Below are 40,402 nucleotides of genomic sequence, written 5' to 3' on the forward strand. Positions count from 1 at the left end.
AGACCCATTATTATGCCAATCAGCTTAGGGCAAGCCTTTGCCAGGAACTTTCTGGGCAACGCCCCCCAGTGGTACAAGGCCGCTATTCTTCTATTCCTGCTGATCAACCCGATCGCCTTTTATCTCGATCCCTTCATGGCCGGCTGGCTGCTGGTCGTCGAGTTCATTTTCACCCTGGCCATGGCCCTCAAGTGTTATCCGCTGCAACCCGGCGGACTGCTGGCCATCGAGGCAGTGCTGATCGGCATGACCTCGGCACAGCAGGTCAAACACGAACTGGTCGCCAATATCGAAGTGCTGCTGCTGCTGGTGTTCATGGTGGCCGGCATCTACTTCATGAAGCAGCTGTTGCTCTACGTGTTCACCAAGCTGCTGATCCGGATCCGCTCCAAAACGATGCTATCCCTGGCGTTTTGTCTGGTCTCCGCCTTCCTGTCAGCCTTCCTCGATGCCCTCACCGTGATTGCCGTGGTGATCAGCGTCGCCACCGGCTTCTACGCCATCTATCACAAGGTCTCCTCCGGCAAGGAGTTTGGCCACTCCCACGATTACACCGATGATGGCACCGTCAACGAGCTCAATCGTCAGCACCTGGATGACTTCCGTGCCTTCCTGCGCAGCCTGATGATGCATGCTGCCATCGGTACTGCCCTCGGTGGCGTCTGCACCCTGGTGGGAGAGCCGCAGAACCTGATCATCGGTGAACAGGCCGGCTGGAACTTCGTCGAATTCGCCATTCGCATGTCTCCGGTCACGGTTCCGGTGTTTATCTGCGGTCTGCTGACCTGCGTCCTGGTCGAAAAGTGTCGCTGGTTTGGCTATGGCGCCAAATTGCCGGACGCAGTACGTCGCATCATGGAGGATTACAACCGTTATGAAGAGGCCGAGCGCACCGCTCAGGACAAGGCCAAGCTGATCGTGCAGGCGGTGATCGCCCTCTGGCTCATTCTGGGGCTTGCCCTGCACCTGGCGGCGGTGGGCCTCATCGGTCTGTCGGTCATCGTACTGGCCACCTCCCTCACCGGCATCACCGAAGAGCACTCCCTCGGCAAGGCATTCCAGGAGGCACTGCCCTTTACCGCCCTGCTGGCCGTCTTCTTCAGCGTGGTCGCCGTCATCATCGATCAGCAGCTGTTCAAGCCGGTTATCCAATGGGTACTGGCCGCCGAGCCGGACGCCCAGCTCGCGCTCTTCTATCTGGCCAACGGCCTGCTCTCCATGGTCAGTGACAACGTCTTCGTCGGCACCGTCTACATCAACGAGGTGAAGACCGCCCTGCTCAACAATGCCATCAGCCGCGAGCAGTTTGAGCTGCTGGCGGTGGCCATCAACACCGGCACCAATCTGCCGTCGGTGGCCACCCCCAACGGCCAGGCCGCCTTCCTGTTCATGCTGACGTCGGCACTGGCGCCACTGCTACGCCTCTCCTACGGCCGGATGGTGTGGATGGCGCTGCCCTATACCCTGGTGCTGGGTCTGGTGGGTTTCTTCTCGGTGGAGTTTCTGCTCGGCCCGCTCACCGACTGGTACTATCAGGCCGGCTGGCTGACGCTCGACAATGCCGCGCCTGCGGTACTGTCCGCACTCTACTGAGTGCCATGAGGGCCCGCCAGGGCCCTTTCTTTTTGGCCCCTGCTCTGCTCTAATTCAGCCACTGTTTTTTCTGTGAGATCAACCAGATGATAGAGTTTCTGCGACGTATAGCCGCCCATCGCCTGGCATGGGGCCTGCTTGCAGCCTCCGCCCTGTTCCTCGAGTTGAGCGCCCTCTTCTTCCAGCACGTGCTGGGTCTGCATCCCTGCGTCATGTGTATCTATGAGCGGCTTGCCACCCTCGGGGTCCTCATGGCGGCGCTGCTCGGCATGGTGGCTCCGCAGAAATGGTATGTGCGCTGGAGCGCCCTGCTGATGTGGGGCGCCAGTGCCTTCTGGGGCCTGAAACTGGCGCTCAAGCATGTGGATTATCAGGTAAACCCCTCTCCCTTCAATGTCTGCGAAGGGTTTGTCGACTTCCCGAGCTGGGCACCGCTGGATCAGTGGATCCCCTGGATGTTCTTCCCGGATGGCGACTGCAGCGAGGTCAGCTGGCAGTTCCTGAGCTTCTCCATGCCCCAGTGGCTGGTGGCCATCTTCGCCGCCTACCTGCTGGTGTTCGTGGTGGTGGCCATCGGCAACCTGGTCAAGGGGCGCTGCTGCAACTAGGTCGGATCAACATCATCCGTCGCGAAAAGGGAGCCAGTGGCTCCCTTTTTCATGAAGATAGTGGGTGGCACCTTGCCCCCTGATATCGTTCTTCAATGTCTCGCTCCCCTGCCAGCCATCCTGGTGACCGCTTGCTTGCTCGCCTATTAGCCTTTCCTCCAGGCTCATCAGTGAGAAATCAGCAATCAGAACCATGCTCAAACAAAAAAGGGAGCCTGCAGCTCCCTCTCATGACACGGCCAACAAGGCTGACTCAGGAAGCCACCTTGCCGGCGTTGAGCTTGGCTTTCACCATGCCGATCACCATGGGCAGCAGCGAGATGCCGATGATGCCGAAGATGAGCAGGGTAAAGTTCTGCCGCACCACCGGCAGGTTGCCGAAAAAGTGGCCGGCGTAGACAAAGGAGATCACCCACAAGAGCCCCCCCACCAGATTGAACGCCAGGAAGCGCGGATAGGTCATGGCCCCCATGCCCGCCACGAAGGGGGCGAAGGTACGCACTATGGGCAGGAAGCGGGTGATGATGATGGTCTTGCCGCCGTGTCTGGCGTAGAAGGCGTGGGTCTTGTCCAGATAGTCCCGCCGGAAGATCTTGGAGTCCGGGTTGCGAAACAGCTGCTCGCCGAAGAAGTGGCCTATGGTGTAGTTCACCACGTTGCCGAGCACGGCAGCGATGATCAGCACGGCCGCCAGGGTGTGCACGTCCAGCACGCTGCCCACGGTGAGGGCTCCGGCGGCAAACAGCAGGGAGTCACCCGGCAGGAAGGGGGTGACCACCAGTCCGGTCTCGCAGAAGATGATGAGAAACAGGATGGCGTAAACCCAGATACCGTAGTTTTCAAACAGCTCTTTCAGATGCACGTCAACGTGCAGGATAAAGTCGATTGCAAAGAGGATCAGATCCATTTTTCCATACTCATGATGTGAACGGCGTGGAGTCTACGCCAATGCCAGGCAGGCCACAATCGCTGTGGACAGCCTCCTGTGCTCGCCGCTTGGCGTCGCTCGAATGAAACCGTTTATCCCGCCTCAGCCTCCCCCCGATATCGCAAACCTGTCGTGCCCTGACCGCTCAGGAGGCGCTCTCCAGATCCTTGCGCACCGGCGCCGGCAGACAACGCTCCCAGCCCCACAGGAGGAGCAACAGCAGGGTGGCGTCATCGAGCCAGCCGACCAGCGGCACCAGGTCGGGCACCAGATCCATCGGGCTGATGCCGTAGAGCAGCACCAGGATCACCAACCCCCTGGCCCACCAGGGGGTGGCTGGATGGCGAAAGCCCTGATAGAGGCGACGCAGGCGCCGCCAGATGAGCCAGCGTCGGGCGCTCATGACTCGATCAGCTCGCCGCGCAGCCGCTGGATCTGATCCCGCAGCGCCGCCGCCTGTTCGAACTCCAGATCCCGCGCATGCTGGAACATCTGCTCCTCCATCCGTTTGATCTCCTTGGCGATCTCGCTGGCGGAGCGGGCGTGGTACTCCCCTTGCGGCTCGGCGGCCTTGCGGCTCCCCTTGCCGGCCTTGCCCGCGGTGCGGCTGCCCCCCATGTCCATCACATCGCCGACGGACTTGTTGAGCCCCTTCGGCGTGATGCCGTGCTCCAGGTTATGGGCGTGCTGCAGGGCGCGGCGCCGCTCGGTCTCTTCAATCGCCACCTTCATGGAGTTGGTGATGGTATCCCCGTAGAGGATCACCTTGCCGTTGAGGTTGCGCGCCGCCCGGCCTATGGTCTGGATAAGCGAACGGGTGGAGCGCAGGAAGCCCTCTTTATCAGCATCCAGGATGGCCACCAGGGAGACCTCCGGCATGTCGAGGCCTTCGCGCAGCAGGTTGATGCCCACCAGCACGTCGAATTTGCCAAGGCGCAGATCGCGGATGATCTCCACCCGCTCCACGGTATCGATGTCCGAGTGCAGATAGCGCACCCGCACCTCGTGATCCGCCAGGTATTCGGTCAAGTCCTCCGCCATCCGCTTGGTGAGAGTGGTGACCAGCACCCGCTCCTCCACCGCCACCCGCTTGCGGATCTCGGAGAGCAGATCGTCCACCTGGGTGCTGACCGGCCGCACTTCCACTTCGGGGTCAAGCAGACCGGTGGGGCGCACTACCTGCTGCACCACATCGCCGCCGGATTTGTCCAGCTCGTAGGGGCCCGGGGTCGCCGAGACGAACACCGTCTGCGGCATCAGCGCCTCGAACTCGTCGAACTTGAGCGGCCGGTTGTCCAGCGCCGACGGCAGCCGGAAGCCGTACTCCACCAGGGTCTCCTTGCGGGATCTGTCCCCTTTGAACATGGCGCCGATCTGCGGCACGGTAACGTGGGATTCGTCGATGATGAGCAGGCCGTCCCCCGGCAGGTAGTCAAACAGGGTGGGCGGCGGTTCACCCGGCGCGCGGCCGGAGAGGTAGCGGCTGTAGTTCTCGATGCCGGAGCAGTAGCCCAGCTCCTGCATCATCTCCATGTCGAACTGGGTGCGCTGGCTGATGCGCTGCTCTTCCACCAGCTTGTTGAGGGACAACAACTGCTCGCGTCGCCCCTTGAGCTCCTCCTTGATGTGCTCGATGGCCCCCAGGATGGTCTCACGCGGGGTGGCGTAGTGGGTCTTGGGGTAGATGGTGTAGCGCACCACCGTCTGCTCGATGGCGCCGGTCAGCGGATCGAACAGGGAGAGCCGCTCCACCTCTTCGTCAAACAGCTCTACCCGCAGGGCCAGCTTGTCCGACTCGGCGGGGTAGATGTCGATCACCTCCCCCCGCACCCGGAAGGTGCCGCGCTGGAAGGCCATGTCGTTGCGGGTGTACTGCAGCTCGGCGAGGCGGCGCAATATGTCCCGCTGGTTGATCACATCCCCCACTTTGAGGTGCAGCATCATGCTGAGGTAGGCCTGCGGATCCCCCAGGCCGTAGATGGCCGACACCGAGGCGACGATCACCACGTCGCGCCGCTCCAGCAGCGCCTTGGTGGCCGACAGCCGCATCTGCTCGATGTGATCGTTGATGGAGGCATCCTTCTCGATGAAGGTATCGGTGGTCGGCACATAGGCCTCGGGCTGGTAGTAGTCGTAATAAGAGACGAAATACTCCACCGCGTTGTCGGGGAAGAACTCCTTCATTTCCCCATAGAGCTGGGCCGCCAGGGTCTTGTTGGGAGCCAGGATCATGGTGGGACGATTGAGGGTCGCGATGACGTTGGCCATGGTGAAGGTCTTGCCCGAGCCGGTCACCCCGAGCAGGGTCTGATGGGCGAGGCCAGACTCGATGCCGTCGAGCAGCTGGGCGATGGCCCTCGGCTGATCCCCGGCGGGTTGAAACTGGCTGGCCAGCTTGAATAACTTGCTCATGACGACTCCCGGCAAAAAATACGCAAGAGCAGAAGTGTACTCCGAGATGGGGTGGCCTGGGTATCCACTCTGGCAGCAGAAGCGGCTATTGACCTCGAAATGCGACCTCTGTATGATGCTCCTCCTTGCCTGATGTTCCCCCGTAGTTCAGTCGGTAGAACGGCGGACTGTTAATCCGTATGTCACTGGTTCAAGTCCAGTCGGGGGAGCCAATTCCTCACCATCTCGGTGCAAGTTATCCACTTTAGTGCTTTCCTCTACCAATTTTAATGCACAAGCCGCACCCTGCGGTGACCTCTCCCTTTTTCTCCCCCATCCGCCTCGACAGCGTTTTGTTCTGCTGCGCGTAACTATTTGATTTTTATAGAAACAATCTTTTTCAGGTATTTTTTGAACAGTCCTTGCAGCCCAGTATTGGCGCGGGCTACAGCCTGATCACCAAGTTTCATGAACAGGGTTATCCACAGTTTCTGTGGGTAAGTAGGCCAAAGCCAATGACGGCCTAGGTTGGCAGGCCATTGCCGGCAAGGCCGGCACGTTTGACTCGCCAACCTCATTTTCTGCTGTTTTTGCCGCGCCCCCCGAATGGGTCTCCAGTGCCCCCATCAGATGCTTTTTACAGATATCTTTTCGCCATCCCGCCACAGATGGGTCACCCTGCACGGGTAGGCCGCGACCAACCGCCAGACTCATCCTATCCCCATCAGTCAAAAATGCTGCCAGAGAGCCAAATCAGCCGACCAAACAGCAGAGCGTAAAATTTCAAGCGGCCCCCGAAGACGAGGATCACAGATAGCAGGAATCACTAATTGACAGCGGGGCTGGCAGAGGGAAATAGAGGTCATTGCCGCAGGTGCCCCCCAGTTACCCTCATGACCCCGAGGGCGGTGGCGGGTTAGTACCGATTAATGCGCCTTTGACGCTTCTTTATTGGTGAGGGATCCGGCACAATGTCGGCCCCACTTTTTTCCTCGGTTTTTCCGGGCATGACCATAGATTTCGTGACACTGCTACATCAAAGCGACTCCCTGCTGCTGTTCGTGGTACTGGCTTTCGGCCTGCTGCTCGGCAAAGTCAGGGTTGGCAACTTCCAGATAGGCAACACCATAGGCGTGTTGTTCACCGCCCTGCTGTTCGGCCAGATGGGCTTCGAATTCAGCACCACCACGGAGAACGTCGGCTTCATGCTGTTCATCTTCTGCGTGGGGATCGAAGCGGGGCCGCACTTCTTCAGCGTCTTCCTGCGCGACGGCATCCACTACATCACCCTGACCCTAGTGATCCTGCTGACCGCCCTCTTCCTCACCGTGGGACTGGCCAAGTTCTTCAACCTGGGGCCGGGCATGGCCGCCGGCATCCTGGCCGGTTCGCTCACCTCGACCCCGGCGCTGGTGGGGGCCCAGGATGCCCTGCGCAGCGGCCTGCTCAACCTCCCCCATCAAACCGACATGCAGTCGGTGCTGGACAACATGGGCATCGGCTATGCCTTGACCTATCTGGTGGGACTGGTGGGCCTGATGATGGTGGTGCGCTACCTCCCCTCGCTGGCACGGCTCGACCTCAACACCGAGGCGCAGAAGATCGCTCGCGAGCGCGGTCTCTCCGACAACGAGAGCCGCAAGACCTACCTGCCCATCATCCGCGCCTACCGGGTCGGCCCCGAGCTGGCGGCCTGGATCGGTGGTCGCACCCTGCGCGAGACCGGCATCTATCCTCACACCGGCTGCTACGTGGAGCGGATCCGCCGCAACGGCATCCTGGCGAGTCCGGATGGTGACGCCGTCATCCAGGAAGGGGACGAGATCGCCCTGGTAGGCTACCCCGAGAGTCACGAGAAGCTTGACGTCAACTACCGCAACGGCAAGGAGGTGTTCGACCGCAACCTGCTTGACCTGCAGATCGTCACCGAAGAGATAGTGGTGAAAAACGACGCTGTGGTGGGTCGCCACCTGGTGGAGCTCAACCTCACCGAGAAGGGCTGCTTCCTCAACCGGGTGGTGCGCTCCCAGATCGAGATGCCGTTCGATCGCAACATCATGCTGCAAAAGGGCGACGTGCTGCAGATCAGCGGCGAGAAGCAGCGGGTCAAGCTGCTGGCCAACAAGATCGGCTTCATCAGCATTCACAGCCAGACCACGGATCTGGTGGCCTTCACCACCTTCTTCGTGCTGGGCTTGCTGATTGGCTCCGTCTCCCTGGTGTTCGGCCAGCTGGAGTTTGGCCTCGGCAACGCCGTCGGCCTGCTGCTGGCGGGGATCCTGATGGGCTACCTGCGCGCCAACCACCCCACGGTGGGTTATGTGCCGCCGGGCGCCCTGCGTCTGGCCAAGGATCTCGGCCTTGCCGTCTTCATGGTGAGCACCGGCCTCAAAGCCGGTGGCGGCATCCTGGATCACCTGAGCGAAGTGGGGATGGTGGTGCTCTTCTCCGGCATGCTGGTGACCACCTTGCCGGTGCTGGTGGGCTACCTGTTCGGCGTCTGGGTGCTGAAGATGAACCCGGCCCTGCTGCTCGGCGCCATCACCGGGGCCCGTACCTGCGCCCCGGCCATGGACGTGGTGAACGAGGCGGCCAACAGCTCCATCCCGGCGCTCGGCTATGCCGGCACCTATGCGGTGGCCAACGTCATGCTGACCCTGGCGGGCTCCTTCATCATCGGCTTCTGGTTCTAGCGCCGACCAAGTGTCGTCAAAGGGGAGCCACTGAGGCTCCCCTTTTTATTCCCTGCTCTGTTCACCGCCTCCCCGCTGCCTGACCCCTCATCGGATAGGGCCTATGGTGCTATCCACCCCCCGCCGAGCAAACCCAATGAGCTAAAGCGCCCGCCCCATGCCGCTTACACTCAATGAAAAACATGAGGGCAGTATCATGACGCGGTTATGGATCCTCCTCCTGTGCGGACTGCTGTGCGGCCCGCTGCAGGCCGCAACGCCAGCGCAGGCCGACGCCGAGCCGGCCGCACTGACGTTCAACAGCGACCAGCTGGCCCAGCCCCAGCTTGGCGATCTCGATGCCATGCTGGCACGGCGCTCCATCCGGGTGCTCACCACCTACAACAAGACAGGTTACTTCATCGACAAGGGGATACAGCGGGGCGTCACCTATGACGCCTTCATGTTGCTGGAGAAGCGGCTCAACGAGCAGTTGCGCAAGCAAAAGAACCTCAAGCGCCATCTCAAGCTGCACCTGATCTTCATCCCGGTGGCACGCGAAGCCCTGTTGGATGCCCTCATCGCGGGCAAGGGTGACATCGCCGCCGCCAACCTCACTATCACGGACAAGCGCAAGGAGCAGGGCGTGGCATTCACCGCTCCCCTGCTCGACAACGTGCAGGAGCTACTCATCTCCGGCCCCCTCTCCCCCAAGGTGGAAAGTGCCGCCGACCTGGCCGGCCAGCGCATCTACGTGCGCCCCTCCTCCAGCTACTTCGAGAGCCTCATGGCCTACAACCAGGCACGCAAGGCGGCGGGAGAGCCGCTCATCGACATTCAACCGGCCCCCGAGGCACTGGAGGACGAAGATCTGGTAGAGATGGTCAACGCCGGCCTGCTCCCTTTCATCGTCATGGACGAGCACAAGGCGCGCTTCTGGCAGAAGATCTTTCCCGCCATCCGGATCCATGAACAGCCGGTGTTCCGGCAAGGGGGTGTCATCGCCTGGGCGGTGCGCAAGGAGAGCCCGCAACTGCTGGCCATGCTCAACAAACAGATCAAGGCGCTGCGCGGCAAGGCAACCGGGGACGAGCTCCTCGCCCGTTATCTCAAGCAGAACAAGTTCGTCAAGAGCGCCGCCGCCGAGGCCGAGCGCAAGAAGTTTCTGCAGGTGGTGGATCTGTTTCGCGCGTATGGCGAGAAATACGAGGTGGACTGGCTGCTGATGGCAGCCCAGGGTTATCAGGAGTCGGCCCTCAACCATCAGGCGCGCAGCCACGTCGGCGCCATCGGCATCATGCAGATCATGCCCGCCACCGGCAAGGGCCTGAAGGTGGGCGACATCCGCCAGCTTGAGCCCAACATCCATGGCGGCGTCAAATACATGCGCTGGATGATCGACCACTACTATGCGGACGAGCCCATGACCGCCCTCGACAAGGCGCTCTTCTCGTTCGCCTCTTACAATGCCGGCCCCGCCCGGGTGGCACGGCTGCGCACCGAGGCCAAGAAACGGGGGCTGGATCCCAACGTCTGGTTTCACAACGTCGAGTACGTGGCGGCGGAGAAGATAGGGCCCGAGACCGTCACCTACGTGGGCAACATCTACAAGTACTACATCGCCTACAAGCTGGTGGTGGAGCAGTTGCAACGCAAGCAGCAGGCGAGCGAGGCCCTCAAGCAGCAGGGAGCCAGCGGCGACCAGGTCTCCGCCGCCCCCGCATCACAGGGATAAGCCAGCCCCCTCTTTCGCGAGGCTCCCCTTCTGACGGGGAGCCTCGCGCCTTTTCAGCCGGCGGCGCAGTGCAGCCTGCCCCCCCTTCCGGCCTGCCATGAGCGGGCAGTTCTCCCTGTCGTGACCAGAATGAACAATATGGCCACAACAGCCTTAATAGCCATTACGGTCAGATTGTTTTCCAACCAGACATGATTAATTAACCTTCCTGCAACAATCACAAGGAGAGCACCATGTTGCAAGGAACCTTCAAGCGTACCCTGATCGGTAGCCTGCTCGCACTGAGCTTCGGCGCCCACGCCCAGATCAACGAAGTCCACTTCCTGATCCCAGGCGGCGCCGGCGGCGGCTGGGATACCACGGCCCGCGGCACAGGTGAAGTGCTGGCCAAGTCCGGTCTGGTCAAGACCGTCTCCTACCAGAACATGTCCGCCGGTGGCGGCGCCAAGGCCATCGCCCACCTCATCGAGACCTCGGCCCAGTCCGACAAGACCCTGATGGTCAACTCCACCCCCATCATCGTCAAATCCCTCTCCAAGGAGCTGCCCCAGTCCTTCCGTGATCTGACGCCGGTAGCCGCCATCATCGCCGACTATCAGGCGCTGGCGGTGAAGGCGGACTCCCCTTATCAGAACTGGGCCCAGCTGCTGGCCGCCTACGAGGAGAACCCGGCCAAGGTGAAGATCGCCGGGGGCTCCGCCCGTGGCAGCCTGGATCACCTGGTCGCCGCCCTGACCTTCAAGAACGCCGGTGCCGACGCCAGCAAGCTGCGCTACGTCGCCTACGATGCCGGCGGCAGCGCCATGGCCGCCGTGCTGGCCGGGGAGACCCAGGCCATCTCCACCGGCTTTGGCGAGGCGATGGAAGCGGTCAAGTCGGGCCAGATGCGGATCCTCGGGGTCACTTCCGACAAGCGCCTGCCGGGGGCGGAGCAGATCCCCACCTTCAGCGAGCAGAACAACCCCACCGTCTTCGCCAACTGGCGCGGTTACTTCGCCTCCCCCACCATCAGCCCGGAGAAATCCGCCGAGTTTGCCGCCCTGCTCAAGCAGATGTACGACAAGCCGGAGTGGGAAGTGGTTCGCAGCCGTAACAGCTGGACCAACCTCTACAAGTCCGGTCCCGAGTTCACCGCCTTCCTCGACGGCCAGGAGCAGCAGATTGGCGGCCTGATGCGCGAGCTCGGCTTCATCAAGTAACCCTCGTTGTCACATCGCAGGCGGGCGCAGGCCCGCCGCTCATGTTGGAGTCAAGAGATGAACATCACCAAGGAGCGACTGGGGGGGCTGCTGTTTCTGCTGCTCTCCCTCGCCTATGGCTATTACGCCACCGAGATACCGGGCTACCCCGGCGACGAATACGAACCCTTCACCGCCAGTACCCTGCCCTATGCCCTGGCCGGGATCGGGGCGCTGCTCTCCCTGCTGCTGGTGCTCTTTCCCGGGGGTGAGCCTCTGCGCCGGGAAGAGGGGGACTGGCGCCGGGTCTTCATCCTGCTCGGTCTCATGGTCATTTACGGACTGGGACTCACCTGGTTTGGCTTCGTGCTCTCGACCATCGCCTTCCTGAGCGTAGGCATCCGGGTACTGGGTGAGCCCAGCCTGCGCTACGGTCTGATGATCAGCGTCCCCTTCTCCATCGGTTTCTGGGCCCTGCTCACCAAGGGGCTCAACGTCTATCTGGAGCCGGGTCGCCTGTTCACCCTGCTCGGTTTCTAAGGAGTCACCATGTTAGACGGAATCTTGCAAGGACTCGGCACCGCACTGCTGCCGGTCAACCTGATGATGGTGGTGCTTGGCTGCTTCATCGGCACCTTTATCGGCATGCTGCCGGGCCTTGGCCCCGTCACCGCCATCGCCCTGATGATCCCCATCACCTATGGCCTGGATCCCTCCTCCGGCATCATCCTGATGGCCGGCGTCTATTACGGCGCCATTTTCGGGGGCTCCACCTCCTCCATCCTGATCAACGCCCCCGGCTGCTCCGCCACCGTGGTCACCGCCTTCGACGGCTACCCCCTGGCCTGCAAGGGACAGGCGGGCAAGGCGCTGGCCATCGCCGCCTACGCCTCCTTCACCGGCGGCACCCTCTCCGCCATCATGCTGATGGTGGCGGCGCCCCTGCTGGCCAAGGTCTCCCTCTCCTTCCAGTCGGCGGACTACTTCGCCCTCATGGTGCTGGGGCTCTCCGCCGTGGCGGCCTTTGCCGGCAAGGGGCAGGTGCTCAAGGCGCTGATCATGGCGCTGTTTGGCATCATGATCTCCACCATCGGCATCGACCGCAGCGTCGGGGTGGACAGGTTCACCTTCGGCCTGCCGGACCTGCGCGACGGCTTCTCCTTCCTGCTGCTGGCCATGGCCACCTTTGCTCTGGCGGAGATCCTGATGGCGGTATTGCGCCCCGGCAAGGACAACAGCGAGGAAGAAGCCAGGCAGATGCAGCAGCTCGGCAGCCTCAAGCTGAGCAAGGAGGAGGTCAGGGAGATCGCCCCTCCCATCGCCCGCTCCTCGGTGCTGGGCTTTCTCATCGGCGTGCTGCCGGGGGCCGGCGCCACCATCGCCGCCTTCATGGCCTACGGCGCCGAGCGCAACATCGCCGGCAAGCAGCGCCAGGAGCAGTTCGGCCAGGGTAGCCTGCGCGGTCTGGCCGCGCCGGAAGCGGCCAACAACGCCGCCTCCACCGGCTCCTTCGTGCCCCTGCTGACCCTGGGGATCCCGGGCTCGGGCACCACGGCCCTCATCCTGGGCGCCCTAGTGGCCTACGGCATCCAGCCCGGCCCGCGCCTCTTCATGGAGCATCCGGACGTCTTCTGGTCGGTGATCATCTCCATGTACCTGGGCAACGTGGTGCTGTTGATCCTGAACCTCCCCCTCATCCCCTATCTGGCCAAGGTGCTGGCGGTGCCTCGCCCCGTGCTGATCCCCATGGTGCTGCTGTTCTCCCTGACCGGGGTCTATCTGGTCTCCTTCAACACCATGGACATCCACGTGATGACCATAGTGGCGCTCATCGCCATCGGCCTGCGCCTGCTCACCTTCCCCATGGCCCCCATGCTGCTCGGCTTCATCCTGGGGGGCATGCTGGAGGACAACCTGCGCCGGGCCCTGGTGATCAACGACGGCAGCCTGAGCTTCCTGTGGGAGCGCCCCATCACCCTGGCCTTCACGGTGATCACCCTGACCATGCTGCTGTTGCCGCTGTGGCAGTGGTGGCAGGCGCGCCGCGCACCGGCCGCCACACTGCAATCCGAGCCAAGCTGAGTTGGCGGATCCCACACAGCAAAAGAGCGCCGACAGGCGCTCTTTTTATTGGCAAGAGTGGATGGGGAGTTACGCCAGTCAGGGCTGGCGATAACGCCGCTCCGGCCGGCCAACGGTGCCGTACTCCAGCTCCGGACTCGCCAGTTGCTGGCCCACCAGAAACTCCAGATAGCGGCGCGCCGTGGTGCGGCTCACCCCGACCCGGCCACCGATCTCCTCGGCGCTGGCTCCTTGCTGGGTCAAGGCCGCCAGCACCCGCTGCAGGGTGAGGCCGTCGATCCCCTTGGGCAGGCCACCCGCCGCCACCTGCTGCAACGGCGTGCCAAACAGGGCGTCCACCGCCTGCTGATCGATGTCCGCCAGGGCCGCCAGGGCGGCGCGGCTCTGGCAATATTTGTCGAGGGTGTCGCGCAGCCGCTCGAACACCACGGGTTTCAAGATGAAATCCACCACCCCGAGCCGCATCGCCTCCTGCAGGGCACCGGCCTCCCTCGCCGCGGTGAGCAAGATGACGTCCAGACTCGCCCCGGCCTGACGCAGCTCGCGCAACAGGGCAAACCCCTCGCCATCGGGCAGCCAGACATCCAGCAGCACCAGATCGGGCTTGAGGATGGCGATCTGCTCCCTGGCATCGAACAGGGTGAGCGCCACCCCCAATACTTCGAAACCTGCCAGTCGCTGCACGAAGCGGAGGTGGATCTCGGCGATGGCCGGATCGTCCTCGACGATCAGGATCTTGATCACTCACACCTCCTTGGGAATGTAACAGACGACGCAACTCCCCTGCGCCGTGGCTTCGATGGTGATGGTCCCCTGCAGGGCATCCAGGGTCTTGCGCACCAGGGAGAGGCCGATGCCGTGATCCGGCTCCGCCTTGCTGCTCACCCCCCGCTCGAACAGCCGATCCGCCAGCGCAGGGTCGATGCCGCCGGCCCCGTCTTCCACCTCCAGAATGAGATCCTGGCCGAGATCGCTCAGGGCCACCCGCACCGGCTGGTAGGGGGTACCGTGGCGACGGGTCGCCTCGAAGGCATTGTCGATGAGATTGCCCAGCACCGTCACCAGCTGGGAGCCGCTGACGCGAAGGGGAATGTCGTGCAGGCGGGAATCCGGGTCCACCTCCAGCACCAGCCCCAGCTCGTGAGCCCTGTGGTATTTGCCGAGCAGCAGGCCGGCCACCTTGGGCTTGGCGATGGCGCTCATCAGGAAGCTGAGCAGGCTCTGCTCGGTGGCCGCCTCCCGCCCAATGAAGGCGAGCGCCTCACGGGTGGCCCCGAGCTCGATGAGCCCGGCGATGGTGCCGAGCTGGTTGTGGTGTTCGTGGGTCTGCACCCGCAGCAGATCGCTGTAGGCCTGCACCTGAGAGAGCTGGGCACTGAGCTCTTCCAGCTCGTCCTTGCGCCGAAAGCTCGACACCGCGCCGATCAGCTTGCCCTCGCGCACCAGCGGCAACCGGTTGACGATGAGGGACTGGCCGTTGAGCACTATCTCCTCGTCAAACTGGGGGCGCGGATCCTGAATGAGGGAGAGCATGCGGCTCTCCGGCAGCAGCCGGGTAACCGGCTGGCCGATGGCGACCCGGGCGGCGGCCTCGTCCAGACGCAGCAAGCGGATACCATTGGGGTTGAGGGAGGTGAGCCGCCCCTGCTCGTCGATGGTGAGGATCCCCTCACGCACGGTGCGCAGGGTGCAGTCGAGCTCGGCATAAAGGCGGCCGATCTGCTCGGGCTCGAAGCCAAGGATGGCACGTTTGTAACGGCGGGCCAGCCAGGCGGCGGCCAGGCTGTTGAGCAGCACGATGAGCAGGGTCATGGCAAGGCCGAAGCGCAGGAACCCCTGCAGATCCGCCTCGATATCCCGCACCAGATAACCGACCGACACCACCCCTATGATCTGGCCGAGCTCATCGCGGATGGGACTCTTGCCGCGCACCGAGACCCCGAGGGACCCTTGCGCGCGGGAGATGTAGGACTCCCCCTGCAAGGCCCGTTGCGGGTCATCCCCCATCATGGGCTGGCCGATGCGATCCGCATTGGGGTGCACCAGCCGGCGCGCGTCCTTATCGCCGACGACGATGTAGCTGGCGCCGACCTCGGCGCGGATCCGCTCCACCAGCACGTTGAGGCGGGCGGTGTCGGCCCGTTTCACCCCGGCGATGACGCCGGACTCTCGCGCCACCAGCCGCGCCACGTCGAGGGCCTGATCCCCCACCTCGCGGTAGCGCTGCTCGGACACATAGTAGTAACTGGCCCCGCTCAGCAGCACCAGTTGCAGCAGACTGACCAGACAGAGCATGAGCAGGATGCGTCCTTGCAACCCCAGCCTCATGCCTCCTTGTCGCCTCGCAACAAGTCGAGCAGCAGGCTGCCGTCGCGCAGGGCCTTGTGCACCTGTACCGAGGTGGGCTTGGTGGGATCTTCGTAGAAGTGGGTGGATTCGATCTGCAGGCGCACCAGGTATTCGGCCGGCAACTGGCTGGCCAGCGACTGGTGCAGCATGGGGAACAGCAGCCGATCGGCGCGGGTGATCTCCCCCCCCAGCAGCAACTTGCCCGGATTGAGCAGACAGATGAGGTTGGAGAGCACCCGGGAGAGCCGCCCCGCCGCCTGATGGAGGATGTCCTGACAGAGGCTGTTGCCCGCCAGCGCCAGCTCGCACAGCTCGCGAATGGTGACGCTCTCGGGCAAATCGTGCTCCTGCATCCGCTCGCGCAGATCCCGGTATTGCGCCTCCAGCGCCTGATTGGTCACCAGGGTGCAGGCACAGCCGAAGCCGCCGCAGTAGCAGCGCTGACCGTAGGGCTCGAGCTGCAGGTGGCTGAGATCGCCGAGCAGCGCGTTCTCGCTCTCGATGAGCTGACCGTTGACCACCATGCCAACCCCGATGTCGTTGTGCACGAACACCAGCACCGCATCGGCGCAGTTCTTGGCGGCGCCCCACTCACGCTCGGCCTGGATCCAGGTGCGCACGTCGCCGCTCACCAGCACCGGCACCGCGAAGGCCTCCTGCAGGGTCGGGCCGAGCGGCCAGTTGCGCAGGTCATAGAAGGGAAAGTGCTTGACCATGCCGGAGTGGCGCTCCACCTGCCCGGGCAGGCAAAGGGCGATGCAGGCCAGACGCAGCGCTTTTTTGGGCAAGAAGCCCTCGATGGCCCGCACCAGGCTGGCCAGCAGGTCGGCGCGCTCCCCTTCGCTGAAGACGTGACGATGGCGGGCGAGGGAGCGGCCTGCCAGATCGAACAGGGCCATGTCCACATAACCGCGCCCCAGGCGCATGGAGAGGAACTGGAAGCGGCGCTCGTTGATGCGCAGCAGGGTCTGGCGGCGACCGCGCCCCACCGAGCTCTCGCCGCAGGTGACCACCAGACCGCCGTCCAGCAGCTCGCGGGTGATCTTGGTGATGCTGGCAGGCGAGAGGCCAGTCAGGCGGGAGAGATCGGTACGGGACAGCTCCTTGTGCTCCTCCAGGCTGGCGTAGACCAGGCCATAGTTGAGCTGACGGATCAAATCGATACTGCCTTTCACGATCTCATTCATAGGGTAAGGGGCAACAGCTGACACAGAGGGCGACAATTTTCACACATTATTGATCAATCCCCAAATAAAGTGCGGCCTGAACCGGGGGCCAGGCCGCATCTTGTGAGGGATATCCCCTCTTGTCACCCCATCAGTAGCGGAACTGGGAGACCAGCTTGCGCAGCTTGTCCCCGGTGCTGGCCAGATCGCGGGTGGTGCTGTTGGACTCGACCGCCGCATCGGTCAGCTCGCTGACGATCTGCTGAATGGCCACCAGGTTCTTGTTGATCTCCTCGGAGACCGCATGCTGCTCCTCGGCGGCGGTGGCGATCTGGATGTTCATGTCGTTGATGGTACTGACCGCCATCACCATGCTGTCGAGGGAGGTGGCGATGTGGCTCGCCTCCTGCACCGTCTCCTGGCTGCGATCCTCGCTCGCCTGCATCACGTCCACCGCCTGTTTCACCCCGCCCTGCAGGCGCTGCAACATCTCGTTGATCTCCTTGGTGCTCTGCTGGGTGCGACCGGCGAGCGATCGGACTTCATCCGCCACCACCGCAAAGCCGCGTCCCTGCTCGCCGGCCCGGGCCGCCTCGATGGCGGCGTTGAGCGCCAGCAGGTTGGTCTGCTCGGCAATGCCGCGAATGACCTCCACCACGGATCCTATCTTGGCGGTCTCCTGCGCCAGCTGCTCGATGACGCCGGAGGCGGTGTGCACCTCGCCCACCAGCCGGTTGATGCTGTTGATGGCGGTGCCCACCACGCCGCGGGCGGCATCGGATTCGCGCGCCGCATCGCTGGTGGCGGTGGCGGCGTTGGAGGCGCTGGCCGCCACTTCCTGGGCGGTGGAGCTCATCTCGGTCACCGCGGTGACCACCTGATCCGTCTCCCGGCTGTGGCCGTGCATCTGATGGTCATAGTGCTCGCTCAGGTGGTGCAGCTTCTCCACCGCGCTGAACAGATGATTGCTGGTCTCCCCCACCTGGCTCACCACCGACTGGATCCTCGTCACGAAGCGGTTGAAGGCGGTGGCCAGCTGACCAATCTCGTCATGGCTCTGTACCTTGAGGCGCTGGGTCAGATCCCCCTCCCCGTCGGCGATGTCGTTGAGAGCCGAGACCGCATCCGCCAGCGGCCGGGTGACCCGGTTGCCGATCACCACGGTGGCGGCCAGGGTCACCCCCAGGATCACCAGGATCAGCAGCACGCTGCTCTGCAGCGAGTCACGCATGTTGCTCTCGCGTTCGGTGCGCAGCGCCGCCAGCTCGTTGTCGATGTCGTCGATGTAAAAGCCGGTGCCGATGACCCACTGGTACTTGTCGAGCACCAGGTTGAAGGAGAGCTTGGGCGCATCCCGGCCGATGGAGGGCTTGGCGGTCCAGTATTCGGAGAAGCCATCCCCCTGGCGCGCCGCCTTGACGATCTCCTGGATCAGCAGCTTGCCCTTGGCATCCTTGTCCTGCCAGCGGTTCTTGCCCTCCATCTCGGGACGGGGAGGCAAGAGTATCGCCGTGCCCTGAAAGTCGTAGACGAAGAAGTAGCCGTCGCTGCTGTAGCGCAGCGGACGCAGCATCTCGATCACCTGCTTGCGCACCGCCGGAGTGTCCGGCTGGCTGTAGACGGCATCGATGGCCGTCTTGGCCAGCATCAGATAGCTGCTGAGCAGTTCCTTGCGATCCTTGATCGCATTCTCCCGCGCCACCACCAGATCGGCTTCCAGATCACTCTTTGCAATCATGTAGTTGCTGAGATTGACCACCAGGGCCATCAGGAGCACGGGGACGGCTCCCAACAACAGGATTTTCTGCTTTAGCGTCATCTTTTACATCCTTGCAGCTGTTTTTATGAGTGTTCCGTTCCTACCAGACCAGTATAGGATGCTGGTCGACGGGGACCCGCTTTCGCTACAATCCCCGCCCTCTATATCTATCGACTCTGATGGCCAGACACATGAACAAATGTCCTTGCGGTTCAACTCTTTCTCTCGAATTGTGCTGTGGATCACTGCATCGGGGCGCCGCCGCCCAGACCCCGGAGCAGCTGATGCGCTCGCGCTACAGCGCCTTTGTGCTGGGACTGGGGGAGTATCTGGTACACAGCTGGCACCCTGACTATCTGAACGGGCTGACTGCGGAGCAGCTCTCCCAGACCGACACCCAATGGGACGGGCTCGAGATCCTCGCCAGCCAGGGCGGCCCCGCTGACACCCTTGGCATGGTGGAGTTCAAGGCCTGGTTCATGGAGGGTGAAGAGCGCCACTGCCTCCATGAGCGATCCCGTTTCGTGCGCCATCAGGGGCGCTGGGTCTATACCGATGGCGAACAGGATCCGGCACCGCTGCGGGTGGGGCGCAACGACCCCTGTCCCTGTGGCAGCGGCAAGAAGTTCAAGAAGTGCTGCGGCTGAGTGCCGTGTCGACAGAGGGGGCCCAGCGGCCCCCTCTGCTGTTATGAGAGTGTGACAACAATCACGATTTGCTCATTAACACCCCTTTCAATGAGCGTTTGCGAACATTAACTTGGCCCATATCAAACATTTCTGCCCAGAGACAGGCCACACTGGCACCATCTGGAAGAGATGAGACGGGCAAGAATGAAAAGAATAACCACACAAGTCGTCATCATAGGGGGTGGCGCCACCGGAGCCGGCATCATGCGCGATTGCGCACTGCGCGGCATCGACTGCATCCTGCTTGAGCGGGACGATATCGCCGCCGGCACCACCGGCCGCAACCATGGCCTGCTTCACTCCGGCGCCCGCTACGCAGTGACGGATCAGGAGTCCGCCCGCGAGTGCATTCAGGAGAATCGCATCCTCAAGCGGATCGCCAGCCACTGCGTCGAGGACACCGGCGGCCTCTTCATCACCCTGCCGGAAGATGACATCCATTTTCAAACTACCTTCATGGACGCCTGCGCCCTGGCGGGCATCGACGCCCGCCAGCTGGATCCCGCCGATGCGCTGCGCCTCGAACCCAACGTCAACCCGGCGCTGATCGGTGCCATCCAGGTGCCGGACGGCACGGTCGACCCCTTCCGCCTGGCCGCCGCCAACGTGCTGGATGCCAAGGAGCACGGCGCCCGCATCTTCACCCACAGCAAGGTGCTTGGGCTCTTGCGCACCCAGGATCGGGTGCACGGGGTCAAGGCCATCAACACCCGCACCGGTGAAGCATTCGAGGTGGAGTGCCAGGAGGTGATCAACGCCGCCGGTATCTGGGGCCAGCAGATCTGCGAGTACGCCGATCTCGGCATCCGCATGTTCCCGGCCAAGGGCTCCCTGCTCATCATGGATTACCGCATCAACCAGCTGGTGCTCAACCGCTGCCGCAAACCGGCGGATGCGGATATCCTGGTGCCGGGCGATACCATCTCCCTCATCGGCACCACCTCGAGCCGCATCGATTACCACAAGATTGACCAGCTCACCGTCGAGCCCGAAGAGGTGGAGGTGCTGCTGCGCGAGGGGATAAAACTGGCCCCCATCATGGCCCGCACCCGTCTGCTGCGCGCCTATGCCGGGGTTCGCCCGCTGGTGGCGGTGGATGGCGACGAGTCGGGCCGCAACATCAGCCGCGGCATCGTCTTGCTGGATCACGCCGAGCGTGACGGGCTCAAGGGCTTCAACACCATCACCGGCGGCAAGCTGATGACCTACCGGCTGATGGCCGAATGGGCCACCGATCTGCTGGCCAGGAAGCTTGGCAACAGCAAACCCTGCCGCACCGCCGAGCTGAGCCTGCCCGGCTCGCGGGATCCGGAGAAGGTCTCCGCCCCCGGTCTCTCGGTGCCGGCCGAAGGCTCGGCCCAGTACCGTCACGGCGAGCGGGTCATCGCCTTTTTCCGCGACAATCCCAAGGCCAACGCCCTCATCTGCGAGTGCGAGATGGTGACCGCAGGTGAAATCGAATACGCCCTGCGCGAGCTGGATGTGGACAACCTGGTGGATCTGCGCCGCCGTACTCGCCTCGGCATGGGCCCCTGTCAGGGGGAGCTGTGCGCCTATCGCGCCGCCGGCCTGATGCAGGAGTACGGCAAGGCCGACGGCCGCCAGGCTTGCGTCATGCTGCGCCAGTTCCTGGAGGAGCGCTACAAGGGCACCCGCCCCGTGCTGTGGGGCGATGCCCTGCGCGAAGCCGAATTTACCTACTGGATCTACGAGGGGCTGTTCGGCCTTGGCGAGTGGACGGCCCCCCACCTGGTGGCCGAGCCCCCCTTCCCGCAAGACGCCAGCACCGCCAATCCCACCAAGGAGCGCAGCCATGAAATTTGACAGCATCGTTATCGGCGGCGGCATGGCGGGCCTCTCCGCGGCCCTGCGCCTGGCCGAGGCCGGCCAGAAGACCCTGCTGATGGCCTCCGGCCAGAGCGCCCTGCACTTCTCCTCCGGCTCGGTGGATCTGCTGGAGAGCGAGGGAGATCCCCGCGCCGCCCTGCCCGCCTTTATGGCCGCCAACCCCGAGCATCCCTACAGCAAGGTAGGGCTGGCCCATATCGCGGCGAGCCTCGATGATCTGCAGCGCCACTGCGCCGCCCAGGGCTTGCCGCTGTTTCGCCAGGAGCGCAACCACCAGCGGCTGACCCCCATCGGCACCCTGAAATCTACCTGGCTCTCCCCCGACACCTGCGCCTGCGTGACCGATGCACCGGCCCCCGACGCCATCCTGCTGGCCACCCTGGAGGGATTTCGCGACTTTCACCCCGAGCTCGCGGCGGCGAATCTCGCGACCCACGCGCGCTTCGCCCACTGCCGCATCCTGACCGGGGAAATTCGCCTGCCCCAGCTGGCCGAGTTCAGCCGCAATCCCCACGAGTTTCGCTCCGCCGACATCGCCCGCCTGTTTGACAAGCAGGGCAATGGCCAGCATGACCTGCTGACGGATCTGGCCCGCGAGATCAGCCGCATGGTGCAGGAGAGCGGCGAGCCGCGCTGCCACCACCTGGTGCTGCCCGCCTGCCTGTCACTCGGGCTGGTCGGCCCGCGCCTGGCGGAGCTGGAGCAACGCACCGGCTGCATCATCAAGGAGGTGGCCACCATGCCGCCGTCGCTTATCGGCATGCGGATGCAGGAAGCCCTCAAGCGCCGCTTCATGGCCCTTGGCGGCACCTTCCTCACCAGCGAGCGGGTGCTGGGCGCCCGCTATGACGGCGATCGGGTCATCGGCGTACACAGCCAGAATGGCGACGATCAACTCTTTGAAGCGGATAACTTTGTACTCGCCTCCGGCAGCTTCTTCAGCCGCGGGTTGGAGTCGCGTCTGCGCGGCATTCGTGAGCCCATTTTCAACGCCGATGTGCTGAGCCTGCCCGAGCGCGACGCCTGGGCCGGTCGCCGCCTGTTCGACCACCACCCCTTCATGGGCTTCGGGGTCAAGACCGACGACAAGCTCAGAGTGCTGCGTGGCGGCAAACCGCTCGCCAACCTCTATGGCGCCGGCAGCGTGCTGGCGCACTATGACCCCATAAAAGAAGGGTCAGGGTCAGGCGTGGCCGTTGCCACCGGCTGGCAGGCTGCCGGTCATATTCTGAGCTCAGCCCAATGATGATTTCGACCCATATCCCGTGCCTTCACACCCAACGGGAGGAGAACTGACATGCTACTGGATCATGCCAACCAAACCTTCGATCAGTGCATCAAATGCACCGTCTGTACCGCCTACTGTCCGGTGGCCAAGGCCAACCCGGCCTACCCAGGCCCCAAGCAGGCAGGCCCGGATGGGGAGCGGCTGCGCATCAAGAGCCCGGAGCTCTTTGACAGCGCCCTCAAGTACTGCACCAACTGCAAGCGCTGCGAGGTGGCCTGCCCGAGCGGGGTACGCATCGGCGACATCATCGCCAAGGCCAAGCACCAGTACAGCGGCTTCAAACCGGGGATCCGCGAGTTCGTGCTCTCCCACACCGATCTGATGGGCAGCATGTCCACCCTGATGGCCCCGGTGGTCAACTTCACCACCGGCCTCAAGCCGATGAAGCTGGTGCTGGACAAGGCGCTGGGGGTCTCCTCCCACCGCGATCTGCCCAAGTACTCCCAGGGCACCTTCCGCGGCTGGTACAAGAAGCAGAAGGCGAGTCAGGCCCGCTTCGAGCGCCAGATCGCCTACTTCCACGGCTGCTACGTCAACTACAACCACCCGCAGCTCGGCAAGGAGCTGGTACAGGTGCTCAACGCCATGAACATCGGCGTCCAGCTGCTGGAGCGGGAGAAGTGCTGCGGCGTGCCGTTGATTGCCAACGGCTTCATGGACAAGGCCAAGCAGCAGGCGGCCTTCAACATCCAGCAGCTGGAGAACACCCTGCTCGGCAACGAGATGCCGCTCTTGGCCACCTCCTCCACCTGCGGCTTCACCCTGCGCGACGAATATCCCCACCTGCTGGAGCAGGACAACCACAAGGTGCGCGATCGCATCTCGCTGGTGACCCGCTTCCTGTGGAACGAGTTCTACCAGGGCAACAAGCCGGCGATGAAACCGCTCAATCTGCACATCGCCTACCACACCCCCTGCCACATGGAGAAGATGGGGGGCGTCATCTATACCCTGGAGCTGCTGCGCGCCATCCCTGGCGTCAAGGTGACGGTGCTGGACTCCCAGTGCTGCGGCATCGCCGGCACCTACGGCTTCAAGTCGGAAAACTACCAGACCAGCCAGGCCATCGGCGAGGGGCTGTTTGATCAGATAAACCGGCTCAAGCCCGATCTGGTCATCACCGACTGCGAAACCTGCAAATGGCAGATCGAGATGAGCACGGCGTTCCGCTGCGAACACCCCATCCACCTGCTGGCCCAGGCACTGGCCTGATCCTCTTGCCACGCCCAGCCAGACAGCCCGCTCGGCAAAAAGGCCGACAAGCAAATACCAGATGGAAAAAGAGCCGGCAATTGCCGGCTCCTCTTATTGGATAATTCTATTGGGTCATCACCCGAATGAGCCATGCCCTCAATAGGCAGCCCATTGATTGAATCCGGCTACCGACGGCCACATCGCCTCCCCTTTAGCACCACCCACCTAGCATATTTATTCATATTAATTTTATTATCCCCAAATAGATAGAAAACCGGCCGCATTGCGGACGTCTCCTTGCCTGACGCGGGCTGGCGGGCAACTGTGCCCACTGTCGCCAGGTAGCGGCGTTAACAATGGTGCAATAAGTTGAGTTTCCTCATAATTTAACCGGGATCTCATTTCCGCTCGTTGCCGGCTCCGACAATTGATCTAGCGCAATCCCGCTCCCGATAAATCATCATTCGTTTTACCCATTTGGTAATATCCAGCTCGAGCCATCGCATAAATACATGGGTTTTATTCACTAATAACAATTAATCGGCCTGCCTGCTCCTGCCTTGTGCGGGGGCTGATGCCCACATCCAGGATGGAACGGTCAGGCTTGGCAATCAGATCGATTTGGGAGTGATGATCGTGAGTTCACACAACAGACAGACCAGGCTGGGCCTCGCCGCCCTGCTGCTTACCACCTGCCTTGGCACCAGCGGCTGGGCACAGGCGGCCGACGAAGCTCAGCCCAAGGGCAAAGTAGAGGCGCGCAGCGAGCTGTTCGCCAAGGATCACGCCGATCAGTTCAGCAGCTGGAAGGCCACCGGCGAGAGCCGCGAGCGCACCGATGCCCTGGCCGAGGACCCCAACATGGTGGTGCTCTGGGCCGGCTACGCCTTCGCCAAGGATTACAACAAGCCGCGCGGCCACTTCTATGCGCTGACCGACGTGCGGGAAACCCTGCGCACCGGCGCCCCCAAGAGCGCCGAAGACGGTCCGCTGCCCATGGCCTGCTGGAGCTGCAAAGGCCCGGACGTGGCCCGCGTCATTGACGAGAAGGGTGAGGATGGCTACTTCAAGGGGATGTGGGCAAAAGGCGGACCCGAGATCGTCAACACCATCGGCTGCGCCGACTGCCACGACACCGCCTCGAAAGAGTTCAAGGAAGGGAAACCCGCCCTGCACCTCTCCCGTCCCTATGCCGATCGCGCCATGACCGCCATCGGCAAGCCGTTCAAGGAGCAAGGGCGCTTCGATCAGCAGTCCCAGGTGTGCGGCCAGTGCCACGTGGAGTACTACTTCACCGGCCCCACCAAGGCGGTGAAATTCCCCTGGGACAAGGGCACCACGGTGGAGCAGATGGAGCAGTATTACGATGAAATAGGCTTCGCCGACTGGACCCACGCCCTCTCCAAGACCCCCATGCTCAAAGCCCAGCACCCCGAGTACGAGACCTGGCGCGCCGGTATTCACGGCCAGAACAACGTCGCCTGCGTCGACTGCCACATGCCCAAGGTGCAGAACGAACAGGGCAAGGTCTACACGGATCACAAGGTGGGCAACCCCTTCGATCGCTTCGACCAGACCTGCCGCAACTGCCACACCCAGAGCAAGGAGATGCTGCAAGGGGTGGTCAAGCAGCGCAAGGATGCCATTCACGATCTCAAGCTCAGAGTCGAGAAGCAGCTGGTGCACGCCCACTTTGAAGCCAAGGCCGCCTGGGATGCCGGCGCCACCGAGGCCGAGATGAAGGACATTCTGCAGGACATCCGTCACGCCCAATGGCGCTGGGACTTCTCCATCGCCTCCCACGGGGTGCAGATGCACGCCCCGGAAGTGGCGCTGCGCATGCTGGGAACCGCCCTGGACAAGGCCGCCGATGCCCGCACCAAGCTGGCACGCCTGCTGGCCGCCAAGGGGCTCAGCCAGGAGATCGCCATTCCTGACATCTCCAGCAAGGAGAAGGCCCAGGCCGCTCTTGGCATGGACATGAAGCAGATGAACAGCGACAAGGCCCGGTTCCTCAAGACCACAGTCCCCGCCTGGGATGCCGAGGCCAAAGCGGCCGGACGGCTCGCACAATGACAAGGCATGCGGGCCCGCAGTGTCGGGCCCGCAGCCGGATGGAGGCTTCCTATGGGTGATTTAACAATGGATTTCTTACGACTGATGCTGATGGCAGCCATGCTGCTGACCAGCCTGCAGGGTCAGGCCGCCGATGCGGCGAACGCCCCTGCGGCCCTCTCTGCCACACATGAGGTGGAGTTTTTGCGCAATCCCGATGCTGCCTGTACCGACTGCCACAAGGAGCAGGAGTACGGCATGCACGGCAAGCATGGCCAGGCGACCAACCCCAACAACCTGGCGCCGGTCACCTGCACCAACTGCCATGGTCAGCCCTCCCCCAAACACAGGGAAGGGGTCAAGGACGTGATGCGCTTTAGCGACAGCTTCAACAACAAACAGAGTACCGAGAGCTACCCCATCGCCGAGCAGAACGGGGTCTGCATGAGCTGTCACGAGCCCAAAGTGCTGCGCGAGGCGCTCTGGGCCCACGACGTGCACGCCACCAAGCTCACCTGCACCAGCTGCCACCAGCTGCACCCGGCCAAGGAGCCCATGGTGGCTATTCCGGAGAAGTCCCGCATCAAGCTCTGCGTCGACTGCCACAGCAAGCAGCATGAGGCCGTCAAGGCGGCCAAGGCAAACACCACCTCGGGCAAGGAGGCACCATGAGCTGCTCTCGCCGTCACTTCATGGCGGGGATGAGCGCGGGGGCCCTCATCATGATGACGGGGGCTGCTCGTGCCAACACCCGCTCCCTTGCCACCACCCTCGCCCACAGCCAGACCATCGACGGGGTCCGCTACGGCATGATCCACGACGAGACGGCCTGCATCGGCTGTACCGCCTGCATGGATGCCTGCCGGGAGGTCAATCAAGTGCCAGAGGGGGTCTCGCGCCTCGAGATCATCCGCTCCGGCCCCATTGGCACCTTCCCCGATGCTGAGTACCACTTCTTTCGCAAGTCCTGCCAGCACTGCGACAACGCCCCCTGCGTGCACGTCTGTCCCACCGGTGCCTCCCATATCCGCAAGGAAGATGGCATCGTCGACGTCAACCCGGATCTCTGCGTCGGCTGCATGTACTGTCTGGCTGCCTGCCCCTATCAGGTGCGCTTTATCAACCCTGTGACCAAGGTGGCCGACAAGTGCGACTTTTGCCGCAAGACCAACCTAGCGGCGGGCAAGGAGCCGGCGTGCGTGGAATCCTGCCCCACCAAGGCGCTGGTATTCGGCAATCTGGATGACCCGGACAGCCCCATCGCCAAACGGCTGGTGAAGGAGACCACCTATCGCTACAAGCAGGCACTCGGCACTTCGCCCAAGATGTACCGCGTGCCCAAAGGGGAGATAAAGTCATGACCATGCAAGCGGCGTTTCACTTCCCCTCCCTCGTGTGGGGATTTGCCCCATCGCCATCTACCACGGCAATAACCGATGGAGGGAATGACCATGTGGCATGACGCATTTCACTTCTCCTCGCTGGTGTGGGACTGGCCCATCGCCATCTATCTCTTTCTGCTCGGCATCTCCGCCGGGGCCACCACCCTCTCGGTGCTGCTGCGCCGCAAGGGGGCCGGCAGCGAGAGCGGCATCATCAAGGCGACTGCCATTCTGGCGCCGGTGAGCGTGGTGCTGGGGTTACTGATCCTTATCTTCCACTTGGCCCGCCCCTGGACCTTCTGGAAGCTGATGTTCCACTACCAGTTCGACTCCGTGATGTCGATGGGGGTCATGCTGTTTCAGGTCTACATGGCGGTGCTGTTCGCCTGGCTGGCGGTGGTGTTTCGGACCGAGATCGAGACCTTGCGTCGTCACCTGCTGCAAGAGAAGTTCGCCTTTGTGGATGGCCTCATCGCTTGGCTTGCCCGCTTCGAGCGGCTGCTGGCGCCGCTCTTGCTGCTGCTCGCCGTGCTGCTCGGCGCCTACACCGGCTTTCTGTTGTCGGCGCTCAAGACCTATCCGCTCTTGAACAACCCGGTGCTGCCGGTGCTGTTCCTCATCTCCGGCGTCAGCTCCGGCATCACCTCCACCATCTTGCTGGCGGTCACCCTGTTCAAGGAGAACCATCACAGCCAGGGGGTGAGCTTTGTCCACCGCTTTGAGCGGCCGGTGCTGGCGGTGGAGGTGTTGCTGCTGATCTGCTTCTTTACCGGCCTCTACTTCGGTGGCGGCCAGAAGGAGGCAGCCATGTGGGCCGCCATCGGCAGCGGCTTCTGGGCTCAGGTGTTCTGGCTCGGGGTAGTGGGCATCGGCATGCTGCTGCCCCAGTTGCTGGCCCTGCTGGCCCCGGCGCCGCTGCGGGCCAAAAACGGCTATCTGGTGCTGGTCTGCAGCCTGACCCTGGTGGGGATCCTGCTGCTACGCTACTTCGTGCTCTACGCCGGTCAAATGACTGTCGTATAACGGTATGATCACCAGCGCCAGCCACCTTCGGGTGACTGGCGCTGGTTTGTTGCTGGCCCAATTAATTTCTGGTGATGCCACACCCGTTGCTTGGCAATGATTTCCCCCAAAGGGAGACGACGCGGCGTGTGTGGCATGACATGAATGACATCAAAGATTGACTGGAGGTTGTGTGCTGGCGGAGCTCGGCTATCTCTCACTGTTGCTGGCGACCGGGCTCGCCCTGCTGCAAGGGCTGCTGCCCTGGCTGGGGCTGCGGCTCACCTCACGTCCGCTGCTGGGCTGCGCAGCACCGCTGGCCCTCCTGGTCGCGCTCCTGCTCGGGGCCGCCCTGCTGCTGCTCGCCAGCTGCTTTGGCCAGGATGACTTTACCCTGGTCTATGTGGCCCAGCATGCCAACAGCGCCCTGCCGCTGGGCTTCAAACTGGCGGCCGTGTGGGGTGGCCACGAGGGCTCCATGCTCTTTTTCGTCTTTGCGCTGGGGCTGTGGGGCGCCCTGGTGGCCCTTTGCTCCAGGCGGGTCGATCCGCTGATCACAACCCGGGTACTGGCCATCATGGGGCTGCTCGTCGGGCTGTTCGGCCTCTATACCCTGATCTTCTCCAGCCCGTTTGACCGCCAGTTTCCGGGGCCGCTGGAGGGGCGTGATCTCAACCCCATGCTGCAGGACATCGGCCTCATCATTCACCCGCCCCTGCTCTATCTCGGTTATGTCGGCTTTGCGGTCAACTTCGCCTTCGCCATGGCGGCGCTGCACTCGGGTCGGCTCGATGGCGCCGTGGCCCACTGGAGCCGCCCCTGGGCGCTCGGCTCCTGGGTCTTTCTCACCGCCGGCATAGTGCTCGGCTCCTGGTGGGCCTACTACGAGCTAGGCTGGGGCGGCTGGTGGTTCTGGGATCCGGTGGAAAATGCCTCTCTCTTGCCCTGGCTGCTCGGCACCGCCCTGCTGCACGCCCTGGTGGTGTGCGAGAAGCGCGGCGCTTACGGCCACGCCGTGCTGCTGCTCTCCATCTTTACCTTTGCCTTAAGCCTGCTCGGCACCTTCGTGGTGCGCTCCGGGGTGCTCACCTCGGTGCACGCCTTTGCGGTGGACCCCAGCCGCGGCCTCACCCTCTTGTTGCTGCTCGGCTTGCTATTGACCTGCGCCCTCACCCTGTTTGCCCTGCGGGCAGACATTCGCGCCCCCTATGCCCGCTTCAGTTTCTGGTCTAAGGAGGGGCTGCTCGGCGCCGCCATCCTGCTGCTTTGCGTGGCCTGCGCCAGCGTGCTGCTCGGCACCTTCTACCCCATGGTGTTCCAGTCGCTCCATCTGGGCTCGCTCTCGGTGGGCGCCCCCTATTTCAATACCATCTTCGTGCCGCTGGCCCTCTGCATGATGGCGCTGATGACCCAGCTGCCGCGCCTGCGCTGGCAGCATCTGGCAGTCCAGCGCCGCATCAAGGTGCTGCTCCCATGCCTGTTCGGCCTGCTGGGGGGCGCCTTGCTGAGCCTCGCCTATCCCGAGCCGCTGCGGGCAAGCTGGCTGGGGCTCGCGGCCAACGTGCTCAGCCTCTGGCTGATGGCCAGCCTGCTGCTCCCGCTCTTGCAACCGGTCGCCCTGCGCGAGCTCACCCTCAATCGGTTCGGCAGCCTGCTGGCCCACCTCGGGGTGGCGGTGTGCGCCCTCGGCATTGCGCAGGTGAGTCACCACAGCCAGGAGGGGGGCGCCGTGCTCGCCGCAGGCCAGCCCTATCGGCTCGGCGCCTTCGAGTTTCGCTATGAGGGGAGCGAGCCGATCATCGGCCCCAACTACACCGCCGAGCGCATCACTCTCGGCGTGCATAAGAACGGTAAAGAGGTGGCGCGGCTGACGCCGGAGCGGCGCCACTACAGCGTGCGCACCATGAACATGAACGAGCCCGGCATTGCGTGGGGAATGCTCGGCGATCTCTACGTGGTGCTTGGCGAGAAGATGGGGCCCGGCGCCTATGCCATGCGGCTGCACCATAAGCCGCTGGTGCGCTGGATCTGGCTCGGCGGCCTGTTGATGATGGCGGGCGGCACCCTGCGCCTGCTCGCCCGCCGGCCGCTGCTGGCTAGCCATCCTGCGCCAGCTACCGCCCCCTGCCCCCGACTTGAACAGGAGTCCTTATGAACGCCCGTCTGCGCCTGTTCGTACCGCTCCTGCTCACCCTGGGGCTCGGTGCCCTGCTCTGGCTCGGCCTTGGCAACAACCCCTACAGCCAGGATGAGGCCGTCGCAGGGCGCACCCTGCCTGCCTGGCAGAGTGACGATCTGCTTGGTGGCCCCTCCATCCACACTGCGGCGCTCAAGGGGGAGCCCTTCGTGCTCAACGTCTGGGCCAGCTGGTGCCCCAACTGCCGCGCCGAGCATCCGCTGCTGGGTGAGCTGGCCAGTACCGTGCCCCTCTATGGCCTCAACTACCGGGACAAGGGGGATGCTGCTCGCGCCTGGCTCACCGAGGCGGGCAACCCCTATCGCGCCGTGCTGGCCGACCCCGACGGCCGACTCGCGCTGGAGCTCGGCGTCTACGGCACGCCGGAGACCTATCTCTTCGCCAGTAACGGCACCCTGCTGACCCGCCATACCGGCCTGCTCACCCGGGAGATCTGGCAACGCCAGTTTGCCCCCCTGCTTGCAAAGGCCCGCAGCAACACCGCCAGCCAGCCCGAAGTGGAGATACAAGTGGAGAGAGAAGTGCAGGAGAGCAAGCAATGAGCCGTCTCGTCCACGCCCTGATCGCGCCGCTCTTGCTGGCCTTGAGCCTCGGGGCCCTTGCCAGCGGGGTCGACACCTATGAGTTTCGCCACCCAGAGCGGCAGACCCGCGCTCAGGAGCTGGCCCGCGCCCTGCGCTGCCCCCAGTGTCAGAACCAGAACCTGGTGGAGTCCAACTCCCCCATCGCCCGGGATCTGCGGCTCGAGGTCTACCGCTGGGTGGACGAGGGGCAGTCTGATGAGCAGGTGATCGCCCGCATGACGGCGCGCTTCGGTGACTTCGTGCGCTACGATCCCCCCTTCAAGCGCAGCACGGCGTTGCTGTGGGGCGGCCCCGCCCTCTTGCTGTTGTTGGCGCTCCATCGCCTGCACAGGAGCCTGCATCGCCGGCAACCGGCGCGGGTGCCGCTTGTCGGCGACAGAGCCGAGGGGATGCTCGCCCACGACCCCAGGGCCGAGCTGAACCGGCTGATCATGGCCGAGCAGCAGGCGGGGCTGGCCCCCCACAGTCGCCTCTACCGGGAGCTGGAGCTGGCCCGTCTCGCCAACGCCACCCCAACCGCCGAGCTGGCCCTGCGCAAGCGGCTGGCAAGAGATAGCACCGCTCGTCCGCAGCGTAGGCTGCGCACCTGGATACTGCTTGGGACCCTGCTGCTGGCGCTGATGGCCGGCATTTATGCCGGCACCGGCCGCTATCAGGCGTGGCAGGCTTATCAGTTGCGCCCCGATCCGCTGGCGGGATTGAGCCCGCGGGATCTGCAGGACAAGGAGCTGGGCGCCCTGCACCAGCGTCTGCAAGCCAACCCTACCGATCTCGATGGCTGGGCGGCGCTCGGCCAGTTGTATCTGTATCGGGACGAGTACGCCAACGCCCTGCTCGCCTACCAGCGCCTCGCCCTGCTGGAGGGCGGCGCCAGCGCGGCGACCCAGGCCGCCCAGGCCACCGTGCTCTACTACCAGGCGGGTCAACAGCTGACCCCGGAGGCGCTGCGCCTGCTCGATAGCGCGCTCAAGCAGGACAAGGGTGAGGTGAGCGCCCTGATGCTGCTCGCCTCCGATCACTTCCTGCACGGCCGCTACTCCCAAGCCATCGCCCTCTGGCAACAATTGCTCGATGAAGAGCGACCCCGCATCAACCGGGCCGCGCTGATCGAAGCGATCCAGACCGCCCGCATGATGGGAGGCTGACCGCACGCGTGACAGGGGCTGAATGCCCCTGTCACGTTTGGCCCGCACAGGCGCCGCCGGCAGGGAAATCACTTGCCAACCTCCCGTCGGTGGCCGAACAATAGGCGTCCATTGAACCTGTTTCTGGAGCCACTCCCATGATCCCCATTCGCTGTAAAACCGTCTCCGGTGTCGCCCTCTCAACGATTGATGGTGAACAAAGCTGCTGGTGATGAAGCGCGTAAAGGGTGGTTTCTGGTGCCATGTGGCGGGCACGGTCGAGGCGGGGGAAACCGGCTGGCAGACCATTATTCGCGAGTTTGGCGAGGAGACGGGTATCAGGGTTTGCGAGTTATACACAGCCCATTATCTGGAACAATTTTATGAAAGCGTGTCAAATACGGTGGAGGTAGTGCCGGTCTTTGTGGTCTATTGCCCGCCCAATCAGCTGGTCACCCTCAATCACGAGCATACCGAATATCGCTGGTGCACCTTGGCCGAGGCCAAGGCACTGGTGAGTTTCCCCGGCCAGCAGGCACTCTACGATCATCTCTGGCACTACTTTGTCGAAAACAGCCCCTCGGCGCTGATGCGGGTGGCCATGACGCCATAGCGCGTGAATGCCAGGAGCCCTCTCGTTATCTTCTTGATCCTGTGGTGATCCACTGCCGGCCATGGCCGCCATCAGCACATGTTGCCCCCCTGATCAGGCCGTTTTCAACAGAGATGATCACCAGGAATGAGTGAAGATAGGGACGCAGGCAATAGAGACGGCTAAAAGATCGATCATCTGACGGCAAGAGGGCGCCACCAGCCGCACACTGCAGCCATGTTTCTCACGCCGACCAGCCCCATCATTACTCGTATGAAGCCGCTCATAGCGCCCATTACCGTTATTTCAAGGTGCGCCATCCCATAAAATTGAAATATCGGGCCATTAGACGTTGTGAAGCGTCAATTACCGTCATATAACTTAGCCAAATATCCCTGTCAGCCGTACGGTAGCGTCAAATCATGATTACTCGCCCTTTTCTTACCCTGTTGCTCGGTGCCTTCCTTGTTCCCGTCAGCATGGAGAGCGCCCAGGCCAATCCGTTTTCAGCCCAGTCCCACTCCCCCAACAGCTTTCTGGAGCAGCGCAACGATCTGGCGCTGAGCTCCGCCGCCTTCGTGGTGGCCAACCCGCGCACCGGTGAAGTGCTGTCGGAGCGCAACGCCAACCGGGTGATGCCGATAGCCTCCATCACCAAGCTGATGACGGCACTGGTGGTGCTCGATGCCAACCAGCGTCTCTCCGAGATGCTGACCGTTACCATGGCCGACGTGGACAGACTCAAGGGCACCGGGTCGCGACTGGCGGTGGGCTCGCGCCTGAGCCGGGCCGACATGTTGCACATCGCCCTGATGTCGTCGGAAAACCGCGCCGCCTCGGCGCTGGCCAGAAACTACCCGGGTGGCCAGCGCGCCTTCATCGAGGCGATGAATGCCAAGGCCCGCATGCTCGGCATGTGGAGCACCCAGTTCTCCGACAGTACCGGGCTCACCCCTCGCAACGTCTCCAGCGCCCACGATCTCGCCAAGCTGGTGGCGGCGGCATCCACCTATCCGCTCATTCGCCAGTACTCCTCCACCGAGGAGCGCATGGTGCGCAACGGCAAGCGTCAGCTGCACTACCTCAACTCCAACCGGCTGGTGCGCGAAGGGAGCTGGCCCATCTCCCTCTCCAAGACCGGCTACATCCGCGAGGCGGGGCGCTGCCTGGTGATGGCCACCCAGATCAACCGCGAGCCGGTGATCATGGTGCTGCTCAACGCCGACACTCCCAACGCCCGGGTGGCCGATGCCAAGCGGATCAAATCCTGGCTGGAGACTTCCGGTCGCATGAGCCTGACCGCTCAGTCCAGCCCCCGGACCAAGCTGTTCAGCAGCCAGTAAGGCTCCCGGCGATCATCGCCAAAAAAGCCCCCGCACCAAGGTGCGGGGGCTTTTGTTGTTGAGCCTTGTGGCCAAGCCTGCTGGCTACGGCGCCGAAATGCTGGCGATCAGATCGGCTTGAGCCGCGCGGTGAAGTGGCGCAGCAGCGGCGGCTCGTAATCGAAGGTGAGCCCGCGAATGTCGCTGGCCCGCGCCTTGACCGCGATCAGGCAGTCGGCCACATAGTCCATGTGATCCCGGGTGTAGACCCGGCGCGGAATGGTGAGCCGCAGCAGCTCAAAATCCGCCGCCTCCTGCTTGCCGGTGGCGGGATCGCGCCCGAGCAGCAGGGAGCCAATCTCCACCCCGCGCACGCCCCCTTCCAGATAGAGCTCGCAGGCGAGCGCATGGGCCGGGAACTGCTCGGCCGGAATATGGGGCAACAGTTTTTTGGCATCCACAAACACCGCATGGCCGCCAGTGGGGGTCTGGATGGGGATGCCCGCCTCGGCCAGCCGCTCACCGAGATAAGCCACCTGACTGATACGGTAGGTGAGATACTCTTCATCCATCCCCTCGCGCAGGCCGATGGCGAGCGCCGCCATGTCCCGTCCGGCAAGGCCGCCATAGGTGACAAATCCTTCCATCGCCACACAGCGCACCTGCACCGCGCGAAACAGGTCGAGATCCTCTTTAAAGCAGCAAAGCCCGCCGATATTCACCAGCCCGTCCTTCTTGGCCGACATGGTGAAGATGTCCCCCAGCGCAAACATCTGGCGCACTATCTCCTTGATGCTGCACTTGGCATAAGCCGGATCCCGTGCCTTGATAAACCAGGCGTTCTCGGCGAAGCGGGCGGCATCGATCACCACCGGGATATGGTGGCGACGGGCCAGCTCGGAGACAGCCTCCATATTGGCCATGGAGACCGGCTGGCCGCCTGCGCTGTTGCAGGTCACCGTGATGATGATGCCGGCCACGTTGGCGGCCCCCAGGGTTTCGATGGTGTCGCTCAGGCGAGGGAGATCAAAATCCCCCTTCCAGGGGTAAGGGGCCGTGGTGTCGAGGGCTTTCGGGGTGAGCAGGTTGATGGCCCGCGCCCCAGCCAACTCCACGTGGGCCTTGGTGGTATCGAAGTGGTAATTGGAGATGAAGACCGGCGCCTTGCCCTGGCAGCGCTTGACCAGCTCTGGGAAGAGGATCTGCTCGGCCCCCCGCCCCTGGTGGGTGGGCATCACATGCTGGTAGCCAAAAATCTCGCGCACCGTGCGCTCCAGCTCGACGAAGTTGCGGCTGCCCGCATAGGCCTCGTCCCCCATCATGATGCCGGCCCACTGGCGATCGGACATGGCACCGGTGCCGCTGTCGGTCAGCAGATCGATGTAGACATCCTCGGCCAGCAGCAGGAAGGGGTTCCAGCCAGCGGCCTCGAGGGCGGTGCGGCGCTCGGCGCCAGTGGTCTGTTTGATGGGCTCGACCATCTTGATACGAAACGGCTCGGGTATACGATGCATATAAGACTCCTCACCGGCGCAAGGCCAGTGTGTTTGAAATTGGAATTGGCAAAGAGGCCGGGGCGATCAGGGTCGTCCGGCTGACAAATTCAAACGGCGGATGCCGCCAATCAGCGGTGAGGAAAGTCGAAGGTCAGAATGGGATCCCGGGTATACCAGTGGGCGAGCAGGCAGGCTGCCCGGGGCGTAGCTGTCATGATTGGCATCACTCCCCTCCATGTCGGTTGTAAACAGTCGGTGGCCAACAAGATCCATTGATGGGTGCTGCCAGCGGGCAGCCTCGCCACGTTAACGGCTGGTTAATTTGCAAACAAGGGACGCACTGACGGGCTGTGCGCCCGCTCACAAAGCGTCCATTCATCCGGCTCGATGCGGGTAACTGTGATCCCCCCAGCCCTCCGCTTCGTTAAGCTGTTATCCCGTTGACTTGACCCTGTTCATGCCGCCCCTTGCCAACCATCGGAAGTCCCATGCATCGCAAACCCCATCTGCCCGAGAAGATCTGCCCCGTCTGCCAGCGTCCCTTCAAATGGCGGCGCAAGTGGGTACGCAGTTGGGAAGCGGTTCGCTACTGCAGCGAGCGCTGTCGCCACGCTCGTCACCGTAGCCAGCAACCTGAGGAGCGAGTCTGATGGAGCTGCGCCTTGTCCTCGGCGATCAGCTAAACGCCGGTCACAGCTGGTTTCGCACGCCGGATCCGGCGGTCTGCTACCTGATGGCGGAGCTGCGCCAAGAGACCGACTACTGCCGCCACCACCGCCAGAAGGTGCTGGCCTTCTTTGCCGCCATGCGCGCCTTCGCGGCGGCCCTCGGCAAGGCGGGCCATCGCGTCTGTTACCTGACCCTCGATGAGAGCGCCCGCTGGCCAGACTTGCCCAGCTTGCTGACGGCCCAGCTCGAAGCGCATCAGGCTGACAGCTTCGCCTGGCAGAGCCCGGATGAGTGGCGCCTCGCCAGCCAGTTGCAAGCATGGGCGGCGAGTCTTGCCATCCCTGCCACCGAGGTGGAGAGCGAGCATTTTCTCACCCCCCGCGATGGCTGGCAGCGCTACCCCCACAGCCGGATGGAGTTCTTCTACCGCGCCCTGCGAAGGCAATATCAGGTACTGCTCGATGAGCGCGGCCAACCCCTTGGCGGACGCTGGAACTTCGATGCCGAGAACCGCGCCAGGCTGCCGGCGAGCCAGCCGATCCCGGCGCCCCTCACCTTTGCCAATGAGGTGAGCGACATCGACGCCATGCTGACCCGCCACGGGGTCAGTACCATCGGCGAGGCGGATGCCAGCAAGCTGCCGTGGCCCATCACAAGGCGCCAGAGCCGCGAGCTGCTGGCCCATTTTCTGGCGCACTGCCTGCCGCACTTTGGCCGCTATCAGGATGCCCTGAGCGAGCGGGGCTGGAGCCTGTTTCACAGCCGCCTGTCGTTTTCCCTCAACAGCAAGATGCTCCATCCCCTCGAGGTGATCCGCGCCGCCGAGGCCCATTGGCAGGCCAATCAGGGCACCATCACCCTGGCGCAGGTGGAGGGCTTTATTCGCCAGATCCTCGGCTGGCGCGAGTTCGTACGCGCCCTCTACTGGGAAAAGATGCCCGACTATCGGCGCAGCAATTTTCTCGGGGCCGAGCGGCCGCTGCCCGGCTTTTTCTGGAGCGGCGAAACAAACATGGCCTGCGTGCGTCACGCCATTCGCCAGTCTCTGGATCACGCCTACGCCCACCATATCCAGCGGCTGATGGTGACCGGCAACTTTGCCCTGCTGGCGGGGATCGATCCTGACGAGGTGGATGCCTGGTATCTCGGCATCTATGTGGATGCCATCGAGTGGGTGGAGCTGCCCAACACCCGCGGCATGAGCCAGTTTGCCGATGGCGGCCTGATGGGCAGCAAGCCCTACGCCAGCAGCGGCGCCTATATCGAGCGGATGGGCCACTACTGCAAGGGGTGCCACTATCAGGTGAAGGCCCGCAGCGGCGACGGGAGTTGCCCCTTCAACAGCCTCTACTGGCATTTTTTATGGCGCAACCGGGACAAACTTGGCAGCAATCCTCGCCTCGCCCTGCCCTATGCCAACTGGGATGGCCAGGCCGCCGAACAGCAGCACGCCATCCTGACGACGGCGGAGCAGTACCTGATCCGGCTGGAGCAGCTCTGACTGCCACAGCTAATGCCAACAAGTCCACAAATTTCAACATTGAAAACCAGTTAAATAATTGTAAATAGATATATATCCCAATTATATCTACACCAGTTGAATATCCTGTGGCGGCTGATTAATGTGAGGGCCCCAGTCAAGGAGAGACAAGATGGACATAGTGGTACTCGGTGGTGGCGTGGTCGGCGTGACCAGCGCCTGGTATCTGGCCAAGGCGGGTCACAAGGTGACCCTGCTGGAACGGCGTGACGGGGTGGCCCTTGAAACCAGCCACGCCAATGCCGGCCAGATCTCCCCCGGTTACGCGGCCCCCTGGGCGGCCCCCGGCATTCCCCTCAAGGCTGCCAAGTGGCTGCTGCAAAAACACGCTCCCTTCACGGTGCGGCCGACTTCGGATCCCTTCCAGCTGCGCTGGATGCTGAAGATGTTTGCCAACTGCACTCCGGCGGCCTATGCGGTCAACAAGGGGCGCATGGTGCGTCTGGCCGAATACAGCCGCGACTGCATGAAGCTGCTGCGCGACGAGCTGGCCCTGGACTACGAGGGGCGCCAGCTCGGCACCCTGCAGCTGTTCCGCAGTCAGGCCCAGCTCGATGCCAGCAAACGCGACATCGAGGTGCTGGAAGAGTACGGCGTGCCCTATCAGTCCCTCGATGCCGATGGCTGTGAAGGGGCAGAGCCGGCGCTGGCCCGGGTACGCGGCAAGATAGTGGGCGGCCTGCGCCTGCCGGGGGACGAGACCGGCGACTGCTTCCGCTTCACCAAGGCCATGGCAGCAGAAGCGCAGCGACTTGGGGTCAGGTTCGTGTTCAACTGCGCCATCGACGAGATCGAGCTGGCGCAGGGACGCGCCGTGGCGGTGCGGGCTGGCGAGCAGCGCTTCAAGGCCGACGCCATCGTCTGTGCCCTTGGCAGCTATGCCACCGGCTTCCTGCGCCCGCTCGGGCTCGATCTGCCGGTCTACCCGGTCAAGGGCTACTCCCTCACCCTGCCGATGATCAACGCCGAGGCCGCGCCGCGCAGCACAGTACTGGACGAAACCTACAAGGTGGCCATCACCCGTTTCGATGAGCGGATCCGGGTCGGCGGCATGGCGGAGCTGTCGGGCTACAACCTGGCCCTCAACCCGAAACGGCACGACACCCTGGCCATGGTGGTCGGTGATCTCTTCCCCGAGGGGGGCGACATCAGCCGCGCCGACTTCTGGACCGGGCTGCGCCCCATGACGCCGGACGGCACCCCGCTGGTGGGCCCAAGCCCCATCCCCGGCCTCTGGCTCAACACCGGCCACGGCACCCTGGGCTGGACCATGGCGGCGGGCTCGGGCCAGCTGCTGTGCGATCTCATCAGCGGCAGCGACACCGCCATCAGTGACGAAGGGCTCACCCTGGCCCGCTACGGCTGAGCCTTGTTCTCCGTCTCTCTTATCCCAACGAGGGAGTGCCTGGCACTCCCTCTTGTTTTGACATTGTTCGGTTTGTTCAGCCATGCAGTGCCAAGGCGAGCGACCCTGTTTCATGGCTACTCCGCTACCCGGCCCCTTGCACACCGGAGGTAACAGAAAGGCCCCGCGAGGGATCTTTTTCTACCCTGTGCCATGCTGCGCAGGGTCTCAATCACTTAGCCACCATCATGGGCAGCCCTGTATGCCCACAGGATGCTCGGCCGATGCGGCTGTATCACCAGATTGACCTTGCCAAGAATAAGTACGATGAAGATGTCACCCGGCTCATGGGTGTGGCCGCTGGCAGCGCCGGTAAGCGAACCTGTCTTGATAGCTGGGATAGCTGGGGCTACACCGCAAGGCGGCCGACACACCAGCAGAGAGCACCGAGAGGTATTGAACGAGCAAAGCGAAGCAGGGTTAGGCGAGCCGAGCGAGTGGCCCTCAAGCAGCGCCAGCTGCGCTCCTTGGAGCTCTGGCAATAACTGTACGCATCAAGATGTACAGATCTAGTTATCACCTGACACCGGCCTCAAACCGGTGTCTTGTTTACGCTACTTTAGTGCGCACTTCCTTCGGTATCAATTTCAGACCCTTTTTGAACATGCTGTAGGGGGTCTGACCCTCCATCATCCTGCCCTGATGTGGCCGCTGGGTGTTGTAGTGCTCCAGGTCTGTCTGCATCTGCTCCACCGACTCATACCAGGTTGTTCTCCCCTTGATACGGAAGTGTTCATCCAACAGGGTACGATGCAGCCGTTCGATAAAGCCGTTGCTCTGCGGCCTGCGTACTTTGGTTGTCCGATGTTCAATCCCCTCCAGTTGCAGGAACAGCTCGTAGGGATGATGGTCAGGGCGCCCACAGAACTCACGTCCGTTATCCGACAGGATGGTGTAGACCCGCGCCTCGTGAGCCTCGAAGAACGGCAGCACCGTTTCGTTGAGCACATGGACCGAGGTCACCGGCAGCTTGCTGGTGTAGAGTCGTCCCCAGGCGTGGCGGCTGTAGCAGTCCAGCACGGTTTGCAGATACACCTTGCCAACCCCCTTGAGTGCACCGACGAAGAAGGTATCGACCGCCACCAGTTCCCCGGTGTAGTGGACCTCTATCTGGCGTTCGCGAAACTCGGGACTGAAGCGCTCTAACAGGCGAATTTGCTCGTCATTGAGCTCAATGGTCTGTTCCCTATGGGTTTTCTCGAGGCGCAACAAACGGTCATGTTTGGAGAGCAAGTCATGACGTTGCCACACGCCACGCACACCTCCCGCACTGACGTTGATGCCTTGCAGAGCCAGTTCTTGCGCGACCCGCAGCGGGCCATGGGTTGGTCTGGTGAGGGAGTAATCGAGGATGGCCTGTTCAATCTCGGGCGCAACCCGGTTGGGATGAGCCCCTTTACAACCGGGCAATTTGTCGAGTAACCCCTCGGCGCCATAGGTCTGGTAGTTGCGCCGGATCTCGTAGAACTGCTGGCGGCTGTATCCGATGAGCTTGCAGGCTTTGCTGACGTTATTGAGCTCTTTGGCGAGCTCTAGCAGGCTGAGTTTGCGACG

31 protein-coding genes, 1 tRNA gene and 1 pseudogene are annotated in these 40,402 nt (G+C 63.1%); 24 read left to right on the forward strand and 9 right to left on the reverse strand.

Going from position 1 to position 40,402, the window contains the following annotated elements:
- The first annotated feature begins 12 nt into the window (after positions 1-12).
- Both nhaB and dsbB read left to right on the forward strand, forming a co-directional pair.
- Positions 13-1,593: a Na(+)/H(+) antiporter NhaB gene (gene nhaB / locus AB5Y95_RS05460; RefSeq protein WP_005300353.1), complete on the forward strand. Its 1,581-nt coding sequence runs from the start codon at positions 13-15 to the stop codon at positions 1,591-1,593.
- A gap of 86 nt (positions 1,594-1,679) precedes the next feature.
- Positions 1,680-2,201 carry a disulfide bond formation protein DsbB gene (gene dsbB, locus AB5Y95_RS05465; RefSeq protein ID WP_005300350.1) on the forward strand — a complete coding sequence of 174 codons (522 nt, stop codon included), beginning with the start codon at positions 1,680-1,682 and terminating at the stop codon, positions 2,199-2,201.
- A 253-nt stretch (positions 2,202-2,454) separates the two neighbouring features.
- Here dsbB and AB5Y95_RS05470 read toward each other — a convergent pair whose 3' ends face one another.
- The 3 genes from AB5Y95_RS05470 to uvrB form a co-directional block, all read right to left on the reverse strand.
- A complete protein-coding gene (locus AB5Y95_RS05470; RefSeq protein WP_005300347.1) occupies positions 2,455-3,108 on the reverse strand; it encodes a DedA family protein in 654 nt (217 codons plus the stop codon).
- Between the two features lie 166 nt (positions 3,109-3,274).
- The gene (locus AB5Y95_RS05475) at positions 3,275-3,532 is read right to left on the reverse strand and encodes a YkvA family protein (RefSeq protein ID WP_254196850.1); all 258 of its coding nucleotides are present in this window, start codon (positions 3,530-3,532) and stop codon (positions 3,275-3,277) included.
- Complete coding sequence (uvrB, locus tag AB5Y95_RS05480; protein ID WP_368159856.1) at positions 3,529-5,541, reverse strand: excinuclease ABC subunit UvrB; 2,013 nt, start codon at positions 5,539-5,541, stop codon at positions 3,529-3,531. Before uvrB ends, AB5Y95_RS05475 begins: the two co-directional genes overlap by 4 nt.
- A 136-nt stretch (positions 5,542-5,677) precedes the next feature.
- Between uvrB and AB5Y95_RS05485 the strand changes: the two genes are divergently transcribed.
- From AB5Y95_RS05485 to AB5Y95_RS05510, 6 genes are all read left to right on the forward strand, one after another.
- Positions 5,678-5,753: transfer RNA gene (locus tag AB5Y95_RS05485), tRNA-Asn, on the forward strand.
- 774 nt (positions 5,754-6,527) lie between these two features.
- Positions 6,528-8,213, forward strand: a complete 1,686-nt coding sequence (locus tag AB5Y95_RS05490) for an aspartate:alanine antiporter (protein WP_010634129.1) — start codon at positions 6,528-6,530, stop codon at positions 8,211-8,213.
- 196 nt (positions 8,214-8,409) lie between these two features.
- Positions 8,410-9,927, forward strand: a complete 1,518-nt coding sequence (locus tag AB5Y95_RS05495; protein WP_368159860.1) for a transporter substrate-binding domain-containing protein — start codon at positions 8,410-8,412, stop codon at positions 9,925-9,927.
- A gap of 233 nt (positions 9,928-10,160) precedes the next feature.
- Entirely contained in the window at positions 10,161-11,126 is a 966-nt protein-coding gene (locus tag AB5Y95_RS05500; RefSeq protein ID WP_005300332.1) for a tripartite tricarboxylate transporter substrate binding protein, read from the forward strand.
- Positions 11,127-11,183: 57 nt separating this feature from the next.
- A complete protein-coding gene (locus AB5Y95_RS05505) occupies positions 11,184-11,645 on the forward strand; it encodes a tripartite tricarboxylate transporter TctB family protein (RefSeq protein ID WP_005300329.1) in 462 nt (153 codons plus the stop codon).
- A gap of 9 nt (positions 11,646-11,654) precedes the next feature.
- Complete coding sequence (locus AB5Y95_RS05510) at positions 11,655-13,187, forward strand: tripartite tricarboxylate transporter permease (protein ID WP_368159862.1); 1,533 nt, start codon at positions 11,655-11,657, stop codon at positions 13,185-13,187.
- 78 nt (positions 13,188-13,265) lie between these two features.
- Here the strand turns inward: AB5Y95_RS05510 and AB5Y95_RS05515 are convergent, their stop codons facing one another.
- The 4 genes from AB5Y95_RS05515 to AB5Y95_RS05530 form a co-directional block, all read right to left on the reverse strand.
- Positions 13,266-13,931, reverse strand: coding sequence for a response regulator (locus AB5Y95_RS05515; protein WP_368159865.1), 666 nt, complete (start codon positions 13,929-13,931; stop codon positions 13,266-13,268).
- The gene (locus tag AB5Y95_RS05520) at positions 13,932-15,515 is read right to left on the reverse strand and encodes an ATP-binding protein (protein ID WP_368159867.1); all 1,584 of its coding nucleotides are present in this window, start codon (positions 15,513-15,515) and stop codon (positions 13,932-13,934) included.
- Complete coding sequence (locus AB5Y95_RS05525; protein WP_005300317.1) at positions 15,512-16,723, reverse strand: ROK family transcriptional regulator; 1,212 nt, start codon at positions 16,721-16,723, stop codon at positions 15,512-15,514. Before AB5Y95_RS05525 ends, AB5Y95_RS05520 begins: the two co-directional genes overlap by 4 nt.
- Positions 16,724-16,853: 130 nt before the next feature.
- A complete protein-coding gene (locus AB5Y95_RS05530) occupies positions 16,854-18,521 on the reverse strand; it encodes a methyl-accepting chemotaxis protein (protein ID WP_368159869.1) in 1,668 nt (555 codons plus the stop codon).
- A 131-nt stretch (positions 18,522-18,652) separates the two neighbouring features.
- Between AB5Y95_RS05530 and AB5Y95_RS05535 the strand changes: the two genes are divergently transcribed.
- From AB5Y95_RS05535 to pbpG, 13 genes and pseudogenes are all read left to right on the forward strand, one after another.
- The gene (locus AB5Y95_RS05535) at positions 18,653-19,108 is read left to right on the forward strand and encodes a YchJ family protein (protein WP_368159871.1); all 456 of its coding nucleotides are present in this window, start codon (positions 18,653-18,655) and stop codon (positions 19,106-19,108) included.
- Positions 19,109-19,294: 186 nt separating this feature from the next.
- Positions 19,295-20,974, forward strand: coding sequence for an anaerobic glycerol-3-phosphate dehydrogenase subunit A (gene glpA / locus AB5Y95_RS05540; protein ID WP_368159873.1), 1,680 nt, complete (start codon positions 19,295-19,297; stop codon positions 20,972-20,974).
- Positions 20,964-22,244: a glycerol-3-phosphate dehydrogenase subunit GlpB gene (gene glpB, locus AB5Y95_RS05545; protein ID WP_124250050.1), complete on the forward strand. Its 1,281-nt coding sequence runs from the start codon at positions 20,964-20,966 to the stop codon at positions 22,242-22,244. The genes glpA and glpB overlap by 11 nt, the downstream gene beginning before the upstream one ends.
- Before the next feature lie 51 nt (positions 22,245-22,295).
- A complete protein-coding gene (gene glpC, locus AB5Y95_RS05550) occupies positions 22,296-23,498 on the forward strand; it encodes an anaerobic glycerol-3-phosphate dehydrogenase subunit GlpC (RefSeq protein WP_017787200.1) in 1,203 nt (400 codons plus the stop codon).
- A 612-nt stretch (positions 23,499-24,110) separates the two neighbouring features.
- Positions 24,111-25,556 carry an ammonia-forming nitrite reductase cytochrome c552 subunit gene (gene nrfA / locus AB5Y95_RS05555; protein WP_368159877.1) on the forward strand — a complete coding sequence of 482 codons (1,446 nt, stop codon included), beginning with the start codon at positions 24,111-24,113 and terminating at the stop codon, positions 25,554-25,556.
- A 51-nt stretch (positions 25,557-25,607) separates the two neighbouring features.
- Positions 25,608-26,207, forward strand: coding sequence for a cytochrome c nitrite reductase pentaheme subunit (gene nrfB / locus AB5Y95_RS05560; protein ID WP_368159880.1), 600 nt, complete (start codon positions 25,608-25,610; stop codon positions 26,205-26,207).
- Entirely contained in the window at positions 26,204-26,896 is a 693-nt protein-coding gene (nrfC, locus tag AB5Y95_RS05565; RefSeq protein ID WP_016350544.1) for a cytochrome c nitrite reductase Fe-S protein, read from the forward strand. Before nrfB ends, nrfC begins: the two co-directional genes overlap by 4 nt.
- A gap of 90 nt (positions 26,897-26,986) precedes the next feature.
- Positions 26,987-27,940, forward strand: a complete 954-nt coding sequence (gene nrfD, locus AB5Y95_RS05570) for a cytochrome c nitrite reductase subunit NrfD (protein ID WP_368159882.1) — start codon at positions 26,987-26,989, stop codon at positions 27,938-27,940.
- Positions 27,941-28,112: 172 nt separating this feature from the next.
- Positions 28,113-30,074, forward strand: coding sequence for a heme lyase NrfEFG subunit NrfE (nrfE, locus tag AB5Y95_RS05575; protein WP_368159884.1), 1,962 nt, complete (start codon positions 28,113-28,115; stop codon positions 30,072-30,074).
- Complete coding sequence (locus tag AB5Y95_RS05580; protein WP_368159887.1) at positions 30,071-30,658, forward strand: DsbE family thiol:disulfide interchange protein; 588 nt, start codon at positions 30,071-30,073, stop codon at positions 30,656-30,658. The genes nrfE and AB5Y95_RS05580 overlap by 4 nt, the downstream gene beginning before the upstream one ends.
- Complete coding sequence (gene nrfF / locus AB5Y95_RS05585) at positions 30,655-31,845, forward strand: heme lyase NrfEFG subunit NrfF (protein ID WP_368159890.1); 1,191 nt, start codon at positions 30,655-30,657, stop codon at positions 31,843-31,845. The genes AB5Y95_RS05580 and nrfF overlap by 4 nt, the downstream gene beginning before the upstream one ends.
- Positions 31,846-31,982: 137 nt before the next feature.
- Positions 31,983-32,437 (forward strand): annotated as a pseudogene (locus tag AB5Y95_RS05590) (NUDIX pyrophosphatase).
- A 401-nt stretch (positions 32,438-32,838) separates the two neighbouring features.
- The gene (pbpG, locus tag AB5Y95_RS05595; protein WP_017782682.1) at positions 32,839-33,759 is read left to right on the forward strand and encodes a D-alanyl-D-alanine endopeptidase; all 921 of its coding nucleotides are present in this window, start codon (positions 32,839-32,841) and stop codon (positions 33,757-33,759) included.
- A gap of 107 nt (positions 33,760-33,866) precedes the next feature.
- Here the strand turns inward: pbpG and AB5Y95_RS05600 are convergent, their stop codons facing one another.
- On the reverse strand, positions 33,867-35,252 hold the full coding sequence (locus AB5Y95_RS05600; protein WP_368159893.1) for a tryptophanase: 1,386 nt from the start codon (positions 35,250-35,252) through the stop codon (positions 33,867-33,869).
- 470 nt (positions 35,253-35,722) lie between these two features.
- Here AB5Y95_RS05600 and AB5Y95_RS05605 point away from each other — a divergent pair, with 470 nt between their 5' ends.
- From AB5Y95_RS05605 to AB5Y95_RS05615, 3 genes are all read left to right on the forward strand, one after another.
- Positions 35,723-35,884: a DUF2256 domain-containing protein gene (locus tag AB5Y95_RS05605; protein ID WP_368159896.1), complete on the forward strand. Its 162-nt coding sequence runs from the start codon at positions 35,723-35,725 to the stop codon at positions 35,882-35,884.
- The gene (locus AB5Y95_RS05610; RefSeq protein ID WP_368159898.1) at positions 35,884-37,404 is read left to right on the forward strand and encodes a cryptochrome/photolyase family protein; all 1,521 of its coding nucleotides are present in this window, start codon (positions 35,884-35,886) and stop codon (positions 37,402-37,404) included. Before AB5Y95_RS05605 ends, AB5Y95_RS05610 begins: the two co-directional genes overlap by 1 nt.
- 151 nt (positions 37,405-37,555) lie before the next feature.
- The gene (locus AB5Y95_RS05615; protein ID WP_017787189.1) at positions 37,556-38,809 is read left to right on the forward strand and encodes a D-amino acid dehydrogenase; all 1,254 of its coding nucleotides are present in this window, start codon (positions 37,556-37,558) and stop codon (positions 38,807-38,809) included.
- Between the two features lie 588 nt (positions 38,810-39,397).
- On the opposite strand, the gene AB5Y95_RS05620 is transcribed toward AB5Y95_RS05615, so the two are convergent.
- A partial coding sequence (locus AB5Y95_RS05620) for an IS481-like element ISAs19 family transposase (RefSeq protein ID WP_368159902.1) occupies positions 39,398-40,402 on the reverse strand: 1,005 nt, incomplete at its 5' end.

The sequence above is a fragment of the Aeromonas sp. R5-3 genome, assembly GCF_040908225.1.
Classification (GTDB): domain Bacteria; phylum Pseudomonadota; class Gammaproteobacteria; order Enterobacterales; family Aeromonadaceae; genus Aeromonas; species Aeromonas dhakensis.

Bases quoted from the DNA above. Each gene is read 5' to 3' on its own strand.
- nhaB (WP_005300353.1), top strand. From the start codon at position 13: ATGCCAATCAGCTTAGGGCAAGCCTTTGCCAGGAACTTTCTGGGCAAC.
- dsbB (WP_005300350.1), top strand. From the start codon at position 1,680: ATGATAGAGTTTCTGCGACGTATAGCCGCCCATCGCCTGGCATGGGGC.
- AB5Y95_RS05470 (WP_005300347.1), bottom strand. From the start codon at position 3,108: ATGGATCTGATCCTCTTTGCAATCGACTTTATCCTGCACGTTGACGTG.
- AB5Y95_RS05475 (WP_254196850.1), bottom strand. From the start codon at position 3,532: ATGAGCGCCCGACGCTGGCTCATCTGGCGGCGCCTGCGTCGCCTCTAT.
- uvrB (WP_368159856.1), bottom strand. From the start codon at position 5,541: ATGAGCAAGTTATTCAAGCTGGCCAGCCAGTTTCAACCCGCCGGGGAT.
- AB5Y95_RS05490 (WP_010634129.1), top strand. From the start codon at position 6,528: ATGACCATAGATTTCGTGACACTGCTACATCAAAGCGACTCCCTGCTG.
- AB5Y95_RS05495 (WP_368159860.1), top strand. From the start codon at position 8,410: ATGACGCGGTTATGGATCCTCCTCCTGTGCGGACTGCTGTGCGGCCCG.
- AB5Y95_RS05500 (WP_005300332.1), top strand. From the start codon at position 10,161: ATGTTGCAAGGAACCTTCAAGCGTACCCTGATCGGTAGCCTGCTCGCA.
- AB5Y95_RS05505 (WP_005300329.1), top strand. From the start codon at position 11,184: ATGAACATCACCAAGGAGCGACTGGGGGGGCTGCTGTTTCTGCTGCTC.
- AB5Y95_RS05510 (WP_368159862.1), top strand. From the start codon at position 11,655: ATGTTAGACGGAATCTTGCAAGGACTCGGCACCGCACTGCTGCCGGTC.
- AB5Y95_RS05520 (WP_368159867.1), bottom strand. From the start codon at position 15,515: ATGAGGCTGGGGTTGCAAGGACGCATCCTGCTCATGCTCTGTCTGGTC.
- AB5Y95_RS05525 (WP_005300317.1), bottom strand. From the start codon at position 16,723: ATGAATGAGATCGTGAAAGGCAGTATCGATTTGATCCGTCAGCTCAAC.
- AB5Y95_RS05530 (WP_368159869.1), bottom strand. From the start codon at position 18,521: ATGACGCTAAAGCAGAAAATCCTGTTGTTGGGAGCCGTCCCCGTGCTC.
- AB5Y95_RS05535 (WP_368159871.1), top strand. From the start codon at position 18,653: ATGAACAAATGTCCTTGCGGTTCAACTCTTTCTCTCGAATTGTGCTGT.
- glpA (WP_368159873.1), top strand. From the start codon at position 19,295: ATGAAAAGAATAACCACACAAGTCGTCATCATAGGGGGTGGCGCCACC.
- glpB (WP_124250050.1), top strand. From the start codon at position 20,964: ATGAAATTTGACAGCATCGTTATCGGCGGCGGCATGGCGGGCCTCTCC.
- glpC (WP_017787200.1), top strand. From the start codon at position 22,296: ATGCTACTGGATCATGCCAACCAAACCTTCGATCAGTGCATCAAATGC.
- nrfA (WP_368159877.1), top strand. From the start codon at position 24,111: ATGATCGTGAGTTCACACAACAGACAGACCAGGCTGGGCCTCGCCGCC.
- nrfB (WP_368159880.1), top strand. From the start codon at position 25,608: ATGGGTGATTTAACAATGGATTTCTTACGACTGATGCTGATGGCAGCC.
- nrfC (WP_016350544.1), top strand. From the start codon at position 26,204: ATGAGCTGCTCTCGCCGTCACTTCATGGCGGGGATGAGCGCGGGGGCC.
- nrfD (WP_368159882.1), top strand. From the start codon at position 26,987: ATGTGGCATGACGCATTTCACTTCTCCTCGCTGGTGTGGGACTGGCCC.
- AB5Y95_RS05580 (WP_368159887.1), top strand. From the start codon at position 30,071: ATGAACGCCCGTCTGCGCCTGTTCGTACCGCTCCTGCTCACCCTGGGG.
- nrfF (WP_368159890.1), top strand. From the start codon at position 30,655: ATGAGCCGTCTCGTCCACGCCCTGATCGCGCCGCTCTTGCTGGCCTTG.
- pbpG (WP_017782682.1), top strand. From the start codon at position 32,839: ATGATTACTCGCCCTTTTCTTACCCTGTTGCTCGGTGCCTTCCTTGTT.
- AB5Y95_RS05600 (WP_368159893.1), bottom strand. From the start codon at position 35,252: ATGCATCGTATACCCGAGCCGTTTCGTATCAAGATGGTCGAGCCCATC.
- AB5Y95_RS05605 (WP_368159896.1), top strand. From the start codon at position 35,723: ATGCATCGCAAACCCCATCTGCCCGAGAAGATCTGCCCCGTCTGCCAG.
- AB5Y95_RS05610 (WP_368159898.1), top strand. From the start codon at position 35,884: ATGGAGCTGCGCCTTGTCCTCGGCGATCAGCTAAACGCCGGTCACAGC.
- AB5Y95_RS05615 (WP_017787189.1), top strand. From the start codon at position 37,556: ATGGACATAGTGGTACTCGGTGGTGGCGTGGTCGGCGTGACCAGCGCC.